Genomic DNA, 57,671 nt, shown 5'->3' with positions numbered 1-57,671 from the left:
CAATCAACTGGCCACTGGGCTCAGGGCAACACTTCAAGGGCGTGTACAACCTGTATACCGACACCATTCATGTGTTCAAACAGGGGCAGGGGCACACCATTCCGGAAGATGTGCAGATCAAGGGGCTGGACTCCGACGAGGCCACCGAGTTGCTGGGCGAAGAGGCGGAAGAGATCCGCGATGAAATCGAACTGGTGCGCGGTGCCACCCACGAGTTTGACCTGGAGGCCTACCGGGCCGGTGAGTTGACGCCTGTGTTCTTCGGCACCGCGCTTGGCAACTTCGGGGTGCGTGAAATGCTCGACGGTTTTGTGGAATGGGCGCCGGGCCCCCAGCCGCGGGCAACCAACGAACGTACCGTGCAACCGGACGAAGACAAATTCTCCGGGTTCGTTTTCAAGATCCAGGCGAATATGGATCCGAAGCACCGCGACCGCATCGCGTTTATGCGCGTGTGTTCCGGTACCTACGGTCGCGGCATGAAAATGAAACACGTGCGTATCGGCAAGGATATTAAAATCGCCGACGCCGTCACCTTTATGGCCGGAGACCGCACCCATGTGGAAGAGGCCATTGCCGGCGATATCATCGGCCTGCACAACCACGGCACCATCCAGATTGGCGATACCTTTACCGAAGGCGAAGCGCTCAAGTTTACTGGTATCCCCAACTTCGCACCGGAACTGTTCCGCCGTATCCGGTTGAAAGATCCACTAAAATTAAAGCAGCTGCAGAAAGGTCTGCAACAGCTCTCGGAAGAGGGGTCCACCCAGGTATTTTTCCCGCTCGACAATAACGACATCATTGTCGGCGCTGTGGGGGTGCTGCAGTTTGAAGTGGTGGCCTACCGCTTGAAAGACGAATACAAAGTGGAGGCCATCTACGAAAACGTCAGCGTGAATACCGCGCGCTGGGTGGACAGTGAGAGTGCCAAGGAACTGGAAAACTTCAAACGCAAGGCCAGCACCCACCTGGCGGTAGATGGCTCCGGTCACCTGACTTACCTGGCGCCTACCAGGGTGAACCTGCAGCTTGCAGAAGAGCGCTACCCGGATGTGCGTTTCTACGCGACCCGCGAGCACTGACAACACGGTTTCAAAACAACAGACGCACCACCTACAGACAGTACAAGGCAGAGGTCTCACACACGTGGCGAGCAATAGAAAACCCACCATTCCGGCCCAGTTACCCGATGAGATGCCGCGAGCCGGCAACGGCTTTACCGGGGGCATCGGGCTGCTAATCGTGAAACTGCTCGGATGGCGTCTCGAAGGAGAGTTCCCGCCGGAGAAAAAGCTGATGGTGGCTCTGGCCCCGCACACCTCCAACTGGGACTTTGTGGTGGCGATGCCATTTATCATGGCCCTTAAACTCAAAGCCTCCTGGCTGATGAAGCGAGAGGCCTTTTTCTTCCCGTTCAAGAACCTGTTCAAATGGCTCGGTGGGATTCCCACGGACCGCGCCGCTGCGGGTGGCATGGCCAAGCAGGTTGCCAGCCAGTTCCGGCAGAATGAAAAAATGTGGGTGGCGATCACCCCGGAAGGCACGCGTCAGAAAACCGCGCGCTGGAAAAACGGGTTTCTGCGTATTGCCTATGCCGCCAATGTACCGGTATTGCTGGTAGCCTGGGATTTTCCCACCAAACGTGTGGTGGTGGACTCCCTGTATCGTCCGACCGGTAAACTGGACGTGGATATGCAAGAAATCCAGAAGCGTTTTCACAAGTACCAGGGACGTAATCCGGAAAACCAGACCGATTTTGTCGATGTGCCGTGAGTCCGTTGCTCTTGTAACAACATGCACTGACGCGGAGACGCAGTGACGGCGTTTACCGGTGAATTGACATCCTTGACGCTGGTTATTCTGACCGCGGTCGCCTTTGCTGCCGGTTTTATCAGCTCCATCGCCGGTGCCGGCGGTATGATCACATTGCCGGCGCTGTTGTGGGCCGGGATTCCCCCGCTGGATGCCCTGGGGACCAACAAGTTTCAGAGCGTGTTCGGTACCCTGTCTTCCACCCTGAACTTTTTCCGCAAAGGCCATCTTGATTTTCGTCCCTTGTGGCCTGGATTACTGGCAGCGGCGATAGGCTCTGCAGTCGGGACCTGGAGCGTGACCCGGCTCGGTGGGGAGCAGTTGCGCACCTTGCTGCCAATCCTGCTGATTGCAATCGCGCTGTACTTTGCCTTTTCTCCCAGCATCTCCGATCTCGACCGCAAGCCCCGCATGGGCAATGGTTCGTTTAACGTGTTTATCGGGGGCGGGATCGGCTTGTACGGCGGATTTTTCGGGCCGGGGATGGGCTCCTTTTACGCCCTCGCTTTTGCTGCACTACTGGGGTACAACATGCGTAGGGCCACCGCGCATACCAAACCGCTGGTGCTCGCCACCAATACCACGTCCATGTTGCTGTTTATGGCCGGTGGTCACCTGTTGTGGGGGCTTGCGATCTGTATGTCTGTTGCCCAATTCGTGGGTGCGCGTCTCGGCTCCAACCTAGTGATCGCCCGTGGGGTGGGCCTGGTGAGACCAGTCATTATTGTTGCCACCCTGTTGGTGGCTGTGAAACTGTTACTGGAGGCGTAAGCCATGACCATCGTCATAACCGTATGCCTGTCTTTTGCGGTATTTGCACTGATCATCTGGGGACTGATGCATATGCGCACCCCGCGATTTCGCATGGAGCGGGCACAGTTCCTGCGGGGGCTGGAAGATGTGATCGCCGGTCAGGCGGACGATAACGAATGGCGGGTACTCACCGGTTACCCCATGCGGCACGACCCAACGCTGGAAGCGATGCGACTGAAGTGTCTGCAGATTGAAGAATCCGAGTACACTGGCCATATGCCCTACCTGTTTACGGATAAAGGGTTGCAACAGCTGCGCGAGGTTCGCCAGCGACTGCTTGACGATATGGATACCAAGACCAATACCGAATAATTTAAATAGCTGTAACTGGAGAAGAATATGCTGAAACCTGTTTTGCGCTTTACCGGCGGCATTGCCGCTGCAGTGCTGATGGCGAGTGTCCATGCTGTGCCGCTGGATAAAGAAGACCTGTCCGTGGCCGAAGTATTGCGGGAGCGCGCACTGGAATCTTCCGACGCATACAGCCTGGTGGAATCGCTTACCGTGGAAGTCGGACCGCGCCGCGCCGGCACCGAGGGCGACAAGCGCGCTGTTGCCTGGGCGCAGCAGAAGATGAAAAAACTCGGTTTTGACCGCGTTTACACCGAGCAAATCGACGTAAAACGCTGGGCGCGGGGGCACGCGCACGCCGAGGTCACCGCCCCCTATCCACAGCCGCTGGTAGTCAGTTCCCTCGGTTACGGTGCCGCCACGCCTAAAGGCGGCCTGACCGCAGAGATCGTCGAATTTGCAGATGTGGAAGCATTGATCAATGCGCCCGAAAAGAAGATCAAAGGCAAAATCGCCTTTATCAACAAGCGTATGGAGCGCGCCCGCACCGGTGAAGGCTACGGCCCCGCGGTACAGGGCCGCAGCCGTGGCATGCGTGCCGCAGCTGAGAAAGGCGCCGCCGCGTTGTTACTGCGCTCAGTGGGCACCGATTCCGATCGCTTCGCACACACTGGCATGATGTCCATCGACGGCGTTGAAAACCCGGTGCCGGCGCTGGCGCTTTCCGCCCCGGATGCCAACCTGCTCGAAGCCATGCTGGAGCGTGGCAAGCCGGTAGAAGTAAAACTGGACGTGGAAAACCAGCGCCTGGCCGACGGTCCGTCTTTCAATGTTGTTGGTGAAGTAGTCGGCCGCGAGAAACCGGAAGAAGTGGTGCTGATCGGTGCCCACCTGGACAGTTGGGATGAAGGCACCGGTGCCCTCGACGACGGGGCCGGCGTGGCCATCGTGATGGAAACCGCGCGCCTTATCTCCGAACTGCCCCAGCGCCCCCGCCGTACCCTGCGTGTCGTGCTGTTTGGTGCCGAGGAAATTGGCCTGGTTGGCGCGCGTCAGTATGTGGATGCCCATAAAGACGATCTGGACAAAATCATCATGGTCTCAGAGTCCGATTTCGGCGCCGGCAAGGTATGGCGCTTTGACACTCGGATCCCGGAGAGCAAATTCGCCATCGCCGATCAGATGATGCAGTTGCTGGCGCCACTGGGCATCGAGCGCGGCAACAACGAATCTTCCGGCGGCCCGGACAGCAGTGTCTTCGTTGCCAACGGCGTACCGGCCATGGGCCTGTACCAGGACGGTACCGATTATTTCGATTATCACCACACGCCCAACGATACCCTGGACAAGGTGGACCCGGAAAACCTGAAGCAGAACGTTGCCGCCTGGGTGGTGATGTCTTTCCTCGCTGCGGAAATGGAAGGCGACTTCGGACGGGTGCCGGCCGAACACTGATAAAAATGACGGCCAGCGAGCTATGACCGACGCAAGACAATCGCGGGCGAAAGTGGCGATGCCGGGTGCGGTCTTGCGAGACCTTCCGCGAGAGGGACCTCGCGGAAGAGCCCCCATGGATGGGTTTACGGCGTGTCTCGCAAGACCGCACCCGGTAGCGTCACTGCCACAGAAGTAATTAAGAGCACTACTCAACCAGCTTGGCGGAGTATTGCATTGACGCAGGCTTTTGCTGTCGTGCATGCTGCCACTACAATTCAACGGCTCAATTAAGGATGACAAAATGGCGAAAGTCACAATGAAAGGAAACCCGGTAGAAACTGTCGGCCAGCTGCCGGCGGTTGGCAGTAAGGCACCGGCATTTACCCTGGTACAGGGCGATCTCTCCGACCTCACGCTGGAAGATCTCGCTGGCAAACGCATCGTGCTGAATATCTTTCCATCGGTCGATACCGGCACCTGCGCCACCTCCGTACGAACCTTTAACGAAAAGGCCGCGTCTCTGGACAACGCCGTCGTGGTCTGTGTTTCTGCAGACCTGCCCTTTGCCATGACCCGTTTTTGCGGCGCCGAGGGGATTGAAAACGTGAAGCTGGGCTCTGTATTCCGTTCGGACTTCGGTAGCGATTACGGTGTTACCTTCAAGTCCGGTCCACTCACGGGACTATTGTCCCGCGCTGTGGTGGTGATCGATGCCAACGGCAAAGTGGCTTATACCGAGCAGGTAGCGGAGATCACCGAAGAGCCAGACTATGAGGCGGCACTCGCAGCATTGTGATCACTCGCTGCCCCTCACCTTTCATCTGTCCATAAAAAAACAGCGGCCATTGGCCGCTGTTTTTTTATCTGTTGAGTTTGTTGTGACTTAGCGCTGCTGCCCCCGCAGCGCCAGTACTTTTTCCTGCAGTACTTCGGCTTTCACTGCCGCAGCAGCCAGTGGCGGGCCGGCGACGACTTTTACGCTGGACCAGAAGCGTTTGGGCCAGGTAGAAAACGCGTGCCCGTCTTTGTGGCTGAAGAAGCTACCCCAGAGCCCCTGTAACGCCATGGGAATCACTGGCACCGGATTGCGCTGCAGGATTTTTTCAATCCCCGCCTTGAATGGTTGCAGCTCGCCGTCTTGGGTCAACTGGCCTTCGGGGAAAATACACAGCAGATCGCCATCTTTCAGCCCCTGCTCGATGGCTTCAAAGGCGCGGGCGTAACCCTCGGGATCTTTCTGTTTAGAGCAGATCGGGATCGCGCGGCTGGTTTTGAAAATAAAATGCAGTACCGGAATCTCGTAGATCGGCTTGTACATGATAAAGCGGATCGGGCGATGCACAGCTCCGGCTAGGAGCAAGGCATCCACATAACTCACGTGATTACAGGCAATGATGGCCGGGCCTTCCTCGGGTACCTGTTCCAGCCCTTCGTGTTTTACCCGGTACATGGTGTGGGACAACAGCCAGATCAGCAGCCGCATGGTGAATTCCGGCACCTTGGTGAAAACAAATACCGCCACCGCCGCATTCATCAGCGCGATGATCAGGAAAAACTGGGGAATCGTAGCGCCGAGAATGTTCAGAAATACAATCCCCATGATGGCGGCAACCACCATAAACAGGGCATTCAGGACGTTGTTGACGGCAATGATACGGGCGCGTATTTCCGGTGCCGACCGCGCCTGCATCATGGAATAGAGCGGGACAATATAGAAACCGCCGAAAATCCCGATCAGGGTCAGGTTGACCAGAATACTCAGGGCGCCGTCGGTCGACCAGAAGGTGGCCACCGTCATTTCTGTCGAGGGTGAAAAGTTACCGGTGACACTGCCGAGTAAAACCCCGGCGACGGTGAGGCCCGCAGCACCGATGGGGACCAGCCCCAGTTCCACGCGGCCGCGAGAGAGCCGCCCACACAGTATGGAGCCAATGGCGACGCCGATGGTGAAGCAACACAGCAACAGGGTCACCAAAGATTCACTGCCACCGAGTACGTTTTTGGTCAGGCTGGGAATCTGCGTCAGGTAAGCGGCGCCGAGGAGCCAGAACCAGGAAATCCCGATAATGGCGTAGAATACGGAAGGTGTCTTTGCGGCTTCCTTGAGGATACGACGGGTCTGGGACACCGGGTTGTAGTTGATCTTCAGATCCGGCGCCGGCGCTATGGCCTGGGGAATTGCCCGCGCCGCCAGATAGCCCACTGTGGCGACAGTGACGACAATGCCGGAGATCCACAGAATCCCGGATTCACCCTCACCGGTACGACCGGCGAGCAGGCCGCCGACTATGGTGCCGAGGAGGATGGAGACAAAGGTGCCCATTTCCACCAGCGCATTGCCGCTGACCAGCTCGGTTTTACGCAGGTGCTGCGGCAGGATAGCGTACTTTACCGGCCCGAAGAAACTGGACTGAACACCCAGCAGAAACAGGATGGCCAGGCACAGGTAGTTGTTGCCACTGAACAGCGCGAATGCGCCAAATACGCCGATGGCGATTTCCGCCAACTTGATTCGCCGGATAAGGATGCTTTTGTCAGTTTTGTCCGCGATCTGTCCGGCGGTGGCGGAGAACAGGAAAAACGGCAGGATAAACAGGCCGGCAGCCAGATTGATCAGGAAGTTCGCTTCACTGGCCGCGAGCCGGAAGGCGATCATCACGATCAAGGCATTTTTGAACACGTTGTCATTGAAAGCACCGAGAAACTGGGTGCAGAAGAACGGCAGAAAACGGCGACTGCCTAGCAGCTGGAACGGATTGTTGTCGGCCATGGCGATCCCTCTGTATATCCGGTTCGTCCATGGTATGCCATTCCGCCTGGGAGTGCAGTATATGCTCTAAGCCAAAAAAAGCCCCGCTGTTGCGGGGCTTTGGTGCAGGCAGTGTCCGGGCCACCACAGGTTGATCCAGTGGGTGACCCGGCAGGTGTGGTTACCAGATAACCACACGCTCCTCCTCCGGCAGATACATACCGTCGCCTTCTTTTACGTCAAATGCGCTGTAGAAAGCATCGATATTGGGGACCACACCTTTTACCCGGTATTCTGCCGGGGAGTGCGGGTCGGTCTTCAGGCGTTCACTCATGGCTTCTTCACGGGTCTTGCTACGCCATACCTGAGCCCAGCCCATGAATACGCGCTGGTCGCCGGTAAAACCGTCGATCACCGGTGCTTCCTTACCCTCCAGGGACATCTTGTACGCTTTGTGGGCAATGCCGAGACCGGACAGGTCGCCGATATTCTCGCCCAGAGTCAACTCGCCATTCACATGTTCGCCCTCAATCGGCTCAAAGCCATTGTACTGGGCGACCAGTTTACCGGTGAGGTGTTCGAAGTTTTCGCGATCGGAATCGGTCCACCAGTTGTTCAGATAGCCCTTGCCATCAAACTTGCTGCCTTTGTCATCGAAGCCGTGGCCGATTTCGTGGCCGATCACACCACCGATACCGCCGTAGTTCACCGCATCTTCCGCGTTCATGTTGAAGAACGGCGGTTGCAGGATGGCAGCGGGGAATACGATCTCGTTCATGGCCGGGTTGTAGTAGGCGTTCACGGTCTGCGGGCTCATACCCCACTCACTGCGATCCAGCGGTTTGCCCAGCTTGTCGCGCTCGTGCAGGGTCTCGAACAGGGTTGCCGCCTTGGCATTGCCTACCAGGTCGTCATCACTCACTTCGAGCGCGCTGTAATCGCGCCAGTTGTCCGGGTAACCGATCTTGGTGGTGAAATTGGCCAGTTTGGTCAGTGCCTCCTGCTTGGTGTCTTCACTCATCCAGGTCAGGGATTCGATGGACTCTCGGTAGGCGGCCTTTAGGTTATTCACCAGCTCCAGCATGCGCGCCTTGGCTTCCGGCGGGAAGTATTTTTCCACATAGCGCTGGCCTACCAGTTCGCCGACGGAACTGTTGACGAACTGCACCCCGCGTTTCCAGCGGGGTTCCATTTCTTCGGTGCCGCGGATGGTCGTGCCGTAGAAGTCGAATCGCGCTTGTGCCAGCTCGCTGTGCATATAGGGGGCAGCAGCGGTCAGGATTTTGACTTTCAGGTAACGCTTCCAGGTTTCCAGGTCGGTGTCGGCAATGATCTTGCTCGCCGCCTGCAGATATTCCGGCTGGCCCACCATAAAGCTTTCGGCTTTTTCCAGGTGAGCTTTGTTCAGGTAGCTCTGCAGGTCGACGGCGGGCATCAGTTCCTGCAGCTCGGCGACGGTTTTCTTGTTGTAATACTTGTCCGGATCGCGGTTCTCAACCCGGGTGCGGTGGTGTTCCGCCAGTGCTTTTTCCAGGCTGTAGATGGCATCGGCGTACTGCTCGGCATCTTCCAGCTTGGCGATCTGCTGGACCTTGATCAGATAGTCCTGATAGGCCTGTTGCAGCTTCTGGCCTTTTTCCGAGTCGTCAAAGTAGTAGTCGCGGTCCGGGAGGCCGAGGCCTGCCTGCCACATCACAGTGATGTAGTTTTCAACCTGTTTGAGATCTTGCCAGATGCCAGCACCAAACGGGGTGTCGTAGCCGACGGTATCCGCATAGGCGAAAAAGTCGGTCAGGTCTTTCCGGGATTCAATCGCATCCACTTTGGCCAGCTCACCTGAGATGGCGCTGAGGCCTTTCTTCTCGATCAGCTCTTCATTCATGAAGCTGTTGTACAGGTCGCCAATCTGTTTGGCACCGGCACTTTCGGCGTGCTCGCCGGCTTCCATAATCAGCGCTTTCACTTCTTCCGTGGCTTTGTCGCGCAGCATGCTGAAGCCACCCCAGCGGGATTTATCAGAGGGGATTTCGGTGTTCTTCATCCAGGTGCCATTGACGTACTGGAAGAAGTCGTCTTGCGGGCGCACGCTGGTGTCCATGGCGCTGAGGTCGATACCGGAGCCCAGTTCGGCAACCGGGGTTGCGGATTCAGTGATGGAAGATTGGGTATCTGCGTTCTCTACAGTCTGCGGGTGCTCAGACTTGGAGCAGCCGGCAATAGCGCCGGCAATAGCGATCGATAGAATAAGCTTTTTCATGCTTGGCCTTTTGGGCTTGTTATTTCATGGTTGGTATAGGTTCCGGCCCGATATTACGGCGTGGGCTGGCATTTCGGCAAGCAGGCCTGCGGCGGGCGGTCTGCTGGTGGCGGTGAGTGTAAACCGGGAGGTGGCGGGAAGTCGGGCCAGGTGAGTCCGGTGGTGAAATAAAAAACCCCGCGAAAGCGGGGTTTTAAGGAAGTCAGTCTGGCAGCTTGAATGTAATGGGAATCGTAAACTCGTATTCATCCTTGCCGAGCTGCGGTGGTTTTTTCGGATAGGGTGCCGCGCGGCGTACCGCTTCAGCGGCTTCCCGGTTCAGAGTGGAATAGCGGGATTCCTGAACGGTCGCAATATCCAGCACGTTGCCACTCGGGTCGATGGTGACATTCAGGCGGATACTGCCCTCCTGGCCGCGCTCCTGGGCACGTTGCGGGTAGCGCAGGGATTTGAAGGTGTGGCGCAGCAACACCGAGTGATAGATCTGGCGTGCCAGGATCATGTCGGCTGTCAGCGGTGCCTCTTCTTCCTCTTCCAGAAGATCCTCTTCCTCCGCCTGTTCACTGATCCTGTCTGCTGGCGCGTTGGGGCGGGTAGTCGTGGGTTTCAGAGGCTGTGGCTTGGAGACGGCAACGGCTGATTCAGTTTCTGCCGGCGGCTTGGGTTCGGCGCGAGCCGGTGCCGGTTTTGATGGCGCCGGAGTGCCGATGGCACCAGCGGTGCCAATAGCAGCCAGTGACGGCGCGGGGATATCTGCTTTGAGGTCCGGCTTTGGCTGATTGGCCGCAGCCACAGATTCTTTCTCCGGCTTTGGCTCGGCGGCTGGCTCCGAGCTGTCTTCTTCGTTGGCAGCTTCACGCTGGTCCACCATTCTCGCCACCTGCGCAACCCGGTTGGCGGCGGGGGTGAGCGCCTCATAGGTGGCCAGCAGTCCAGAGCCTACGCGCCCCGCGCCCAGTAACTGCTCACGGAACTCGGTAGAGGGGGGCACCGGACCTATCCAGGCGCGCAGCAGGGTGTTGAAAAATTCGCGATCCTCAATGACACCAAGTTCGACGTCATTGAGTGAAACGGTTGTTGTTCCCGAACCGGCCGCAAAATCGACGCGCAATTGGTCACCGGCCACCAATCGACCGCTGAACAGATTGGCAAAGGTCACCATGTTATCGGCCTGGCCCGTCAGGATGCTGCTCGGGTTGTTGATCGCAATCCCTTCCATCCACTGGTTGCGGAAGCGGCGCGCGGACAGTCGGTCCGCCACGATTCGCACCTGAAGGCTGCGGGGCATATTGTTATCGAGTAGCGTATTGGCGTCGTCGGAGAGTCGCTCTGAGTAAACGGCGGCAATGTATTGATCGTTATTGAATTGCTGCTCCAGGGCCAGCCCGTTCAGCAGCGGTGCGGCGTGCGCTGTCAGGGCCGTCGCAAACAGCAGCAGGGCAATGACAAGTTTGGTCGATTTCATTTTTGCTTTGATTTCTCTGTGGCCGGCGGGCGGGAGTGAACCGGCAGGTAAAGCGCTGAAAAAGTAATCAAAAACCCCAGAATCCTTTTCAACCCTTCGATCGTACCTTCCCCCCGAAAGGTACGGGCCCCGTTCGACAGAACTTGTGCATGTGGAAGAAATGTCCGTGAATGGATTAAAATGCCACACAGTGCAACGTATTCTGTCGGGACTCTGCTCAACTCTACTGTAACTGCAATGTAGTTCAAGTCCGAAATGGGGAAAATGTCTCGTTTTCTTAAATCCGCGGTATAGTAGGGAATACAGTGATCACTTTGGCTCTAAAATGTTCTAACGGGCTGCTGGGAAACCCTTTGCGTGCTCTGTGGCCTGCTAGTGGGCTATGCGCAAAGCTCGGTAACAGGTCGCTGCACCAAAACGCCCAGCTCTGCGTTGAGAAAGTTTGAAATAAAACCACTGTTCCAGCGCTTTCTCGCCTTGATCTGCACGTTTGGCTATGTTTTTTTGTTACAGAACGTCACGCACAGCCCGCTAGGGCGGATGTATTCTTTGCACAGCAATCATGTAAGGGGTCGAAGAGCCTCCCTTCTTTTGCGATAAACCGGTTCAGCATTACTTCATGGATTACAGGTCCCTCAGCAACTACCCGCGCGATGCGGTAGATCGCCTTTTAAATGTCATTCATCTATTTCGGGATATTCGTGCTACCAGTGAGTGGCAGTACGATGTGTTGTTGAAACGCTCGCGTCTGGTGACCGTGCCTGCCGGGCAGCCGCTGCTTCACGCCGGGGATGTCGATCAGTGGGTGTATTTTCTGTTGCGAGGTGAGCTTCAGGTACATGTGGGCGACGAAGCGATCGCCCAGGCGGAGCGTCCACTTGCAGTGATTCGCCCGGGTGAAGTGTTTGGCGATCTTTCCATGTTACTGGCTGAGCCGCGCAGTGCCACCATCATAGCAGCGCCCGCGGGCCTCGAAACCCAGGTGCTGGCTGTGGATTGCACACTGTTCGGCGATCTGGATGATTTCACGCTCCTGCATCTGCCGACCAAGCTGGTTTTCTACCGCAATATGGTGCATTCATTGCGCTGGAAGCTGGAAGTATACCGCTCCAAATATCCTGGACATGAACTGGCCAACAGCCATCGCCGATTGAAACTCTACACAGGCCCCAAAAACAGCCGTGAAGAATTGGTGGCACTGGCAGATCAGGCTCGCGCGCTCGCCCGTATTCTGCTGGACTGGAACGCCGAGTTTGGTAGTGGCCATCTGGCGGCGGAAGAGGCCGATATGTCTGACTTCCTCGAGTCGATCCTGTCTTGACTGCCGTTGCCGTGATCGTGTGACCAAACGTTCGCGGGCCTGATCTGGCCCGCAAGTCTCTCCCACTTCCTTATCTGTATTTCCGGCCCCTGCATTCTCTCCTGCTCTCACTCCTGTACTCCCTGAAGCAGGGGGTCCGTATTTCCTTCCGTCATCTCCTTCTACAGAGTTGCTCCAATCGGGGTAATTGTGGTCCCAACCGCAACGGATTTCGTAATCCGGCAGGTTTATCCACTGCGCTGTCATGGGTTAGTGGATAGAATCCGCTGTTCCCCGATGAGCGTATCAGTGTCTGATATTCGACCCCGTATCCAACTCTAAATGAACCGATGGGAGCAGGATTGTAGTGAAAAACGTGTTGTTGAGCCTGTGGCGGCAGCGGAATTACCGCATGGCGATAATTGTGGCGTTAGTGGCAATGCTCTGGCTGTTGAGTGGCGTTTTCTCCGGCTCTGGTAATGACGGAGCCTCCGTTGCCGAATCGGTTCCTGACAAAACCGTCGTGGGTGAGGCCATGCTAGTCAAGGCGCGTAAAATTCAGGCCCAGCCTTTTGTCACGCGAGTGGCGGTGAACAGCCGCACAGAGCCCAATCGGGAAGTACGCTTACGAGCCGAGTTGGATGGCGTGATCGCCGCGCTTCCGGCGGGTGAAGGTGAGTGGGTTGACGCCGGAGCCGTTATCTGCGAGCTGCATGCGGAAGATCGACCGGAACGCCTGGCGCTGGCAGAGTCGGCACTGAAAAAGGCAAAAATCGATTACGCCGGGGCGCAGAAACTGAAAGGTAAGGGGCTGCAATCCGACAGTGCAATGGCCCAGTTTGAGGTGGCCCTGGCCAGTGCGACCGCTGACTGGCGACGTGCGCAGGTGGAAGTGGATAACCTGAAAGTTCGGGCACCTTTTGCCGGCGTGATCAATCGCCATGCTGTGGAGTTGGGGGATTTCATCCGTCGCGGTGAAGAGTGTGCCACCCTGTTGGATATGGACCCGATTCTGGTTGTGGGGGAGGTCGCAGAGACCGAGGTGGCACACCTGAAACCCGGTGCACCGGCCAGTGTCCGGTTGCAGGGGGGGGCGTTCAAAGAAGGGCATTTGCGCTACGTCAGCCAGGCGGCCGATCCTGTCACCCGCGCTTACCGGGTGGAAGTGGCTCTGGACAACCGGGACGGCGAATTGCGCAGCGGCATCAGTGCAAGACTGGCGCTGCCTACGGGGGAAGTGTTGGCCCATCGGATTCCCGGATCTTTGCTGACTCTGGATGATCGTGGTGATCTGGGCGTGCGTACGCTGGATACGGAAAACCGGGTGCAGTTCAACAATGTCCAAATGGTTAGTGATGGTGAAGAAGGTGTCTGGATCACTGGACTGCCAGCGCAAGTATCATTGATTACCGTTGGCCAGGAGTATGTCAGTGAAGGTGAGCAGGTGCGGGTAGAACTTGAAGAGTCCGCCGGTGACCTGCTGGCGCCCGCAGCTGTGGGACCACGCGACGATTCCGGGCCCGTTCCTGCGACCGACGTCGGGGCTGCTGCATCGGCGGAGGATGAGTCCCGATGAGACTGCTTGAAAATGCCGTAGACCGGTTCCGCAGTACCGCCAGCCTGATGTTGTTGATCGTGATTATGGGGATCGCAGCACGCGGGGCAATGACGGTAGAGTCCAGCCCTGAAGTGAATCCTCCCATTGTGATCGTACAGGTGAGGCACGAAGGCATTTCCCCGGAAGATGGCGTGCGCTTGCTGATCCGGCCGATGGAGCAGGAGGTGCGGGCACTGGAAGGGGTCAAAGAGGTGGTGGCAACCGCGCGGGAATCTCTGGTGTACCTGGTGATCGAGTTCGATTCCGGAATCGATGTGGATTTCGCCGTGGATGAAGTGCGCAATGCGGTGGACCGAGCCAAAGCCGAGCTGCCCCAGGATGCGGATGAGCCTCTAGTGGAAGAAGCCTCGGCACAGCCGTTTCCGGCCATTGTGGTTACGCTGGCAGGTGAAGGGCTGAGTGAGCGTACCCTCTTGCGTAGTGCACAGAGGCTGCAGCGCAAGGTCGAGAATATTCCAGAGGTCCTGAGCGCGGATATTACCGGTAGCCGAGAAGAGGTGATGGAAGCCACCATCGACCCGGTGCGCCTCGAGCATTACCAGGTGACCAGCGGTGAGCTGATCAACGCGGTACTGGGGAATAACCTACTGATTCCCGCCGGTGAAATGGATGTGAGCCAGGGTAACTTCTCGGTAAAAGTGCCGGGGTTGATTGAAAGCACCCGCGATGTTTTCCAGATCCCGCTCAAGCAGTCCGAGCATGGCGTGGTGACGCTCGGGCAGGTCACCGATGTGCGCCGCACCTTCAAGGATGCCACCAGCTATACCAGCGTCAATGGCCGCCCGGGGTTGTCTATCAGTGTCGAGAAGCGTACCGGCGCCAGTGCGGTGGACCTGGCGGACCAGGTGCGCGCCGTGGTGAACGGTGAGCGCGAGTTCCTGCCCAACGAGCTCCATGTAGATTTCGTTTTCGATATGTCCGAGTTTGCACGGGACATGGTGAGTGAGATGGAAGGCAACATCCTGACGGCGATGCTGTTGGTGATGATCATTGTGGTGGCGGCGCTTGGATTCCGTTCCGGGTTGCTGGTGGGGTTGGGGATTCCTTTCTCGCTGCTGTTCGGTTGCGTCATCACCTGGTACCTGGGGTATTCGTTCAATTTCATGGTGATGTTCGGCATGTTGCTGGCGCTGGGGATGTTGATCGACGGCTCTATTGTCATCACCGAGTTTGCCGACCGAAAAATGGCAGAAGGGCTGTCTCCCAAGGCTGCTTACGGCATTGCAGTGCGACGTATGTTCTGGCCGGTGCTTGCGTCCACGGGCACAACGCTGGCGGCTTTCCTGCCCATCATTTTCTGGCCCGGCGTGGTGGGGGATTTCATGCGCTACCTGCCTGTTACCGTATTTGCGGTGCTGTCCGGTTCCCTGCTGTACGCACTGTTTTTTGCCCCGGTGCTGGGTTCCGTTTTTGGTCGCACCAATATGGAGTTGCAGACCCAGCGCTATCTCAAGCAGTTGGAATCCGGTCAGCCGATAGAACTGGGGGGCATTACCGGGCTTTACGCGCGGATACTGGCACCGGTGGTACGGCGGCCGTTGATTTCTTTCGCTGCCACCATTGGCATTCTCATCGGCATATTTACCGCATTCCAGGCATTCAATCCCGGGGTGGAGTTTTTTACTGAGACCGAGGAGCAATACGGTAACGTGGAGGTGCGGGCACAGGGGAACCTTTCGCTTCAGGAGAAGAAAAATCTGGTAGCCCGAGTGGAGCAGGCTGTGATGGATGTTCCCGAAGTGCGGGTGGTCTATACCGCGGTGGGCGCCGGCGGCATTTCCGGAAATACCGAAAAGGCGCCGGATCAGATTGCCAACCTGCTGGTTGAGTTGCTGCCGGCTTCCGAGCGTGAGCGTAAAAGTCGCGAAGTCTTTGCCGATATTCGCCAGCGTACCGCCAATTTTGCTGGCATCAAAACCTCAGCCAATGCCTTTGAAGGCGGTCCTCCGGTGGGCAAGGATATCGTGCTGGAGTTACGCAGCCGCGATTATGACAAACTACTTGCGGAAACCTGGCGCTTGCACCGGGTCCTGGAAGGCGAGATCGAAGGCGTGCGAGATGTTGTCAACACTGCGCCCCTGCCGGGGATTCAGTGGGAAGTCAAAGTCGACCGCGCTAAGGCCGCGCTCTATGGCGCTGATTTGACCGGTGTCGGTCGCGCGGTCCAGTTGGTGACGAATGGTGTGTTGATGGCGGAATATCGCCCGGATGACTCCGACGAGGAGGTGGATATCCGCATCCGCTATCCCGATTACGCCCGAGGGATCGCCGCGTTGGGGCAACTCAAGGTCAATACCGCACAGGGTGCGATTCCCGTGAGCAGTTTCGTAACCACGGAAGCCAGGCCCAAGGTGGACAAAATCCAGCGTATTGACGGCGTCACCCGCATGGAAGTGAAAGCGGATGTGGACGACGGCGTCTTGGCGGATGACAAGGTTCGCGAATTGCGTCAGTGGCTGGAGCAGCAACCCGTGGATGGCGATGTGGAAGTGATTTTCCGCGGTGCCGATGAAGAGCAGCAGGAGTCATTGCTGTTCCTGCAGGTGGCCTTTTCCCTGTCGCTGTTCCTGATGTTTATCCTGCTGGTAACCCAGTTCAACAGCTTCTATCAATCGGCACTGATCCTGTCGTCGGTCATCATGTCTACCGCCGGGGTAATGCTGGGGCTGACGCTCACCCAGAGCACCTTCAGTGTGATCATGACCGGGGTAGGTATTGTCGCTCTGGCGGGTATTGTGGTGAACAACAACATCGTGTTGATCGATACCTACAACCATGTGCGGAAGTCGGATCCGGAAATGCTGGCAGGGGACGCCGCCGTCAAGGCGGCGGCTCAGCGGTTGCGGCCGGTGTTCCTGACCACCGCCACCACTATTCTCGGCCTGTTGCCGCTTGCCATGGGGGTGAGTGTCGATATGGTTGGGCGCACCATGGTGATCAATGGGGTGATTGCTTCTTTCTGGGTGAAGCTCGCCAGTGCGATTGTTTACGGTTTGAGTTTCTCGACGTTGCTGACACTGGTGGTGACCCCGGTGATGTTGGCTCTGCCGGATTCATTGCGTGCGGGGGTACAGTCCGTGCGCAAAATGATTCGTCGCAGGCGGGGTGGGGAGCCGGAAGTGGGTGAAGTGAGATAAGGATGAGGTGAGATTGGAGAGTTACCTCCCCGGCACAAAAAACCCCGGATATCCGGGGTTTTTTGTGCCTGAAGGCGAAGTCCCAGTAATCAGGACTTTGCTTTCGGCGGACGACCACGACGGCCGGCAGCTTTCTTGGCTGGACGACCGGGCTTCTTGGCCGCGGTAGACTTGGGCGGACGGCCCGGCTTTTTAGCGGCAGTTTTCTTGGCAGCAGCTTTCTCGGTAGCAGCCTTCTTCGGGCGGCCCGGCTTCTTCTTGGCGCCAGCCTTGGCCTTGGCTGCGGCTTTCTTGGCCTTTTCAGCAGCCTTTTTCTTGGCAGCAGCGGCCTTCTTCTTCTCGGCAGCAGCCTTCTTCTTGGCAGCAGCGGCAGCTTTCTTCTTCTCCGCAGCGGCTTTCTTCTTGTCAGCGGCGGCCTGTTTCTTGGCGGCGGCAGCGGCTTTCTTCTTCTCGGCGGCAGCCAGTTTCTTGCTGATTGCCGCTTCTTCTTTGGCAACAGCCTTGGCTATTTTGGTTGCCAGCTTGTTCTCGGCCACAATAGCAGCCAGAGTCGCTTTGGCATCAGTAGCGGCTGCCTTGGCGGTAGCGGCGGCCTTCTTGGCGGCAGCAGAAGCGGTCTGGGCAGCTTTCAGCTGCTTTTGCTGAGCGGCGGTCTTTTTCTTCGCGCGAACAGCTTTTACCTTGTCAGCGGCAGACTTGGCTTTCTTGGCAGCTTTGTCAGCGTCCTTAACCAGCTTGTCTGCTGCTTTTTTTGCGTCGGCTTCCTGGCTGGTGCGTGCCTTTTCCAGTTTGCTCTTCAGCGCGGCGAGTTCAGACTCAAGTTTAGCTACGGGGCTAACCTTAGTCGCAGGCGTTCTAGCGGCTTTCTTTCGTGCGGCCATAAAATATCCCTGTATTAAATTTTGCGATTTAAGTGTTATTTTGGATGAGTGGAAATCATCGCGCTAATTGCAGCTTATTTATATGCTTGAATGCAAGTGTTTTAGGGGCATTTTTACTCTCAGATGAATAAATTTAAGGTTTTTTTTACGTTTTTCGCGTTTCTCTGGCTCTGGCTGTGCGGTATCGGAGCAATTGCCCAGTGTTTTCACGCGCGTGAGCTCGCCTGGCTGGGGGTATTGATGAATGCCTGGGCGTTGCCGATCTGGATGCTGATGCGGTTTCTGTCACCGCAAAAGTACGCCGGAGATTTGCGTGAGTCGCCCGCATTTTTTGCGGTACTGGCGGGGCTGGCAATTGCACTACTTGCGGATGCTGAACGAGGTTGGCCGGTATACCTGTCAATATACAATTTGTTCATCGCGCTGCTGTATCTCCATCACTTCAGTGCTGTTGCTCACCCTCAGATGCCGCAGATTGATGAGCAGTTTCCAGACCTGATGCTATTGGAGCAGGATGCCCCCGATAAAAGTGCGCTCTGGTCCGCGGCGGAGCATTGCGAGGGTGAAAATTCGCCCGGTCTCCTGGTGATATTTCTGCGTGGACCCTTCTGTGCGGACAGCCGCCGATGCCTGGCGCAGATCGAGAGTCAGCGAGCGGCATTTCATCACCGGGGTGTGGATATTTCCGTATTCAGTGTCAGCGGTTCTCGCTGGCCGCTGTCATGTCGTCAGCAAGGTGGTTTACCCCCAGTTTCCACTCTGGATACAGGCGCCACTGAAAACCATTTGTTCATTGCACCGGGCGCGGCCCCACTCTGGGCCTGGGGGTGGCAGTGTGATGCGGTCAGACCCAGCTATTGGTTGGTGGACAAGGAGGGATACATTGTGTGGAGGGCGTTGCCGGGAAATTACCGCGCACTGCCGTCATTGAGCTCAATTCGGGATCAACTGTATCGCCTGGAGGAGTAGTGAAAGCCCGGATGCAAAAAAGCCCGTACTGGATACGTAACGCTGTTCACTTAAGTCACCAAGTGGCGGTGTCGCTACCGGGTGCGGTCTTGTGAGACACGCCGTGAACCCATCCATGGGGGCTCTTCTGCGAGGTCCCTCTCGCAGAAGGTCTCACAAGACCGCACCCGGCATCGCCACCTTCGCGCAGAATTTCGTTAAGTGAACAGCATTACGTACTGGATACGGGCTTTTTTTGGGGGGCGATCGATATCTGCCGTCTTGATCAGAGTGGTCCGTATGGCAGGTAGCGGTTATCTGAGTTCTGCCGGATCCAGAGTAATTGCTCGCGGCTCAGGGGGGCTTTGCGTTGACGCAGCGCTTTCGCCAGCGGAATGACGGCAGACTCCGCGCCGCCCTGCCAATCGGATAGTTGCATTTCCGCCAGGGTAAAAAAGCGGATCAACATCCAGATTTGCTCGTCACTCCAGTTTTCAGCCTCTTTTAACCACTGAGTTGCGGCCAAACCAGAGAGCCAGTTCGCCGCAGTGATCTCGGTATCCAGGTTGTCGAGCTGTTCTGTCCCCGATGACATGGTCTCGACGATACGCATCAGAAGCGCATGGTCGATGGGTTTATCCGCAGTATTTGCGGATGCTTGATTGTTGGGCTCCCAGGCGCCGACACTCATAGAGGCCTCTCACTTGTTGGTAATGTAACGGTGATGTAAACAGGCCGCGCATTATACCTGCAGTGATCAACTACGTAGATGATCCGGGCCGGATTCATTGATCGGATTGCCGATCTGGAGAGCGGTGAATGGATCAGTAGCGCGGATTTCTGCATAATTCCGGTAATTCAATCGTGGCCACCGGCGGAAGCAGAGGTCAGCCACCCGTTCCACTCAACAGTCCTGCAAGAGCCGGAAGTACCATGGAAACGATCGACAAGCCCATCGCGGCGAAAAAACGTATTGCGCTGGTGGCCCACGATAACCGCAAAGCCAGCCTGATCCAGTGGTGTGAACAACACCGGGCGGTACTGGAGCAGCACGAGCTGCTGGGGACCGGTACCACCGGCAGCCGGATTGAGGCCGCCACCGGGATGCCGGTGGAGCAACTGTTCAGTGGCCCCATGGGCGGCGACCAGCAGTTGGGGGCAAAGATCTGTCAGGGGGAAGTGGACATCCTGATCTTCTTCTGGGATCCCTTTGAGCCCATGCCTCATGACCCGGACGTCAAAGCGCTGCTGCGGATCGCTGCGGTATGGAATATCCCGGTGGCCTGTAATGCCAGTAGCGCCGATATGATCATCCAGTCGGCCCTGATGGAGCGGAGTTTCTCCCGTGAGATACCTGACTATCAGGGCTATCTTGCCGCGCGAAAGGGCGAATTTGCCGTCTAATAATTGATCTGCCTGAAGGCTTTGGTTTCGTAAGTTATTGATTTTAAATGTCTTTGTTCCCCGGGAAAAGGTTACACTTGCATTGATAGCCATTTCCCGGCACTCTTGCCCACCTGATTAGACCGGTGCGCCGGCGATATTCGTATTAAAAAAACTGTACGGTGTTTTAAATGAGTAGACGACGCGGTAAGGCCGTAGAAGAAGAAAAGGCCGATATTGACCTGACGCCCATGTTGGACGTCGTGTTCATCATGCTGATCTTCTTTATCGTGACGGCATCCTTCGTAAAAGAGAAGGCGCTGGACGTGAACGTGCCTGATCCTGATCAAACGGAGCAGACTCCGCCGGATCCCGACAAGCAGAACATCCTGCTGACTGTGAACTCCGCAGACGAGATCTATATGGGTACCAACCGCGTTGATAGCCGTGCAGTACGCGCTCGTATTGCGCAGTTGTTTGCGGAAAATCCACAGGCTATCGTGATTGTACGTGCGCACAATAAGTCCAGTGCCGACACCTACGTCACCATTGCCGACGCGGCGAAAGAGGTGAATCCGGGCATTCAGGTGTCCCTGGTACCTTACGAAGACTGAGTCCAGTCTGAGCCAGCCCCCTTGCGCGGGCACACAAAAAAAGCCAGCATCTGCTGGCTTTTTTTGTGCCTGAAGGAAAGTGACGAAAGCCGGCCTGGCCCGCCCTCAGAATTCCGAGCGAATTGCCCACAGATCCGGGAATACCGGCTTGAACAGGGTGCTTTGCAGGTACCCTACACCGCTGGAGCCGCCGGTGCCCATTTTGTGTCCGATGGTGCGCTCCACCATCTTCACATGTCGATAACGCCACTGCTGCAGCGAGGTGTCGATATCCACCAGTGCCTCGCAAATGTCGCTGACCAGTGGGTCGTTGCGGTATACATCGATCAGAATTTTCTGTACCGCCGGCGAGGGCGCAGCAACTTCACAGAAGTCCCGTTTCAATTCTGACACGGGAATCTCATGGCCCTCGTGCACCAGGAAGTTGAGAAAGGCATCCCACAGTGTCGGCGCTTGCAGACGTTTCTGCAGGCGCTGGTAGTGTTCTGAACCGGTTTCGTAGTTTTCCAGCTTCTTTGCATCTTTGGCCCCATACAGGAACTCCAGCTCACGGAACTGGAAGGACTGAAAGCCGCTGGCGGTAGAGAGGCGGTCGCGGAAGGAATTGAACTCCAGTGGTGTCAGGGTCTCAAGAATGTCTACTTGTTGGATCAGGGTGCGGTAGATGGCGTCCACGCGCTTGAGGGTGTGCAGGGCACGATTGCGCTCGCCGTCATTGAACAGTCGCACCAGGAAATCCAGCTCGTGCAACAGCTGTTTGAACCAGAGCTCGTAGCTCTGGTGAATAATGATGAACAGCAGCTCATCGTGCTCCGGCCCCTCAGACAGGGGCTGCTGGCACTGGAGAAGGTCGTCTACCTTAAGATAGGAACTATACGTTACGGTCATGGCTAGGATATTCCTACGTTAACTGTCCCGGTGGCGAGATGAATTTGTGATTTTTATGCCTTTCCGGGTTATCGGTTGCGCAATTGTGCATAACTTTGACGGTATTGTAAGGTCTGACGCGGTCTGCCGGGAAAATTGGCCTACTGGACCGTCGGGGGACGCCCCCTTGCATGTACTCAAGATGTTCCGGGCGGGATGGCGGACGGGGACCTCGGGCCGCTACATATGCGGGAAAGGTAATGTGGTTTTTGTCCAGAGATCAGGTATTTGGTTAGGTAATCTGATTGAATTGGACCTCGTGCGGCAGCATTCTGTGGCTACCATAGGGGCTTCCAAAGGTCGGGAATGGCATAGCGTGGTCGTTCTGACAGTCCCAGAGAAACCTAATGTCCCAGAGAAACCTAATGTCCCAGAGAAACCCAATAACGGAGTCTTTCATGCAGAGTTCATGCGCGGAAATCCGGTCCGAAGTACAGGACCGGGTACTAGAGATTACGATTAGCCGGCCCGACCGCAAGAATGCGCTCACCATGGCCATGTACTCGGCCATGGCGGAACTCCTGGACAGCGCCGCGTCCGACCCCGCAATCCGGGTGGTCATCATCACCGGCAGCAATGGGGTATTTACCAGCGGCAATGATCTTACTGATTTTCTGGGAGGCTCCGCTGCCGGAGAGGAATCGCCGGTGTACCAGTTCATGCGTGCGCTGTACGAATTTCCCAAGCCGGTGATTGCGGCGGTCAGCGGTTATGCGGTGGGTATCGGTACCACACTGCTATTGCACTGCGATCTGTCCATTGCCGATGACGATGCGGTTTTCCAGCTGCCATTTGTCAATCTGGGATTGTGCCCGGAGTATGCTTCCAGCTACCTGTTGCCACGTATCATGGGGCAGGCGAAAGCCGCAGAATTACTGCTACTGGGCAATAAGTTTGATGCCCAGACCGCTGCCGATGTGAATATCTGTAACGAAGTGGTCTATGCCGGGGAGGCGTTGGGCCGCGCCCGCTCTTATGCTGCAGAGTTAGCGAAAAAAGCACCGGCCGCAGTACGCCTGACGAAGCAGCTGCTGCGCCGAGGCACGCAGGAACGGGGAATGGAGATAATCCGCGAAGAGGCCGGACACTTCCAGGAGCGGTTGCAATCTGAAGAGTTCCGGGAGGCCGCCACTGCCTTTATGGAGAAGCGACCGGCAGACTTTTCCAAGTTCGACTAATCGCAAAGAAAAAGGGGTGTTTACCACCTGTAAACGCCTATACAAAGTTGGGAATAGCGCGATTCCGGGGCATTCAGGTCTCGATTGGGGGCATAAAGTTGCCAAAGAGTCGCGATTCGGGCATGAATCTCTTCCGCTGAAAAGATAAACTTTGATCTTTCGCCAGAGCGCCTGCGCAGGGCGCCTGGCCGGCAACCCAATGTCCGACAATGATAAAAATGACGTGCTGCCTGAATTTCCAATTCCTGCCCCGCTTGCTAACGTTGCTGGCGGCTCTGGTACTGTGCCTGTCAGCACAGCCTCTGGCAGCAGACGGCGATTTCTCAAGTATTGCGGTCGTGCCAGGAGAGTCTGGAGATAAGCGCACCGGGCAGCGGCAGATCTGGCACGATCCCTCGGGCAGGGCCGGCGTCGCGGAAGCGCTGGCGGCTTTGCGTGGTAATCAATTCGCGCCACTGAGTTCTGCCGGCTCCACAGGCTTGCAGCAGGGCAGCTTCTGGTCTTATTTTGTCCTCGAAAATCCCGCTTCCATCCCTCTACAGCTGCATCTGGAATATGTTGATCACCAATTGATCGGACTGGGCGCATTTGCGCGTCCTCTCGGGAGCAGCGAGCGATTTTATTCCCTTGCCGAGCTCACCCTGGGGGGCTCGTTCGACGCGCGGCCGGTTTTCCACAACCGCTTTGTTGTCCCGGCGACCGTTCCAGCCGGAGCGCAGCTCGAAATGCTGGTACGTATGGATTCCGAGGAGGCGGGGTTTGTTTTCCCCAGTATGCGCATCTGGACCCCGGAGAACCTGAGCAAAGCACACACCATGGAAACGGCCATTCTGTCGTTTCTGTTCGGCGGGATTGTACTGATTGCGATCTTCTCCCTGATCGTGGGGATGACAGTGCGGGACCCCGGCTTCCTCGCCTACAGCGTCTATGGCATCGCCAAAATTGTCGCTTGGGCTACTATTCTCGGGTTTACCCATCAGTACCTGCTGAAAGAGTCCTTTCACTGGAGTTACATGTCCATCGCCGGGGCACTGGGGATTCTGTGTGGGGTGATTTTTGATCGCCTGTTCCTGGAGACCAGAAAATTCACTCCGAGACTGGATTACATCCTGGTGCTGATGATGGTGAATGCCCTGGTTCTGATGGTGAGTGCCTTCTTGCAGATGAAGTCGATCGCGTTGATCTCCATCACTCTGGGGTTGTTGCTGTACCCGGCAACTGTGGTAATTGCGATAGTGCGCTGGCGTCAGGGATCCAGCGAAGCAGCAGTCTTCGCTATTGGCTGGACTGTGCTCCTGTGTGGCCTCTTTTTCCAGGCGCTGCGGGATATCGGTCTGATTGCACACAATATGCTCAACTACTATTTGCCACCGTTGAGCTCATTTGTGGAAATGGTCACTGTGATGGCAGCTATGGGGCTGAAGCTCCGCCGGCTCCGGTTGCAGGGCAAGCAGCATGAGTTGCGTTATCGGGAGCATCTGGAGCAGTCCAAAGTGAAGCTGGAAGCGCTGGTGCTGGCCCGCACCGAAGAACTTGAGAAAGCCAAACAGCGGGCGGAACTGGAAGCGAGAACGGATGCGCTTACGGGGATTCGCAACCGCCGCAGTTTCATTACCGACGCAGAATTGTGTATCAAGCGGGCACACAGGAAATCTGAAGCGTTCAGTCTGTTAATGTTCGATATCGACCACTTCAAGGCGATTAATGACAATCACGGCCATGAAATTGGCGATGAAGCGCTGTGCCAGTTCTGTGTGACGATTCAGAAAAAAATCCGCGAGACAGATGTTTTTGGCCGCCTGGGCGGAGAGGAGTTTGCGCTGCTGATAGTAGAGAGCCCGGAAGATGCGCTGCATACTGCAGAGCGATTACGGGATAACATCTCTGGCATACGGGTACAGACTCAGGATGGGGATCTGCAGTTTACATCAAGTATCGGGATCGCCCATAGCGGCGAGAAGGGGAACGCCGAGCCGCTGGATATCGAAACCTTGCTACGGCGAGCTGACCGAGCGCTCTATCGTGCGAAAGCCCAGGGCCGCGACATGGTCGCGGAGTATACTGAAGGTGCACAAATGGAATTCGTGCCGTCACTCCCTGAGCCGTATTGATGTCACCAGAGCCCGGGCCTGTGTACCGGTCCTGCGAACTTTCTGATCTGCTCCAGAGGCGTCATTGACGCCTCCACTTACTGGACAATCTTGATCCACTCTCCGGGCTCGGGCTCACCGCGGGGAAAGTATCCATTCAGCAGCCGCAATTGTTCTTCCGCGTACTCACCGATTTCCATATGTCGCGCGAGCGACGAAAAAGTGGTTTTTTCATTGGCCTGCACATACCGCACGCGCTTGATATCGGGCTGAATCAAGTCTGTTTTACGCAGTGGCCGGAAACTGCGGATCGAGGTCAGAAAGAGATTGTCGGTCTCATTGGCCGCCTCGTCGTTCTCCGGCGTACTCAACATTTTGCCTTCCAGAATGTACTGGCGGCTGCCGTAAAACAGTACCGCTACCCGGTCCGGTTTATCCTCGCTATCGACAGGTAATTTACCGGTATGTCCCTCGAGGCGATACTGTTCCAGCTTTTCATCTTGCTCCAGGCTGCGTACATCATAGACCCCGCGCAGAGCCATATCTGCCGGTTGGTTTCCATCCCGGCGCGCGACGCGAATGGTCAGTGAAGCGGATTTATCCGGCGCGGTACCGACGATAGCACTGCGCTGGTTCTCGACTTCCCAGCCGTCTGGAAAGAGCATGGAAAAACCCAGGTTCTTGTGATTGAAGCGGTTTTTATCACTTTCCTGGGCATTGTTACCATAGACAATCCCCTCGGTTTTCTCTCGATAGTACTCTGTCTTCACCAGCTTTTTGTCTTCCGCCAGCTCACCGGCAGCCTGAACTGCTTCTCTCAGGCGGACGTCGTTACGCGGGTGTGAGGCAAATACACCATGATAGGTCTGTTGTTTCTTTCCTTCCACCCGCGCGCGGCGTCGGGCAAAGGTCTCCTGATCTTTCAGTAGTCCGATCACATTGAGCATGGCGTTCGGGTCGTACCCGGCGTTGTACATGTACTGGGCACCAAAACGATCCGCCTCCAGTTCCATTTCTCGACCGTAGCCTTTTACCGCTGCAGTGCTCCATAAGTTGGCCGCTTCGCCCACCACACCACTGCCGGTTACCAAAACCGAGAGTACGGAAGCCACGCCGGCACCGGTGGAGGCGGTTTTCTGGCGTACTGCGTGGCGCGCAGTGATGTGGCCAATCTCATGGGCCAATACGGCGGCCATTTCGGCTTCCGATTGCAGGTAGGTCAATAGCCCGCGATTGATATACACATATCCACCGGGGAGCGCAAAGGCGTTGATGTCCTGGCTATCGATGATGGTAAAGTGGTAATTCAGATCCGGACGATCGCTCGCTTTGGCAATCTTCTGTCCCACATGTTCGATGTAAGCCGATAAAATCGGATCGTTATACACTGGTGTGCTCGCCACCAGCTTTTCATGCATCTCACGGCCGATCTTGATCTCTTTTTCTTGCGACATCAGCACCAGGTCTGGTCGATTGGTGGCTGGGTTAAAGGCACAGCCGGCGGCCGCGGCCAGCAGGACACCGGCAAGAACTTTATTCAGTGTGTACATGCGCATGCTCCTGTCATTTTCGGGCTCTGGCGGTATAGGCCCAAACCTTTATTGTCGAATGCGACGGTCAATTCCCGCTGCCTTTTCCTTGGTAATACGGGAAAACCATGCGGTGGTATTGATCAACGGCTCGCAGATTGAGGGGGCAGCAGGAATTCCTGCAGTTGTGCCGCCATACCTTTACAGGCATTGTTCTGAACCCGGGCAATCAGAGGGATGGGAACTACGATCGCGGGCATATAAGAAGTACCCTGGGCATCTGCACTGATTTTCCCCGACAATTCCTGGTCGCGGAAATCCCACACCGCCGCTTCGTAGTCGGATTCCTTGTCCCAGGTGCCAAAGCCAAAACAGCCGGCACCGGCAGTACCGATTGAACAACCGATGGAGCCAGCACTGGAAGTTGTCTCTGTGGAGCCATCGATCCACACGATGTATTTCACCCCATATTCCGCCATGCGATCCCGTACCTCGGGGATGTCCATCAGCTTGTCCAGAGACTTGATGTGCATGGGCGCCGTACGCGGCTCAAACCAGGGATACATGGCATCCACAAATTGCTGCTCGGGAATAATGTTGACCCCGGCTTCGGGGTTGTGCAGATTTTTGCCCACGCAGTCGATGAGGTCGGGTTCAGTTTCGTAATCACTGGAGTGACGTCGTCCGAGAATGACTACGGAATCTCCCATGGCCAGCTCGCCGGTACTGCGGCGATATTCATCAATGACAACGGTGGTACAGCCGCTGGTCAAAATCACCAGCAATCCAACGATCAGTATTTTCACCGGGAAACCTCCATGTCGGTCTGAGCCGTAATCTGTTCCGGCCCGCTTGAGTTCATTCCTGCTCGCGATTTTTCATTGACAGCGCGCGCTGTTTGTTAGCGATCAGGGCCTGTAGTTCAGGCACCTGTGTAAAGCCGGTGTAGAGCGTCGCGCCGGCATCCCGCAGTGCAATATTGATGGCCTGGGCCAGCGCTGCTTCCTGAGATTTCAGGAATGCCGTTGGGGTCTTGCCGTAGGCGGTGATCACCCACTCGGCGACGGAATCTCCCTGGCGGTTGTAGGCGTGCATATCGTATTTGATCCACACCTCGAAAATATTTACCCGGGTTTCCCGGGGCATGGTGAACTGCAGTTCGCGCACTTCCGGTACGATGACCAGATCCAGCCCTGCGGGCAGGTTGCTGGGATACTGGGAAAGGTTCACGGTCTCGCGGAACATGGACGCGAATACGGTGTTGAACAGGTTACTCTGGGCGCGGCCGGTGTTTATGTTCCACTCATCCCTGTCCTCACGGTTCTCCTGATGAGTAAAGTTGCTGAAGTCATCACTGAAATAAACCCCGACAGTGAGAGGGTGCGGATTTCCCACCGGTGCCGGGAACTCTCCATCCACGCGCACGGTATGTGAGCAGGCTGCCAGTAAAACTGAGAGGGCAAAAATCCCCAGCTTGCGGACGCATGCCATCGCAGTTTGAGGCGCGCGGTTCAGTATGCGGTTCAAGAGGCTCATCCTAAGCTCCCGCCCTCTAGTGGGGCTGTGTTTGAATCGGTTGTCACGGCTACCTGAAATCATTCAATCCGACAAAAGTGCCGCCGTTTCGGTAGGTCAATTCCCGCATCAGGGCGGCGAAGCGCAGGCCGGTGGTCTGCAGGTGCAATGGCCTGGAGAACTGGATCGGGAATCCGATGGCGTGAATGCGCACCATACGATGATCCTCACCACGCTGGGCGTTGACCCGATCAACCGCGAGCATGACATTGCGGATTGATTTGCCGGTAAATTCATCGCCCAGCACATAGATGCTGATTTTCTTCTTGGGATCGTAGAAGGTACGCACCGCCTTCTGAATACCCTCAACTGGACTCGAATTGCTGAACGGATTCCAGGCACGCAGCCGGTCCAGTACTGCTTTGCGGCGTCCGGGGGTGTCCGGAATCCAGCGGTTGCGATAGTTGGAGAACATGTAATCCCCCATGTCATTCATCACCTGGATACCTTTGACGTTGGGGTACAGGTTCAGGGTGTTGACCATTTCCTGCAACATGCGATCCCAGCCGTAATTAAACATACTGCCGGAAGTGTCGATGATGAACAGAATGTATTCACTATCGACGGGAATACCACCGATCACGTTATTCTTTCGCTGGTAGTTTTCCCCCAGTAGTCGGCGCATTTCATCAGTCATCGATTGCAGTGCGACGGTTAGCTCCCCTTTCAGCTTACCTGCCTCGGTCTCACCTTCGGTCTTGCGGGCGAAGCGGGTTTGCAGGGCTTCCAGTTCGCCCTTCAGTTTGGCGATGCGGCGGGTCTCAATATCGATCTGCTCGCGCTTGGCGTTCAGGTCCCGGTTCAGCACGGTGGTTTCACCGCGGATTTCCGCCAGCTGTTCCTGCAGCGCCTGCACCTGGCCATCGAGGTCCACCTCTGATTCCTCAAGCACGATGGGTTCCACTGTCTTGGCGATCATCAACAACAGCACGATAGCGCCAAAACCACAGCAGATGACATCGAGGAAAGAAATACTGAACTCTTCCTGTTGTCGCTTGTTGCGTCTGTTACTCATGGCCAGTCCTTTGACGGTGCGAGGAAAGAACCCTGGGTTTCCATCGCCAGCTTCCAGTATTCGCTGGCGGCATGCGGGTCGCCTTCCATGGGTGCCAGAATCACGTTGATCGGTACGCTTTTGGGCAGAATGTCGACCGCAGTGCGGAAGAGTTTCAGGCGATCTTTACCCGAAATCGTGTTGCCGCGGGGCTTCTTCATGCCCTGGGTGGGTAGCCCATCGGTGATCAGAATAATGTTGTCCGGCAGCGGTGACATTCCACTGATGGCGTGGAACGCGCGTTCCAGGCTGGTGCCGTTTTCGGGCACAATCTCATCCAGTTCGGCGATGGCCTTGTCCAGCTGATCGCGGTCATCCACGTTCAGCCAGCGGTCTTCGGTGCCGACAATCGCGGCGCGAAACCCGGTATTGAAAGTGTAGATCTGGTACTGGCTTTCCTGTGGAAACTGGGATACCAGCCACGATACGGTCTGTTTGGCTCGACGCCATTTTTCTGTATTGCGCTTTACAGAAGACGACATATTTCGTGCGCGGATGACCTTAATCAGCTCATCGCCGAGCATGCTGGCGGATGAGTCCAGCAGAATGAGGATACGATCGCCGCCGAGGCGCAAACCGGTGAGGTACTGACGATCGCCTTCACCGACGTGCTTGCGAACGTTGTCCCCCAGCTTTTTGTTTTCTTCTTCCAGTTTATTCTTCGCCTGTTCCAGCTTCTTCAGCTTTTCCTGCAGCCGCTGGATGTCTTCTTCCTCAGTGGTGCTGTCTACTTCTGCCAGATTGCCTTTGACTTCTTCAATCTGTTCGATGATCCGCCGCGCCAATCCCTGGGTTTTCACCAGCTCGTCGCTGGTGGTGTCGAGAGTATTACGTGCCTGAACCAGATGCTCACGTCCGAATTGCACTTCTTCCTGCAACAGGTTGACCTCTGCAGACAGGTCCTGGTCCGGCGCATCGACCTGGTGATCGGAGCCGTGTTTGATGATCAGAAAGATCAGTGCAACGGCGCCGAACCCGCAGGACATGATGTCCAGAAACGACAGGCTGGAGGCGGTGAAACGCCTTTTTCTACGCGCCATAGTGCTCCACGCTGATCGCTGTGATTACGTCTTCAATATCCGCCACACCAATACGGTCACCGGCAGTGAGATTGATCGGCGTGGAAATCTGCTCTCCATTCAACATCAGCTCCGCACCCGCATCCACACGCAGCGCCAGGCGGCCCGAGTGGTTAGTGATGGTGGCGGCAGGGTGGCTGGGCGGCGTGGGCGTGACACTCAACTTGCCTTCCTGCCAGCTGACGAACAGTGGCTGTTGTGCGGCCAGTGCACGATGTCCATAGAGCAGGTGCGTGGCGGCAGCTTCTGCGGCGGCATTCACCTGCACGGCTACCTCGGTCGCGGGCGCGGCGCTGATGGCATTGATCAGGCGTAGCGGGCCGCTATCGCTGTGGATTTCCTGCCAACGCTGTTCTGCCGCCTGTGCCACAGCATTGTGAGGCAGCAGGTGTATGCGTTCAGCAAGCTGGGCACCGCCGGGAATCTCTGCCCAGCGATGGGAAACAAACACAACGCTGTTGGGATCGGACAGGTTCTCAATCATTGCCCTTACGCGGGAGAGGATGGGCGTGCTGGCGTCCTGTAGTTGGCGCAGGCTGACTTTGGCGGTGCGGTCATCCAGCTCAGCCATGACTTCGCCCTGGCGCATTGCCCGTGCAATCCACTGTGGCAGCTGGTCGTAGAGTTGCTGCTCCGCTTCTGCAGAATGGAAGGGGTCGAAGCGACATTGCATAATGAAGGCGTCGGTGAAAACCCGTGCCCAGGCATCTTGAAAGTGTTGCAGGCCGGCCTCGTTGACGGTTTCTGCAATATCCAGCTCTGCCTGCTCGTAAACATCAATGCGGCTGACCAGGGTCTGGTGGCGGTGCAGTTCCACATGCAGATGAACGCCCCGGGGGGCGCAGCTGGCAAGGCAGGCGGTGGCACTGTCGATGAGGGCGACGACGTTGATTGGGCTTTCCTTGACTACGCCAAGCAGCAGTGCCAGCTGTTCACGGGTGAAATTGCCGGGCACCGCGAGGGCAACTTCATTGGGTAGGTCGCACAGGTCGCCCACTGCTTTCAAGTGACAGAATGCGAGATCGGCGTGGTGGCGGCAGCCGGGGTTGTCAGATTTGACGGACTCCAGGCTGAGGCGCCGCCAGAATTGATGGTTTACCTCGGTGGGATGGCTGCGTGCACGCATCAAGGCGGCGGTGCCAGTGACAATTTCGCGACTGTTGATAATGGCGACCCCAGGGCTTTCCAGCACTTCATTGGTGCCATCGAAAACACGCAGTCCGCAATCGTTAATTTCCAGTACACCTTCACTCATTAGGATTTCCTTTTCCTGCCGGGCCCCTGTTTGTGGTACCGAGATAACGGCTCAGTGGTAGCGTCAGCTCACTTTCAGGAAGCGCAGCAATTTGTTGTCACAGTAATTCTGCGTATCCAGTACCAGTCGCTCCTGCATCAGCTGTAACTGATGGGTGAAAAACATGATGACGATACTGATCACCAACGCGATAAAGGTGGAATTGAAAGCCACACCCAGGCTGACCGTGACACCGGCGATATCACCTTCCACGGCGCGGTGGGCCTGGGCCAATGCTTCACCGATACCGCGTACAGTGCCGATAAACCCGATGGAGGGAATGGCCCAAGTGATGTAGCGCACCATGGCCAGTTCACTATCCAGTCGGTCGCCTTCAGTTTCGCAGACTTCTTTTACTGAGTTCGATACCGCGGCTACGTTGCGGGTGGATCCGAATCGCTGCAGCGCGGTGAGCAGGGCGCGTGGTAACAGGAAGTTTCGCTCTTCTTCGGGCAGGGCTTGAATGGGCCTGGAAAGATCCCGAGCGTCTTCCGGCAGGATTGGTGTGCCCTCGCTGACATTCAGCAACGCCTGGTCCAGAAGTTTGCGTTCGCGCATGCTGCGGCGGGCCTTGAGCGCCATGATGGCCATGGCCCATAGCATAAGAACGAAACAGGCTTCCTGCTCATAGTCACGCATAACAATGTAGATTGAGCGTTTCTGTATATAGGTTTCGCCGGCTTCTTCCCGCGCCATCTGTTCTTCGATCAATGCGTCCGCATTGGGGCGGATGATGGCCACGTAAATGGCGTGTACCAGAATGATCGCGCCAAGTAGCGCAAAAATCTGGAAGACAAAATCTGACGACTTGAATTTCATGGGCATTTCCGTGTGTTCTGGGGCCGCATGCTATGCCTTTTGCGCGGTCCGGGTCCTACATAATCTGGTGATAGGCTGTTTGCACTACGTTGTCTGGATTTACAGTGACGGCTGGTCACACGCTTGCTGATCGAACTTAAATATCGACAGGGTAAGAAACTGAAAGATCTTCGGAGATCTCTTCTGTGGCTTCGTAACTGTCGGCGCTTTCAGCACTCTTCGCTTTAATCTTTGCTTCGGGTTCGTCTTTCGTCTCGTTGGAAGAAACTTTCTGTGGCTTCACTTCTTCGACATTTTCTTTTTGATCTGTGCTCTCTACCTGTGCCTGCAAACCGCCAGGGAGCAGGGTGGTGGTGAGTATCACGGTTGCTACTCCAATGTACGCCGGCGTGGTTCTCATAGCGTGCTCCTGATTTCTATCCGTTGACAACTTCAAAGGATCAGTTAACCCAACGCGCCACGCGGAATCCCACGTCATTTCTCGGCTCTGCGCCGTAGTCGCGATAGGAAAGGCGCAGTTCTGTCAGTCCCGCATGACGCCAGCTGGAACCACGGATTACGTGGTAGTCTCCATCTTGCGGGCCGACAGGGTTTTCTTCCGTCTTGAGGGAGAGTCCGGTACCGATGGTATAGAGGTCATGAACCCATTCGGATACATTGCCACCGAGGTCAAAGACCCCCAGTGGATTGGGGGGAAAGCTGGCAACCGGCGCGGTAGCTGCGTAACGATCGGTATAGGTACGTAATACTGCAGGCACTATCTGTGCCGCGCTGTTGTCGGCGTAATTACCCGAGTTTTTTCCTACCGGCAGGTTGTCACCCCAGGGAAACTTGCGCATGCTGCCGCGATGATAGCGCGCCGCCCAGGCCCACTCCGCTTCGGTGAGCATTCGGTAGCCGTTGGCCCCGGAGTCGAAGCCGACAATACGATCACGCTCGGTGCGGTATACCGGCGTGAGGCCGTCGCGTGCACTGAGCCAATTGCAGAATAGCGCGGCCTCATTCCAGCTGATATTTACCACTGGCAGGCCGTCGTTATCCAGGCTAATGCCATTGGTATGGCTGGAGCTGTGCTGGCGTTTATAACGGCGGAACTCACGATTAGTGACTTCCGTTGTCCCGATGTAGAACGGACGGGTGAGGGCGACTTTGCGCATCACTTCGTTGGCGCGGCGACCTTGTTCTCGGCGTGAGGAACCCATGGTGAATTGGGCGTTGGGTCGCATGAGCAACATTTTTCCCCCGGCGCTGTGGGTAATTTCCGCGGGTACGTTGCTCCAACGGGCCTGCTCACCGGTGAGCAATACCGCGCGGACACTCTGTTCGAGCTTGGCGCTGGGTACGATGGTGGTTTCATAGTCCTCGTATCCGTCTTTACGCACGGTAATTTTGTGGCTGCGGGTAGGGAGGGTGAAAGTCTGGCCCGCTGTGCCTGCCAGTTTTCCGTCGATGAGTACTTGTGCGTCCTCTGGACTACTGGTGATGGCAACTTTACCGAACACGGCTTTCAGCATGACGTTGAGTTGCTGCTGTTGTCCGGCATCCACGTCGATACTGCGATTCACGGATCCGTAGCCATCCTTGAAAAAGCGCAGCTCGTGACGTTTGTTGGAAGACAGCTCCAGATCCATGGGAGTCCGGCCCCGATATTCGCCATTCACGGTAACGCTGGCCCCTTCTGGAGAGCTGACCACGCGAAGCAAGCCATCCGCGGCATTCAGATCTACAGTCTCCAGAGTCTGGTCGACACCTGCCGTGACTGGAACAATGACTTCTGCGGGTTTGTGATCGGGGAGTGAGATACTGACCGTTCTGTCCCCTTGCACCAGCTCTGCGGTCAGGGGGGTGGTACCAAGTACCTCACCCTCAACGGTCACGGTTGCCCCCTGGGGCTGGCTGGTAATATGCACATTGGCCCAGGCCGGGCGAAGGTTGGCAGTGAAAATCTGGGTGTTGTCCAGGCCTTCAATTTCTATTTCTTTGCTGAAGGGAAGGTAGCGTTCCGACTCAATGGTAATGCGTTTGCGTCCGGCGGAAATATTCCGTGCCAACCCCTGTTGGCTGTCTACTTCGGATCCATTGATCAATATACGGACGGGGACACTGCTGGGTTCAGTCACTACCTGGAGGTGACCGGGCAGGCGCTCGAGCTTTACCGCGCGACGGCTATTACTGTCACTGCTGACATTTACCTCGCCACTCTGAGAGATGTAGCCGGTGGCACTCACGGTATAGTTGTACTTTCCGGGGAGTACCAGGTGGCCATCGCCCAGAGGCAACGCGAGCCCACTAACAGAAACGTCTGCATCTACAGGTTGGGTTTCGATAATCAGGGAACGTGCGACCAACAGATAGACCAGAATACCGGCGCCCAGTAGCAGACAGGCGGCCACGATAATTGCTCGGGGAGATAGGAACAGCTTGTGGCCACCAGTAGACACCGGTGCCGGGGTAAAACCAATCGGCTGAATGACGGATGCATCATCACTTTCCGGCTCGCTGGTGCGAACGGGTACCGCTTCCTTGGCTGTCATTTATGATGTCCTGTTACTGCGTATTTATTGATCTTCCTTCTGCCGCTCACTCTGCCTTCCTGTGCGGGGAGCAAGAGACAGGGCCGCGCATTTCAGCTTAGTCCGCTTCCACAGAAGCTGGCGGCAAGTCGGGCTTTTTGGCGGGAAAAGTGCGATTTGCCTGACACTGTGTTGGCGTTTCGGTCCATTGTTCTCGGTGAATGCGTTGTGGTTATCCGGTCATCGGACATGATTGATCAGACTTTCCACAGCATTAAAAAACGTTGTGGGAAGCAGAGCACGCTAACCGATGATCGTGCTCTGCTTGGACGGGAGAGAAGAAGGGAGGTTCGCCGGTTCAACCGCTATTGGCGCTGTTCAGCTTTTCGGCGCAACGAATAGTGACGGTCGGTGCTTCCTGTGACGGGTCCACGACAATTTCCTGCCGTACGTCCCGGTACCCCTGTCGCGTACCAACGACGGTATAACGCCCGGGTTTGAGGGCGATTTCCCGTTCGGAGAAATTCCCCAGCCTACCGACGTGATAAATGGTGACATTGGTCGAGGTATCCGACTGAAAGCTCACAGTAATGGGAATCAGGGATTGGGTGAGCGCTGATTCCAGCTGTTCAATCTGGCCCTGCAGTCGCGGCGTGCTTGTATTCAGTGCTCGGGCATCTGCGAGGACTTTGCGCGCGTACTGATTGCGCTTGCTCTGTCCCAGGGTCAGTGGATCGTCGAGTAACTCTTGCAGCCTGTCGTCCAGTTTTGCTCGCGCTTCGGCACGGGCTTTGCCGGTAATGGCCTGCACCAGGCTGGTGTCGATTTCTATCAGCTTCTGGTAATTCTTCACTGCCTCGTGCCACTGTTCCTGTTGCTCGTACTTCGCGGCACCGGCAAACAGTCGATCGATACGGGCCTGCGCAATACCATTGTTGGCTTGGGTTATACCGATGCCTGGATCGCTGGCATTGGGTTTCAACTGCTTGGCTTTGGCAAAGTCCTTTTTTGCCTTCTCGAAATTCTCTACTGCAATTGCGGCGTAGCCCGCCGACATTGCCTCACCGTAATCCCGCTCCAGTATTGCTGCCTTTACTTTGGGGAGTAGCTCCTTGGCCGGGCGGGTTTCCGAGTCGATAGCCAGTGCCGCCTGAAGGAGGTCCAGCGCCTCATCCAGGGTGTTTTCCTCAAATGCCACCTTGCCATCGGTAAATAGCGGCCACACTTCCGGCAGTTTCTCTGCGCGGGCTTTACCTTTGGTTCCCCGTGGGTGGTCTTCGGAAATGGTCAGTACCAGGTCGAACGCTTCGTGGGCAGCTTCCGCATCACCGATGTCCAGTGCCGCGTGTCCCTCGCTCAGGTGCTGTTCGATCCGATCTGGAATACTGTCACGGATTTCCTGCAGGCCATCGAGGGCCTCGCGATATTGCTGCAGGGCTTGCATGAACTTGCGCTGGCGATAGATACCGTCCGCTTCTTCCGCCAGTGTGCGTGCAGCAAAGTACGCTTCTGCGGCCCAGACTTCCACGCGCCGTTCGGTCAGTTCGTCCTGCAGCTGCAGGATATCCTGCAGCACCTTCTGCACATCGCGCCGCTGCTGGGTAATCTCCGCTTCGGAATAAGGCGACTTCTGTAGTTTCGGCGCACTTGTCTCCTGCGCAGAAGTGGTATCTGTAGCGGGGCGCTTTACGGAAATATTCGGTTTTTCCACCATGTTTGGCAGAACCCAGAAAACACCCACCAGGGCTGTGATCATCCCGCCGGCAATGGCGATCTGCAGCAGGCTGCGGCCACGGACGTTCGTGCCGGCCGCTGCCCGGGTGCGATCTCTACTCTTGCCGGCTTTATCTTCCGTTGACTCGGTACCAAAGCTGAATTCCGCCGGCTGGATATAACTCTCCTCCTCACACGCTTGCTCGCGTGCGGGGTTCTTACCCGGCACCGTTTTTTTGTTGGGGGGGTTATCGCGGTGTTGCATGGTTTCTCCGCACTACCATTTTTGTGCGCCCGCCGGGGCTTTCCCTGTTGGGGGAAGACGAGTGTACAGACGGACTTTTGGTTGGTGACTGAATACGGATGGCATCAGATATCGCGCATACCACCGGTTTCAGCCTCGTAGATTTCTTTTAGCAGCTCGCGCCACTGGCGATACTGGTTTTCCACCGAGCCGGAGAGAGTAACGGTGCGGTCTTCCAGTTCCACGATGCGTGGCTCGACTTCCGCCTGCATGGAGTCGCCCAGCTCCTGCAGCGCCTCGATGTGCATCTTGGCCTCCGCGCGACGATCGAAACCGCTTTTTACCAGGTAACCGCCACCAGCCACGGCAACGTTACCGGCCTGTCTGGCAGCGCCGCCGCCGGCACCGGCAGCCGCGATCCCCCCTACAATAGCGGCAACCCCCATGATGGTATTGTTGCGCGCTTTGCGCTTGAGTTCGCGCATCTGTTTGACTTCTTCGTAACTCATGGCTCGCCACTCCTGATACGGCGTTTCCATGGTTTTTACAAAAGTGTCGTAGTGGCCCTGGAGGGTGTCGACAAACAGGTAGTCCCGTTCGCGAATGCGGCGTACCCGCTGCAGCATGGGGTCGTTTTCCGCCGGTAGTGCGCGCAGTTGATAAATACCCTCTTCATTCTGTGTGAGGTAGCGCTCGAAGGCGTCCGGCGCAAAGCTTTTTGCGAATTTGATTTCAGAGATCGTGCGCAACTCACTGACGTACTGGTCTGAAAGCCCCTGACGGTAGATCAGCATATCGTTGGAGATACGGTTGTAAATCCCCTGAAAGGCGTCGCCTTCCGTAGGGTGTTTGCGGTCGTAGGCGTAGTGGGAGGCTTGCTCGGTGTATTCCTTGGTAAACCAGACCTGGCCGCGGGAGTCGGTGACGGTTACCGAAACAGTCAAGGTTTCGCCATCAGATTTCATGATGGTGCCGGCCACGGTGACATCGATATTGGTGCGCTGGCTGGGAATAACCCGCACTGCCCCCCAACCCTGACTGGACTGCAGGGAGTCCGCCAGGGTGACGGCGATATAGCGCGACTCTGCACGGCGCAACTCTGGAAAGACCAGCGCTTCTTCGTCATCCTCAAGCTGATCGAGACCGGTATCAAACTGCACCACGCCTACGTCCAGCAAGCGGCCTTCAGGAATGGCGGCGTCCTCCACCGTCAGTGGGGTGTAGGCGGTGGTACGCACATCTGTAGTGGTACAGCCAGCGAGTGTCAGTGCCCCCAACAACAGTGCCGCGCATCCGCTGCGCAGGTTTCTGGTGAGTGATTGTGTAACGTCGGCGGATTTTTTCCCGCGTCCATAGATTGATGTAAACATACTGCCACCCTCCGCTATCACTTCTGGGATTTTTTATATTTGCGGTATTCTTCCCAGAGCCTTTCTTGCAGCTCCGGGTCGGTCTCGCGTATGGCTGCCTCGCGAATCTGACGGGCGACTACATCGTCGTCATCTCCCGAGGGGATATCTGCCGGCACCACCGTTGCGGTATTGCTGTGGTTATATTCCCCCTTACGTCCCTTGGTGGGGAGACCGGGGCCGGTAGCCTGACCACTGGAGTTATTTTGTTCCGGGCCGCTACCGCCCTCGCCACCGCCAGCAGGCGGCGCAGCAGGGAGCTCAGCTTCCGCATCACTGATCAGATCCTCCAGGGATTCGCCGGGTGGCACTTCCTCTTCAGCCGCGGCTTCTTCTTCGGCGGAAGCGGGACGGTTGCGTACGTAGTCGCGCTCGCGCAGGATCATGCCGTCGTAACTCACCATCGTGGACTCGAATTGTCCTTCCAGTTCTGCCACCCGTTCCGCAGAACTGGCCGGCGCTTCATCAGGTGCGCCGTTACCGCCGCCGGGGGGCGCTCCACCACCAGTCTGAGCGCTGGTGGACGGGCCACCCTCGGAAGGGGTACCGCCGGCCGCCGGGCTGCCGCTCGAGGCACTGGCTGACTGCTGTCCGCCGGCAGGGCCGCCGCTTGCAGGAGATCCACTTGCCGGAGAACTACTGGAAGCGCTGCTTGGCGCACCGGAAGCTGAGGCACTGGAAGCACTGCTGGGTGCGCTGCTACTGCTCGAAGAGGCGCTGCTGGATGATGCACTGCTGGAGGCAGAGCTGCTGGACGAACTGCTGGACGAAGAACTACTGCTGGACGATGCGCTGGCCGTTTGTTCTTCTTCGGAGAAATCGATTTCATCCGGCGGTTCGCCCTCACTGTTGGAGGACGGGTCCGGCGGCATACGCGATTCTTCGGCGCGCTGGTCGGAATCGGTATATACCGGCGAGGATTCGCCGCGGCTGTTGTTGCTGGGGTCTGCGCTGCTGGGGTCTGCGCTGCTGCTGGCGCGTTGCGAGCGCCTGCTGGATTGTTCGCCGCTATTGGAAGATGCGCTCGCCTGCTCACTGGAGCGGTCGCCGGATTCAACACTGGGCATCGAGCTGCTCGGCTGTGAGGGGCTGCTCGCGGTAGAAATACTCGGGCTCGAACTGGAACTACTGGGAGAGCTCGGCGACGGCATGCTGCTGGCCGTAGATGGGCTTGAAGACGAGCTGCTCGAAGATGACTGTGACTGGGATTGCGACTGTGACTGAGATTGGGACTGTGATGGCGAACTCGAAGAGCTGGACGACTGTGACGGCTTCGCCGGAGGCTGCTGTTGAGTCTGTTGATTTTTGCAGCCACCGATTACGGCTGCCAGTACCAGCGTGGATACCAGCGTGCACCAGTGCATACCCGCACGGTTGCCAGGATACATCGGCTTCTGCGGGGGTTGGGGTGAGAACTGTTGAGCGATCTTCCGTAATATCATGAGTTTCTCCTGATGCGCAGGAGGCCGCGGCGAAATCGCGGCGGCCTCTTTACGCGTTGTGTGAGTTCGACAGTTCCCGGCGCGTCATGTTTATCCGGCGTCAATGTTTGAGCGCCAGTTTTTTTGTGCACGGAAACGACTCGCTACATCAGTCGAACACGAATCTCTGAACGATGCCGGTGGTATCCACCGGTTCGCCATTTTCAAACCGCGGGCGGAATTTTGCCCGCTTCAGCACATTGCGCACCCGCGAGCGGATACTGACCTTGTTAGATGGCTGCGCATTCAGAATCTTTATATTGCGTGCTTTTCCAAACGCGGTGACGTCGTAGGAAACCGTCACATAGGAATTCGCCAGTGCTTCGCGATCTTCATCCAATAGTGGCAGTGTCGGCAGTGCAGCGGGGCGGCCGAAAATCGCGTCGATCTCCTGGTTGGTCGCGCCGTTATCCCACAGAGCCTGATATGCCTGGCCGTAAGTCTCGCGTGCGGAGTGCCATTTGTTGAACATCATGTACCAGTCGCCGAGCTCCACTTTTGCCTTGGCTGACGCTGCCGGTGGAGATTTCGGGTTTTTCTGGTACACATCCATAATGCGGGTAATCGCGGTTTTTCCGGAGCTGAAACTCTTCATCCGGTACTGGTCGAGTTGCGCGCGCCTTTCATTACCCATATTGCCGCCACCGAAACTTGTATTGACGACCACTGCTTCCGCGGGCTCACCCTTGTAAGTAGCGAGATAGTAGCTGCTCGCTTTCAGGCCACGTAGTGCTTCGACTAACCTCAGGTCATTGGCACCAAAGTTATGCGAAATGATATCCACCGCCAGCGCATAGAGATTGGTGGCATCGATCAAGTGCTCGAATAGTGTCGCCCCTTTTTCATCGATGTATGCCTGCAAGTGCCAGTGGCTCAGTTGATTGATGATCGGCAGCATACGTGGATCTTTCTCGCCGTAATTTTTTGCATGCAGCCAGAACAGGTATTCCTGATTGTCGTTGGCATCTTCCCACTGATTGAGCGCAATCTGGCTTTCGATCATGCGCTCGATCATGGGAACCTGGTTCAGGGAGTAGAGTCCCTCATTTACCCGGTTGATCAGCATGGCGCGACGAAATTCGCTGATGGCTTCCTCGTGTGCGCCGGAGCGCTGAAGCGCGGAACCCAGTCCCATCAATTGTTCGTCGATACCAGCTCCGTAAGCGCCGTACTCCGCCTCCATTTCTTCGATCTGCGCACGGTACTCATCCGCCGCCTTTGATGGGCGCAGTTGTCTCCTGGGCTTTTTCAGCGGCTTCGACGCCGCTTCTATATAGGCATCCGGCGGCATGCCTGCATTACCCACTGCGGATATACCTTCCGCAGATACAGAGCCACACAGCAGAGCTGAGGCTGTAAACATCAAGCCGATAGCAATTGCGTTGCTGGTATCTGTCTGTGTCACGATAGAACCACTTCCATTTCGTGTTGTGTCTGTCCTGTGCCCGGCGCGGTGCGTCGAGTGCAGGCGCGAGTGCCGGCACAACATTCCTGTTGCCGGCTCTTCTCTCCCTGAAGTGTGGTTCGTTCGTTGTCCTGCCGGTTGCCCGGCTTGTGTGTCGTTCAATGCCGGGCTTTGGCTGATTGCAGGTTCCGGTGCCTCGATTGGCAGAGGTTTGCCTTGCATTTTGATCTTTGCCGCCCGTGTATTTTGAGTATAGCCAACGAATTTTCGATGCCTCTGCCGCCGGAGTTGAATGCACTGACAAAGGCGGTTGCTCAGGGGTTTTTACAGTCTGGCAGCTGTGCAGATTACGAGGGGTGTTTGGCGACTCTGGTCAGGAAAGCCACGCCAAAAATTGCCAGTTGAGAAAGGAGGAAGAGACTCTGTCGCACAAAGAGTCAGAACCGAGGCTAACTTCCTCGTAACTGTCATTCACTTTTCCGGTTCGGCATCGGGTGCGGTAGTGGCGGGAGACGTAGTCTGAGGGGCAATTACGCCTGTTTTGGTATTGCATCCTAATATTTTGTATATATTGGTGATTTATTGCGTGTTAAATGTTTTTAATGGTTTGAGTATTTGGTTGTTTGGGCATTGAGCGCCATAATCCCCATCTGAGTGGGTTTCAAGGCCCGAAACCGTGGGAATCCTGAGAGAGGACGAGCTTGTGAGCATAAAAATACAACCGGAAGCCATCGCCAACCTGCGGGGCTTCGAACTACCTGAGCGGCTTGGCTTCGGGACTGTCATGGCGCCGGTGATGTTCCGCGCCCGTTATGAGGACGGTTGCTGGAGTAGCGGGGAGCTGGTGCCATACGCCCCCCTGATGTTGGATCCCGCGGCCAAAGTACTGCACTACGCCCAGAGCTGCTTTGAAGGGCTGAAAGCGTATCGCAATGGCTCCGGCGCTGCGCTGTTTCGCCCGGAGCGCAACGCCGCGCGCATGCAGCATTCCGCCGAGCGCCTGTGTATGCCACCGGTGCCGGAATCCCTGTTTATGGAGGGGGTGCGCACTGTCACCGCATATTGCGCCAATCTCATTCCAGCCAACAGTGGCGAGTCTCTGTATCTACGTCCTTTCCTGATCGGCACTCAGCCCGATCTCTCGGTCACTGCCAGCAGTGCATACGATTTCTATGTGATTGCCAGTCCATCTGCGGCGTACCACCCCGGCAATATGCGCCTGTGGATCGAACGGGAGGACTCCAGGGCCGCGGTCGGCGGCACGGGCGACAGCAAGGTCGGTGGCAATTATGCTGCCAGCCTGCAGAGTATCGCCCGGCTCAAGGAGCGTGGATACGATCAGTCCCTGTGGTTGAGCCCGAGTAATCGTCAGACCGTAGATGAACTTTCCGGAATGAACTTCTTTGCGGTGATGGATGGCGTGCTGCACACGCCGGCGCTCAATGGCTCCATTCTTGAAGGGGTAACCCGGGATTCTCTGCTGACGCTGGCCCGCGAAATGGACATAGAAGTGCACGAGCGGGATATCGATATCGATGACCTGTTGGCGCTGGTTCGTTCAGGCACCTGTTCTGAAGCATTCGCCTGTGGCACCGCAGCGATTGTGAGTCCCATCAGCGAGCTGGGTGATGACAACGGAAACTACAAGCTCAATTCTGCGCCGGGACCTGTGGCGGAGAAACTGCGCGCCGCTTTGCTGGATATTCAGGAGGGGCGCAGTGAGGATCGCTTCGGTTGGATTCAGCGGGTAGAAGCCGCTGAATCGTAAGCGTATTGTCCCCATCCAATCACGGTGACAGCCGCTCGGGCTGTACCTGTCTTCCAAAAGTCCGATTGCCGGTTTCACAGCGAGGCAATCGGGTTTTTCCGTATCACTTCTCTACCTGTAATTGTTTCCAGGGGAAACGCCCACAAACACCGGGGCGCCATTTTTGACACCCGCGTTGACTTGGATGACCAGGGTGTTACAACTGGAATATCCGGTTTTTTCAACCGGTTGTCGCTGAGGCACTGAGCCGTTCGCCGCAGCTACACGCAACAATAAATACTGGAACTTCGGGAAAAGCCTTTGGCGGTATCCCTCACTTTGACAAGTCGTATCCAGATCAAATTGAGCGTTGTAATAAGGCTATCCCACACATCGATCCGCGTACCGGTGTGTGTTCCTCGAATGAGAGGAGAACGGGAATGCTGAATCATCTCTATGGCCTGATGGTAAAACCCCGCAGCCAATGGCAGGAAATTGCCGGGTTGTCGGAAAAGGGGCTCAACCGTCAGCTCCCTTATGTCATCATCCTGGCATCGCTACCCGCACTGGCGTGGTTTTTTGGTACCACCCAGATTGGCTGGAGCATCGGAAATGGTGGGCAGGTACGCACTCTTACCAGCAACAGCGCGCTTTCTCTGGTGGCTGTGTTCTATCTCACCATGATTTTGGCGGTGATTGCGATCGGGTTTTTCATCCACTGGATGGCGAAAACCTACGGTGCCAAGTCCCACCCAATGAAGGGCATGGTGATTGCCGGTTTTACCGCAACCCCCATTTTCATTGCCGGGGCTGCCGGTCTCTATCCTGTTCTGTGGCTTGATATCCTGCTGGCTACTATTGCGGTCGCCTACGCGGTATATCTGCTCTACCTGGGAATTCCCATTGTGCTGGATGTGTCTGAAGAGCGGGGCTTCCTGTTTGCCAGCGCGGTAGTCACCGTGTGTCTGGTCATGGCAGTCGTGGTGATGGTTTCCACGGTTTTGTTCTGGAGTTATGTAGCCGCGCCGGTTTTCCAGCACTGAGCTAAGCCGTCGGCCGCCAATTCAAATCAGCGGCTGAGACAATCAACAAGCCCCTGGGGTTCAGGTTCCTAGCCTGTATTCCAGGGGGTTCCTGTTTCAATTGACTGCGTCTCACCTCCTGTACCCCTCACCTCCTATACCCCTCAGCTTGTGACCAGCAGGTTCCCGGCAGCTTATCGGGAGAATTGGTTAAAAGGAGACATAGTTCCGTTCGCTGTATTGCTGGCTTACAGGGGGTTGGATACTATCGATGCAGTTGTCTATAGCCACTATCTGCGCTTTCTAATTGGTACATGCGTACCAGTTAAGGGTGGAGGGGCGTCCCTTGCGGCTTGTTTCAGGCGGATGGGGCTGTCTTGGGTACACGGGGCAGACACGGCCAGGCTATCTGACACACTGACACGGAAAATAACCATAACGGAAAAGCGGGAGACCCCATGAAAACTACAGCTAAGATCGGCGTAGTTCTGTTGACGGCGCTGGCTGCCGCCTGTTCTCAGGACAGCCAGACCCAGAAAAACAATGAAAACACAGCAGCCGCAACTGCGGTGGATTTCCAGAAAGCGTTGCGCAAGCAACTGATTCAGGCCCAGCCTGGTGACGTTATCGAAATCCCTGAAGGACACTTCCAGCTCAACCGCAGCCTGTCTCTGAACGTGGATGGTGTGACCATCCGCGGTGCCGGTATGGACAAGAGCATCCTGTCATTCAAAGACCAGATTCAGGGCGCTGAGGGCTTACTGGTGAATGCCAGTGATTTCACTATCGAAGGGCTGGCGATTGAAGACACCATCGGCGATGCGCTGAAGGTCAACGAAGGCAAAAATATCATTATCCGCAATATCCGCGTGGAATGGACCAACGGACCCGCCACGGAAAACGGCGCCTATGGCATTTACCCGGTACAGACCGAAAACACCCTGGTAGAAGGGACGGTGGCCATCGGCGCTTCCGATGCGGGTATCTACGTGGGGCAATCGCGCAATGTCATCGTGCGTAATAACCGCGCCGAGTTCAACGTAGCGGGCATCGAAATTGAAAATACCATCGGTGCCGACGTTTATGGCAATGTGGCGACCAATAACACTGGCGGCATCCTGGTTTTCAATATGCCGAACCTGCCACAACCGGGGCACAGTACCCGCGTGTATAACAACAGGGTATTTGAGAATAACACCGATAACTTCGGCCATGAAGGCACCCCGGTAGCCGCGGTGCCCGCCGGCTCCGGTGTGGTGATCAATTCCAACGACAATGTTGAAATTTTCAATAATGAGATTGCAGACAATGAAACTGCGAACGTAATTGTCAGTAGCTACTTCTCGGCGGGTTACTACAGCGACAAGTCCACACAGAAAGACTTTGATCCTTATCCGGAAGGTATCTATATCTACGACAATCAGTTTGCCGGCGGTGGGGACTCTCCAGACCACCTGGAACTGAAAGCACTCAAGGTTGCCAGGTTTGGTTTGACTGGCAGCTTACCGGACATCATGTGGGACGGCGCCATGGACCCGAACAAGATGGTTAATGGTGAACTGCCGGAAAACCTCAAGCTCTGTATCGAAAATGAGGGTGTGGGTATTATCAATGTCGATGTACAGGGAGATTTTGAAAACATTTCTACCGACATCTCTGCCCATCAGTGCAGCCTCGAGAAGTTGCCGAAAATCGTCTTGGATTTTGATAAACCTCAGGAAGAGCCGGCCGCAGAAAATGAGGTAGCCGATGCATAAGTTGCTGTGGGGCGCGGTACTGGCCCTGATGCTGGTGGGGTGCGATGCACCCCGTGAGCAGGTAACGGTACACGAGAGAGAGGCAGTGCCGGATAACCTGAGTGCCTGGCATGTTGTCGAAGCGATTGACGGAAAACTCACGCTGAATGAGCGCGTGGTTCCGTACGATCTAAATACCGCACTATTTACCGATTATGCCCACAAGTTGCGTACCGTGTGGATGCCAGAAGGTACCAGCGCGGCTTATGGCGAGGATGACTTTGACTATCCCGTGGGCACGGTCATCAGCAAAACTTTTTACTATCCGCTTGCGGAAGACGGATCGGTGCTGCGGACTGATGACTACAGCGGGGATTTTGCCGGCTCAGGGCTGAATCTTGATCGGGTGAAACTGATTGAAACCCGTATTCTGGTAAAGCGGGATGATGGCTGGCAGGCTCTACCGTATGTGTGGAATGACCAGCAAACGGATGCGGTGCTGGAAATTGCCGGCGATGCCAAGCGCCTGAAGCTGGTGAGTACCGATGGCAGTGCGGAAGAGTTCACTTACGTTGTACCTGATTTCAATCAGTGCGCCGGCTGCCATGCAGACAACCATACTGAGAAAGCGATACGTCCGATCGGCCCCCGCGCTAGGCACCTCAACAAGGAGTACACCTACCAGAGCGGCAAGGAGAATCAGTTATCGTACTGGCAGCAGGTCGGTTTTCTTTCCGGTTTGCCGGAATTGTCCGGAGTGCCGCAAAACGTGAACTTCAAAGATACCGAAGTGGCGCTGGCGGAGCGCGCCCGTTCCTATCTGGATATCAACTGCGGCCACTGCCATAACCCCAATGGGCCGGCAGATACCTCGGGCTTGATGCTGGCACACGACGAGCAGGATTTGCGTCGTCTGGGTGTCTGCAAGCCGCCGGTGGCAGCAGGAACCGGGTCTGGAGATCGGCGCTTTGCCATTGTTCCGGGGCACCCGGAAGAGTCCATTATCAATTTCCGCGTCGAGTCCACCGACCCGGGTGCGATGATGCCGGAGCTCGGCCGAAGCCTGGTACACGAAGAAGGGGCCGAATTACTACATAACTGGATTGCAGGTATGCCTGGTAACTGTTCAAAATCCTGAAGCGCCCGAAAGTGCCCGCTGCAAAGCGGGCACTTTTTCTGATGTCGCTATGGACGCGAGGGTAAACCACATCAAGCTCTACGTAGTTTCAATCGGATGCGTTGAACTCCAGGTTCGGATACTGTTCGGCGTATCCCGGTGCGTTGCTTCACGATGCAGAAGGAGGAATTGAGTGCGTGTGTCGAAAGGTGGTGCGCGCATACTGGTTTGAGTGCGCGCACGCAATGTAGGGATCAGATAGGGATCATACCGTCAGTGCGGAAACCTGCAGAGGTTTTACGGCAGGCTCCAACTGCGCTGGGATCAATCGTTTGATCATCATGGTTACCGTGCGTTCCAGTAGCGGCGAGTCGATGGCTACCGCGCCGCTCAATACCTGGTATTCTAGGTTGAGAATAGTGCCATAGACGATTTGTGCTGCTGCCAGCGGGTCGGAAAGCTGCAGTAGCTCGAAAAACTCGACGATCAGGTTTTCTGTGGCGCGGTTGGCCATACGGATGGCGCGGGTCAGTTGCTCATTCCTCAGCGCCTCGTTACGAAAGGCAAGCTCAATGATGCGGTTGTCCCGGCTGCCGGCCTGGGTGCGAATATGTGACAGCACAAATCGAGTCAATTGCTGAAGGAACTGACGGCGCCCTTCGCTGGAGGCAATCACTTCCGGGGTCAGTTGATTGACGGCACTGAAACTCTCGGCCTGCAGCTGTCGGGTATGATCAATATTCTGCTCTACAAAATAAGTAAAAGCATCACTGATCAGATCATCAAGATCCTTGAAATAATAGGTGGTTGCGGCCAGTGGAACGGAAGCTTCTTTCGCGACTGCGCGGTGTCGGATGCCGCGAATCCCATCTTTTACTATCAGGCGTAATGTTGCTTCGAGAATGGCTTTGCGACGTTGGCGACTGTCGGCACGTTGAGCACGACGCCCGTGATAGACCAGTTCAGACTTTCCACTGTCTAACGTCATGAGGGTAAATCCTTATTGTGTGCTGAAAAAACAGGGAACAGTTAGCTTTATGGGTGCATGATAATTTTGATAGTAAATGTGATCTGGCATCGCTCAGCTGTATACCCTGGAGCCTATTCTATCGATATGTACCACTTTGACTACCGAGAAATCTGGGATTGTGATAGGCATCCCATTACATTGCATTACAGCCAGTCGTAATCGAATATTAATTCGGCTTACATCAAATTGGCCTGAGTAAATAAAGAGTATTGGTCAGTTGACCGTATACGGGGTCGGTCAGTTTTGGCCTGAGGGAGTGAAATTTTGGCCAGAGGGGATGTGGCTGCGAGCCGGTCAATAATGGTAGCTAGTCAGATGAATATGGCGATCCTGAATAATTTTCCACGCAGTTTCCGGAGCTTGAACGTTGTATTTTGTTCGGCTCTGAAAACTGCGAGGTGATCGGTGTCCAAAGTGTAATTCGGCGGAGATGTGTCGCTACTGAATCTTTCCGGTGGTGCGGACCCGCTTGCTACCCGCACTGATCGTGACACCGGCTTGACGTCGACGCTCTATGCTTTCATCGATGGCATTTTTTCCCGCGATGAGTAATCCAGCCACCAGAAACGCGCCGGGAGGCAGGACTGCCACCAGGAAGCCCGCGTAATCCTGCCCCAGCACCGGCAGTGTCCAGTTGGCAGCGGTGGGGCCCAGCAGCAGGTCCATATCACTGAACAGGGTGCCGCGGCCAATGACCTCCCGCACCGCGCCGATGACAATCAGCACCGCGGTAAAGCCGGCCCCCATCATAAACCCATCCACAAGAGAGGGGAGCACCGGATTTTTGCTGGCGAAGGCATCGGCACGTCCGAGAATGGCGCAGTTGGTCACGATCAGTGGAATAAAAATCCCCAGTACCAGGTACAGCTCGTAGGTGAATGCCTTCATCAACAGTTCGGCGCAGGTCACGAAGGTGGCGATGATCATCACCGAGGCCGGCAGGCGCACCGTCTCCGGCATCTGTCGACGCACCAGTGAGACCGCGAGGTTGGAGCAGGTAAGCACCGCGGTGGTGGCGAGCCCGAGGCCGATGGCATTGACCACCGAGCCGGTGACCGCCAGTAGTGGACAGAGGCCCAGCAGTTGTACCAGGGCGGGGTTGTTTTTCCACAGTCCGTTGTGGGTGATTTCACTGTAATCCGGGGTAGCCATCATTTGTTCTCCGAATCCTGAGGTGCCTGTTCCACTTCAACTGCGCGCTTGGATACGGGTGCTGAGAAAATCTTTTCGTGATGTTCATCGACGAAATCCAGCACTTTGCGTACCTGATTGACTACTGCCCGCGGCGTGATGGTGGCACCGGTAAACTGGTCAAAGGCGCCGCCGTCTTTCTGTACCTTCCACATATCGCGGCCCGGGTCCTGCAGGGATTTGCCATTAAAGGACAATACCCAGTCACTTTTTTTCAGGTCCACCTTGTCACCGAGCCCCGGGGTTTCGGAGTGATTGGTCACTCGCACCCCGGCGATGGTGCCATCGCGATTCACACCGACCAGAATGCGAATAGGACCGGAATAGCCGTCCGGCGCCACGGTGGGGATGATCACCGCAGTGATCTGGCCGTCGGGCTCCCGCGCCAGATTGATATCGCCGCCATCACTGAGCCCCAGCAGCGCCCAGTACGGTTTGGGGATGGGGTAGGTGTCCACCAGCAGATCGTTGCTGTGGCGCTCCACTGGAATGATCTCCAGCAGTGCCCGGGCCGACGCCTCGCGAATGGCGCGCTCGATGGGCCCGCGGGTGGTGATCTGGGTAATGGCGAGGGTGCCGGCGGTCACCAGGGCAAACAGTGTCAGCACTACGGCATTGCCGCCGATGGAGCGTTTCAGCATTACTGTTCCTCCAGGTCGGTGGCCTTGCGCGGGGCCTTGTGGCCGTAGGTGCGCGGCAGGGTGTAGTTGTCGATAAAGGGCGCGGCAAAGTTCATCAGCAATACCGCGAAGGCGACCGAATCCGGATAGGCACCCCAGGCGCGGATCACGAATACCAGCAGCCCCACCCCGGCACCGAATATCAAACGGCCCTTGTTACTGGTGCAGCCGCTCACCGGGTCGGTGACGATAAAGAAGGCCCCCAGCATGGTGGCGCCGGAGAACAGGTGCAGCAACGGTGAGCCCTCACTCAGGGAGCTGCCGCCGTCATAAAACAGGATGGAAAGAATCGACAGTGTGGCCAGCATCGCCACCGGCCCGTGCCAGGTGATCAGGCGGCGGAACAGCAGGAACAGGCCCCCCAGCAGAAAGCCCACATTGGCCATCTCCCACCCCAGCCCGGCGATGGTGCCTTTATTGAACACCGGCTCCATTTCATACAGCTGGGCGAGAATGGTGGATTCATTGTGGCGCACAATTTCCAGCGGTGTGGCGCGGGTGAAGCCGTCCACATTCATATTGCCGAAGATCAGGGAAAAGGTTTCGCCGAGTCCCGGCGTGCCATAAATCAGTTCTGCCGGCCCCACCCAGCGGGTCATGGCCACCGGGAAGCTGATCAGCAGTACCACGTAGCCCACCATGGCGGGGTTGAACGGGTTGTAACCCATGCCGCCGTAGAGTTGCTTGGCCAGCACAATGGCAGTGACCGTGCCGATCACCGGAATCCACCACGGGCAGTAGGCGGGAATGGCGATCCCCAGCAGCAGGGCGGTAACGAAGGCGCTGTAGTCCTTGAGGTAGAAGCCCACCGGGCGCCCGCGCAACTTCATCACCGCGGCCTCGGAAGCCAGCGCGGTAATTGCGCAGAGAGCGATATTGATCAGTACCCCGGGACCAAAAAAGACCACGAGCGCCAGTACCCCCGGAATGGTGGCGGCGGCCACCTGCAGCATCACCTTGCTGGTGCTCTGGCCGGAGTGGGCGTGGGGGGATGTGACTCGCATCAGGGACATGGTATTTCTCTGGTTATTCCCACTGTTAGGTTTCCCGCTTATCGATCCGCATTACCGGACTGGCTCTGCTGGGCCGCCAGCTTTTCCTGCAGTTTGTCCTGCATCTTGTGCAGTGCGGTTTCAAACGCGGCCATATTGGCATCGTCCTCGCTGCGGGCTTTTTCCAGCCGCGCCTCGGCTTTTTCCACGCGCTTTTTCAGCGCTTCGATTTCCGCCGCGAGCTTTTCCTGGGGGCTCATACTGGCGCGGGCCGCGGCGGCCGCTTTGGCCTTCTCGATCGCAGCGTTGGCGGCACTGGATGACGCGCCGGCGACGGTCAGTTTGTCTTCGGTGACAGACGGCTCTGCAGGCTTGTCGTTGTTGGCGGGCGCCTGTGCCGATTCCTTTGCTGATTCCTGTGTCGATTCCGCGGCCGGCGCGGTGGCCGCCTGCTGCTCGGCGTCTTTGAGCTTGTCGCGGGCTTCCTGGCGTTTCAGCTCGGCGGTCTTCAGCTGTGCTTCCAATTGTGCGCGCTGGTTTTCGTCTGATTCCGCCAGTTTTTTCTGTATCCGCTCCACGCGGTGCTCGGCACTGGTGAGGCTGCGCTGGGCGCGGGCCAGTTGTTGCTCCGGGGAGGCCTGTTTGGCTTTCACCCGCGCCAGGGCTGCGGCCACCACATCGGATTCCTGCTTGGCGGCCTGGGCTTCCGGTGAGTTGGCGTTCTGTTCGCGCTTCTTGCGCGCTTCTTCCGCGGCCTTCTTGCGCGCCAGGCGCTTGGCTTCTTTCTCTTTTTCCGCCTTTTCCAGGCGCAGCTTGCGGTACTCGAAGCGCTCGCGGGCGCGGTCGGCCTTTTCCTTTTCCAGCCGTGCCTCGCGGATATCGCCCTTGGCGGCACGGTAATACTGCACCAGGGGGATGCTGGAGGGGCACACGTAAGAACAGGCGCCGCACTCGATGCAGTCGAACAGGTTGTAGGCCTGGAGTTTTTCCCGATCGTCGGCGCGGGCATACCAGTACAACTGCTGCGGCAGCAGGGAGGCAGGGCAGACCTCGGCACAGAGACCGCAGCGGATGCAGGCCTGGGCCGGCGGTGGCGGCGGCAGTTCCTGATCGGTGGGCGCAAGAATACAGTTGGTGGTTTTCACCACCGGCGCGCGGTCGTCGTCGATGGTGTAACCCATCATCGGACCGCCAATCACCACCCGCTGCAACTGTTTGCGGTCCACACCGTGGTGTTCGAGGATGTGCCGGATGGGCGTGCCGAGCGGCACCTCGATATTGCGCTGGTGAGCCAGCGCCTCGCCGACCACCGTGGTCACGCGGCTGATCAGCGGCTCGCCGTGGGTAATGGCGCGATATACCGCACGCGCCGTACCCACGTTCTGGCACACGATACCCACATTGGCCGGCAGCCCCTCGTTGGGGACCTCGCGCCCGGTGAGAATTTCGATCAGCTGTTTTTCACCGCCGGACGGGTATTTGGTGGGGAACACCACCACATGGAAGCGGGTGCCCTCCGCGGCCTTTTTCATCGCCGCGATGGCTTCGGGCTTGTTGTCCTCGATGCCGATCAGCACCCGCTCCGGTTCGTCCAGCAGGTGCGCGAGGATTTCCACTCCACCGATGATCTCTTCCGCGCGCTCGCGCATCAGCATATCGTCGGCGGTGATATACGGTTCGCACTCGGTGCCGTTGATGATCAGGGTGTCGATTTCCGCGCCGCCGCGGGGGGCGAGTTTCACCGCGGTGGGAAAGCCCGCTCCGCCCATACCGGCGATACCGCAATCGCGGATCTTCTCCAACAGCGTATCGATCTCCACGCGGCGGAAATCTTCCACCGGCTCCAGCGGATACCACTGATCGCGGCCATCGGTACGGATCTGGATGCAGTCCGCTGCCATACCCGACGGGTGGGGCACGGCCATCGGTTCGATAGCCACCACTTTGCCGGAAGAGGGCGCGTGTACCGGGCAGCTCACCGGACCGTCGGCCTCGGCTATTTTCTGCCCCTTGAGAACGTTGTCTCCCAGCTTTACCAGCGGAATTGCGGTGCCGCCGATATGCTGGTTCAGGGGAACGATCAGATCCTCTGCCAGCGGGATGTGGCCGATGGGCTCGCCGGTAGACTGGTGCTTGTTCTCTGGCGGGTGCACGCCGCCGTGGAAATCGTTGATCTTGAGTTCCCGCGACAGGTCGCGGGCCTTCTCGCTGGCGATCAGGTGTGCCTCGCGGGCGGCGCGGCGTTCCTCGGCGCTGGTTCTATGCTCTACCTGGCTCATGCTGCATTCCTGTCGTCGGTGTGCAGCTCGGGTCTGTCACTGGCGATCAAATCGATTCCATCGGCTGGTTTCTCGGGGTGCCACTCCTGCAGTGGTGTTTCCAGCGGCACCATGTCAATACAGTCCACCGGGCAGGGCTCCACGCACAGATCGCAGCCGGTGCACTCATCCACAATTACCGTGTGCATCTGCTTGGCTGCGCCCACGATGGCGTCCACCGGGCAGGCCTGGATGCACTTGGTGCAGCCGATGCACTCTGCCTCGCGGATAAACGCCACCTTCTTGACGTCTTCCACCCCGTGCTCCGCATCCAGCGGTACTGCCTCCACATCCAGCAGGTTGGCCAGTTCATTGATGGTGGCCTGGCCCCCGGGTGGGCATTTGTTGATCGCCTCGCCATTGGCGATGGCCTCGGCGTAGGGGCGGCAGCCCGGGTGGCCGCATTGGCCGCACTGGGTCTGGGGCAGGATCTCGTCGATCTGATCGACAATGGGATCTCCTTCCACCTTGAAGCGCACGGCGGCAAAGCCCAGCAGGGCGCCGAACACCAGTGCCATACCGCCGAGAATCAACAGCGGAGTGGATATTTCAGACAACCATTCCATCGCCGTGTACTCCTTATACCAACCCGCCGAAGCCCATAAAGGCCAGCGACATCAGTCCCGCGGTCATCATGCCGATGGCGGCGCCTTTAAAGGGCTTGGGCACATCCGCTACCGTGAGGCGCTCGCGCATCGCCGCGAACAGGATCAGCACCAGGGAGAAACCCACCGCCGCGCCAAAGCCGTAGAGTGTGGACTGCACGAAGTTGTTCGCCTTCATGGTGTTCTGCAACGCCACACCCAGCACCGCGCAGTTGGTGGTAATAAGAGGAAGGAAGACTCCCAACACCCGGTGCAGCAGCGGGCTGGTCTTCTCGATGAACATACGCGCGAACTGCACCACGACAGCAATCACCAGGATGAAGGAGATGGTGCGCAGGTACTCCATGCCGAAAGGTTCCAGCAGGTAGTTGTTCACCAGATAGGAACAGATTGCCGCCAGGGTCAGCACAAAAGTGGTCGCGCCCGCCATGCCCACGGCGGTTTCCAGCTTGTTGGAAACCCCCATAAACGGGCACAGGCCAAGAAACTGCACCAGCACATAGTTGTTCACCAGGATGGTGGACAGCAGGATGACGGTAAATTCGCTCATAGATAATCCGTTCTGCCTCGTTTTCAGGGGCGGCCGTATACATTCTGGCCGATCCGGGAGGCGGCGATGGCGGTTCTGCCCCACTATCTGCCCCTCTGACAGATGACTTTCCTGACAACCGGGGCCGGACCGGCCGATAGCCGACCCGAAAAGTGGGGAAACCCGTAACAATTGGGGGCGGTATTATGGGCGAGTGCCTATGCCCGTTCAACTTGGCAGATTCCCCATATTAAGTGAAGTGCCGTAGGGGCGGGTAGATGACAAATCCGGGCAACGATCGGCTCAGGCAGGTCTCGTAGTATTGATGTGCAGAAATGTAGGTATTACTGAGAGCGGTTGACCCGCCACGAGCGATGTCGTAAAAAGTGCCAACCAGTTCACAAAAAAATAAGGGCGCCCCCCAAAGGAGAAGCCCGAACCGGTGGCGCCATGGAAGAAGCACAAAATCGTCGATTCTGGCTGATCGAGTTGATCGCCTACTGGGAAGGCCGACTCACCACACGGCATCTGCGCGAATTCTTTGGAATCAGCCGGCAGCTCGCCAGTTCAGAAATTGGCCACTACCGCAAAGCCTACCCGCAGAACCTGCTTGAATATCAGCGCAGTGACGGAGCGCACCTGCCCGCTCCTGACTTCCAGCGCCACCACATCAGTGACGATGTAGCAGAGTACCTGAGTTGGATGAGCGGGCTACAGGCCAGCCCGCTGCCATCCCAGTCTCCGGTATACCTGCCACACTTTATCCTTCCCCATCCTCCCAGAAACATCACCCCCGAAGTCATCCGCCCTCTGGTGCGAGCCCTGCGCGAATCCCGCCGAGTAGAGGTGGATTACGGCTCCATCGGCAACCCCAACCGGGAAGGGCGCATCATCGTCCCGCACACCTTCGTCAATACCGGTCCGCGCTGGCACCTCCGCGCCTGGTGCGAAAAGAACGGGGATTACCGGGACTTTGTACTGAGCCGGTTCCACGGCCAGCCTGAAATGCTGGGTAAGTCTCAACATACCGCAGACGGAGACGAGAAATGGAATACCGAGATCACCCTGATCTTTGAGCCGGACTCCCGCCTCAATGCCGAAAAAAAGGCCGTGCTGGAGAACGACTACGGAATGACCAACGGGCAGCTCCATCTGACAACACGAGCCCCGTTGGCGAATTACCTGCTGCAGGAAATGCGGGTGAATACCAAGATGCTGGACGGTCGGCCTGAGGCGCAGCAGCTGGTGCTTGTCAATTTTGATGACGTGCAGGAATGGTTATTTGGGTGATCTCGACGTTATTAGCGCTGCAGACGTCAAGCATGTTTACCTGTGGATTTGAGCAGTATTGGCCGCGCCTGGCATTTCTATAGACTGGATAAAAAGCGCATCTATTGGAGGATAGCAAGATGGTTATCGCAGGGAATTCTAGGTTGTGAGCAATTCGGATAATTACCTTAAGAGGTTCTCAGAGTTGCCTGATCCCGCGCGCAGAGTCTGGGCCAAGAGTGGCGAGGAATACGGCCATGGACTATTGGCACACCTGTTGGATGTAGCGGCAGTAGCCGAAACTATTTTAATGCGCGAACCTGAGAGCACCCGTCGGTGGGCGGCACAAGCCTTGGGCATATACTTGCCCAGCCTGGTGCGCTGGATCGCTTTTCTTGCAGGGCTTCACGATTTTGGCAAGGCTATTCCAGGCTTTCAGGATAAATGGCAGGAGGGCCGACAGGCTGACGAAGCTCGGGGGCTGGCGTTTCCGCAGCGTTCACTCGGAGTTACGGATCACGCTTGTGCGAGTGCGGCGTTGCTTGGTGAGCATCTGAACCGGCAAGGTGTCGAACAGCGGTACTGGGTGCTTCACGTATTGCAAGCCATCAGCGCCCACCATGGCTACAATTTTTCGCAAATCGAAATTAATCGTGCAAAACCGCTCCGCGAACCGGAAGCGTGGGGCGCGGCGCGGAATACGATTTTCGATGTTTTTCTGGCTGTTCTGGCACCGCAGGGAGTGCCAGAAGTCGAGGCTCTGTCACAGCCCGCCGTGCAGTGGTTGGCGGGGCTCACCAGCGTAGCTGACTGGATAGGCTCTAACCCAGATTGGTTTCCTCCGGGCGAGCGCTGCGACTTGTTTACTGATTACTATGCCGATGCCCTCTGGCGCGCTGATGAGGCTCTGTCAGCCATTGGCTGGATTGTGAATAAGCCCTTGCTGAGCGATTTGGCTGATGCGGACCAATTGATTGGGCGCATTCTCCAGAAACCCGAGTTTGGTGCTCGTCCGCTGCAGCGTGAGGGGGATAGTCTGCTCGAGGGCGTGCAGGGCCCCGCTTTGTTGTTAGTTGAGGCTCCGATGGGGGAGGGCAAAACGGAGTTGGCTTTTCTTGCACACTTGCGCTTGCAGGCCGCCAACCAGCATCGGGGTTTGTATCTGGCTCTGCCGACTCAGGCCACGGGCAATGCATTGTTTCAGCGGGCCATCAATTTTCTGCGTGCCTTTGCTGGTGAAACCGCTTTGGACATGCAGTTGGTGCATGGTGGTGCTGCGCTAAACGAGCAGGTATTGCACCTGCGCGGTATTCACGGCGCGCCCGGAGAGAGTGTCACTTCTTCTTCCTGGTTCTCCCAGCGCCGGCGCCCACTACTCTCGCGCTATGGCGTTGGTACTGTGGATCAAGCGCTGTTCGCGGGGCTCAACGTCAAGCACCACTTTGTTCGCCTGTGGGGGCTCGGCAACCGGGTAGTGGTGCTCGACGAAGTGCATGCCTATGACACCTACACATCTGGATTGATCACCATTTTACTGCGTTGGCTCAAGGCCATGGGCAGCTCGGTGGTACTGATGAGTGCGACCCTGCCAGCAAAGCGCCGCGCAGATTTACTGCGCGCCTGGGACGTGGATGTCTGTGAAATTCCCCAACTGCCTTACCCGCGTCTGCTGCTGGCCGATAACCGCGGCTTGCGGGGGGCAACTTGCGAGGCCAGGCCGCTGCCGCCGATCAACTTGCAAGCGGTAGGGGAGGATCTGGATAGCCTGTCGGCTTGTGCGCTTGAGTGCCTGCGACTCGGCGGTTGCGGCGCCCTGATTGTCAATACAGTTGATCGGGCCCAGGAGCTTTACCTCAAGCTGAAGGAGCAACTGGGAAGTGGCGCCAAGCTGCTGCTGTTTCATGCGCGCTTTCCGGCTGACCAGCGCGGAGAGCTGGAGCGAGAGGTGCTGGCCAGCTTTGGTGCCGACGGCGAGCGGCCACAGCGGGCCTTGCTGATTGCCACCCAAGTGGCAGAGCAGAGCCTCGATATCGACTTCGACTTTATGCTCACCGATCTGGCACCTGTGGACCTGATTCTGCAGCGCGCGGGCCGGCTTCATCGCCATCAGCGTCCGCGACCCGATGCTCATCAGCAGGCTCGCCTGTTTGTGGCCGGGCTTTCCGAGGAAAGTCTGCCCGACCTCAAAACGACCGCTTGGGGATACGTTTACGACCCCTATATTCTGGGTCGCACCTGGGCGCTGCTTTCGCGCGAGTCCATTTTGCATTTGCCACAAGATATTGATCGCCTGGTGCAAACGGTATACGGCGATACAGAATTGCCGGCGGGTCTGAGCGAAATAGATAGAGATTTTATCGAGATAGAGGCCTACGGCGATTATATGGGGAAATGCCAGGCCGAGCAGATGATGGCGA

At 56.8% G+C, this 57,671-nt stretch carries 47 protein-coding genes (2 of these 47 only partly in view); 21 read left to right on the top strand and 26 right to left on the bottom strand.

The window, feature by feature from the left end; translation table 11 throughout:
• The 6 genes from prfC to tpx form a co-directional block, all read left to right on the top strand.
• Positions 1–1,085, top strand: partial view of a peptide chain release factor 3 gene (gene prfC / locus LPW13_RS11525; RefSeq protein ID WP_230435549.1) — the 3' portion only. It extends 499 nt beyond the left edge of the window; only the last 1,085 of its 1,584 coding nucleotides appear in the window; its start codon lies off the left edge, out of view; it ends in the stop codon at positions 1,083–1,085.
• A 64-nt stretch (positions 1,086–1,149) separates the two neighbouring features.
• Complete coding sequence (locus LPW13_RS11520; protein ID WP_230435547.1) at positions 1,150–1,776, top strand: lysophospholipid acyltransferase family protein; 627 nt, start codon at positions 1,150–1,152, stop codon at positions 1,774–1,776.
• Positions 1,777–1,818: 42 nt separating this feature from the next.
• Entirely contained in the window at positions 1,819–2,586 is a 768-nt protein-coding gene (locus tag LPW13_RS11515) for a TSUP family transporter (protein ID WP_230435545.1), read from the top strand.
• Between the two features lie 3 nt (positions 2,587–2,589).
• Entirely contained in the window at positions 2,590–2,940 is a 351-nt protein-coding gene (locus tag LPW13_RS11510) for a hypothetical protein (protein ID WP_230435544.1), read from the top strand.
• A 27-nt stretch (positions 2,941–2,967) separates the two neighbouring features.
• Positions 2,968–4,374 carry a M20/M25/M40 family metallo-hydrolase gene (locus tag LPW13_RS11505; protein WP_230435542.1) on the top strand — a complete coding sequence of 469 codons (1,407 nt, stop codon included), beginning with the start codon at positions 2,968–2,970 and terminating at the stop codon, positions 4,372–4,374.
• A gap of 283 nt (positions 4,375–4,657) precedes the next feature.
• The gene (gene tpx / locus LPW13_RS11500) at positions 4,658–5,152 is read left to right on the top strand and encodes a thiol peroxidase (RefSeq protein ID WP_230435540.1); all 495 of its coding nucleotides are present in this window, start codon (positions 4,658–4,660) and stop codon (positions 5,150–5,152) included.
• An 87-nt stretch (positions 5,153–5,239) separates the two neighbouring features.
• Here tpx and LPW13_RS11495 read toward each other — a convergent pair whose 3' ends face one another.
• The 3 genes from LPW13_RS11495 to LPW13_RS11485 form a co-directional block, all read right to left on the bottom strand.
• Positions 5,240–7,126 (bottom strand): MFS transporter, encoded by a 1,887-nt coding sequence (locus LPW13_RS11495; protein WP_230435539.1) that lies wholly within the window; start codon positions 7,124–7,126, stop codon positions 5,240–5,242.
• 160 nt (positions 7,127–7,286) lie between these two features.
• Positions 7,287–9,362 (bottom strand): M13 family metallopeptidase, encoded by a 2,076-nt coding sequence (locus LPW13_RS11490; RefSeq protein ID WP_230435537.1) that lies wholly within the window; start codon positions 9,360–9,362, stop codon positions 7,287–7,289.
• 202 nt (positions 9,363–9,564) lie between these two features.
• Positions 9,565–10,827 (bottom strand): TonB family protein, encoded by a 1,263-nt coding sequence (locus LPW13_RS11485; protein ID WP_230435536.1) that lies wholly within the window; start codon positions 10,825–10,827, stop codon positions 9,565–9,567.
• Positions 10,828–11,446: 619 nt separating this feature from the next.
• Between LPW13_RS11485 and LPW13_RS11480 the strand changes: the two genes are divergently transcribed.
• The 3 genes from LPW13_RS11480 (at position 11,447) to LPW13_RS11470 (ending at position 16,882) form a co-directional block, all read left to right on the top strand.
• Positions 11,447–12,148: a cyclic nucleotide-binding domain-containing protein gene (locus LPW13_RS11480; RefSeq protein WP_230435534.1), complete on the top strand. Its 702-nt coding sequence runs from the start codon at positions 11,447–11,449 to the stop codon at positions 12,146–12,148.
• A gap of 391 nt (positions 12,149–12,539) precedes the next feature.
• A complete protein-coding gene (locus tag LPW13_RS11475; protein ID WP_230435533.1) occupies positions 12,540–13,703 on the top strand; it encodes an efflux RND transporter periplasmic adaptor subunit in 1,164 nt (387 codons plus the stop codon).
• On the top strand, positions 13,700–16,882 hold the full coding sequence (locus LPW13_RS11470) for an efflux RND transporter permease subunit (RefSeq protein ID WP_230435532.1): 3,183 nt from the start codon (positions 13,700–13,702) through the stop codon (positions 16,880–16,882). Before LPW13_RS11475 ends, LPW13_RS11470 begins: the two co-directional genes overlap by 4 nt.
• Positions 16,883–16,971: 89 nt before the next feature.
• Here LPW13_RS11470 and LPW13_RS11465 read toward each other — a convergent pair whose 3' ends face one another.
• Positions 16,972–17,763 (bottom strand): hypothetical protein, encoded by a 792-nt coding sequence (locus LPW13_RS11465; protein ID WP_230435531.1) that lies wholly within the window; start codon positions 17,761–17,763, stop codon positions 16,972–16,974.
• A gap of 123 nt (positions 17,764–17,886) precedes the next feature.
• Between LPW13_RS11465 and LPW13_RS11460 the strand changes: the two genes are divergently transcribed.
• Complete coding sequence (locus LPW13_RS11460; RefSeq protein ID WP_230435530.1) at positions 17,887–18,732, top strand: hypothetical protein; 846 nt, start codon at positions 17,887–17,889, stop codon at positions 18,730–18,732.
• Positions 18,733–18,997: 265 nt separating this feature from the next.
• On the opposite strand, the gene LPW13_RS11455 is transcribed toward LPW13_RS11460, so the two are convergent.
• A complete protein-coding gene (locus LPW13_RS11455; protein WP_230435529.1) occupies positions 18,998–19,402 on the bottom strand; it encodes a hypothetical protein in 405 nt (134 codons plus the stop codon).
• A 242-nt stretch (positions 19,403–19,644) separates the two neighbouring features.
• On the opposite strand from LPW13_RS11455, the gene LPW13_RS11450 reads away from it, so the two are divergent.
• Positions 19,645–20,115 (top strand): methylglyoxal synthase, encoded by a 471-nt coding sequence (locus LPW13_RS11450; RefSeq protein ID WP_230435528.1) that lies wholly within the window; start codon positions 19,645–19,647, stop codon positions 20,113–20,115.
• A gap of 170 nt (positions 20,116–20,285) precedes the next feature.
• Positions 20,286–20,708 (top strand): ExbD/TolR family protein, encoded by a 423-nt coding sequence (locus LPW13_RS11445; protein ID WP_230435527.1) that lies wholly within the window; start codon positions 20,286–20,288, stop codon positions 20,706–20,708.
• Between the two features lie 105 nt (positions 20,709–20,813).
• Here LPW13_RS11445 and LPW13_RS11440 read toward each other — a convergent pair whose 3' ends face one another.
• Positions 20,814–21,596 (bottom strand): tryptophan 2,3-dioxygenase, encoded by a 783-nt coding sequence (locus LPW13_RS11440; RefSeq protein WP_230435525.1) that lies wholly within the window; start codon positions 21,594–21,596, stop codon positions 20,814–20,816.
• 437 nt (positions 21,597–22,033) lie between these two features.
• On the opposite strand from LPW13_RS11440, the gene LPW13_RS11435 reads away from it, so the two are divergent.
• Together LPW13_RS11435 and LPW13_RS11430 are read left to right on the top strand one after the other, a co-directional pair.
• Positions 22,034–22,813: an enoyl-CoA hydratase gene (locus LPW13_RS11435; RefSeq protein WP_230435523.1), complete on the top strand. Its 780-nt coding sequence runs from the start codon at positions 22,034–22,036 to the stop codon at positions 22,811–22,813.
• Between the two features lie 209 nt (positions 22,814–23,022).
• Positions 23,023–24,924, top strand: a complete 1,902-nt coding sequence (locus tag LPW13_RS11430) for a sensor domain-containing diguanylate cyclase (protein WP_230435522.1) — start codon at positions 23,023–23,025, stop codon at positions 24,922–24,924.
• 77 nt (positions 24,925–25,001) lie between these two features.
• Here the strand turns inward: LPW13_RS11430 and LPW13_RS11425 are convergent, their stop codons facing one another.
• The 12 genes from LPW13_RS11425 to LPW13_RS11370 all read right to left on the bottom strand — a co-directional run bounded on the left by LPW13_RS11425 (position 25,002) and on the right by LPW13_RS11370 (position 38,569).
• Positions 25,002–26,453, bottom strand: a complete 1,452-nt coding sequence (locus tag LPW13_RS11425; RefSeq protein WP_230435520.1) for a M48 family metalloprotease — start codon at positions 26,451–26,453, stop codon at positions 25,002–25,004.
• 122 nt (positions 26,454–26,575) lie between these two features.
• On the bottom strand, positions 26,576–27,238 hold the full coding sequence (locus tag LPW13_RS11420; RefSeq protein ID WP_230435518.1) for a hypothetical protein: 663 nt from the start codon (positions 27,236–27,238) through the stop codon (positions 26,576–26,578).
• 52 nt (positions 27,239–27,290) lie between these two features.
• On the bottom strand, positions 27,291–27,968 hold the full coding sequence (locus LPW13_RS11415) for a hypothetical protein (RefSeq protein WP_230435516.1): 678 nt from the start codon (positions 27,966–27,968) through the stop codon (positions 27,291–27,293).
• Positions 27,969–28,017: 49 nt separating this feature from the next.
• A complete protein-coding gene (locus tag LPW13_RS11410; RefSeq protein WP_230435514.1) occupies positions 28,018–29,022 on the bottom strand; it encodes a VWA domain-containing protein in 1,005 nt (334 codons plus the stop codon).
• On the bottom strand, positions 29,019–30,101 hold the full coding sequence (locus LPW13_RS11405) for a vWA domain-containing protein (protein WP_230435512.1): 1,083 nt from the start codon (positions 30,099–30,101) through the stop codon (positions 29,019–29,021). The genes LPW13_RS11410 and LPW13_RS11405 overlap by 4 nt, the downstream gene beginning before the upstream one ends.
• Positions 30,091–31,395: an FHA domain-containing protein gene (locus LPW13_RS11400; protein WP_230435510.1), complete on the bottom strand. Its 1,305-nt coding sequence runs from the start codon at positions 31,393–31,395 to the stop codon at positions 30,091–30,093. The genes LPW13_RS11405 and LPW13_RS11400 overlap by 11 nt, the downstream gene beginning before the upstream one ends.
• 63 nt (positions 31,396–31,458) lie before the next feature.
• Entirely contained in the window at positions 31,459–32,253 is a 795-nt protein-coding gene (locus LPW13_RS11395; RefSeq protein WP_230435508.1) for a MotA/TolQ/ExbB proton channel family protein, read from the bottom strand.
• A gap of 136 nt (positions 32,254–32,389) precedes the next feature.
• Positions 32,390–32,653, bottom strand: coding sequence for a hypothetical protein (locus LPW13_RS11390; RefSeq protein ID WP_230435506.1), 264 nt, complete (start codon positions 32,651–32,653; stop codon positions 32,390–32,392).
• Between the two features lie 40 nt (positions 32,654–32,693).
• Positions 32,694–34,787 carry a PEGA domain-containing protein gene (locus LPW13_RS11385; protein ID WP_230435504.1) on the bottom strand — a complete coding sequence of 698 codons (2,094 nt, stop codon included), beginning with the start codon at positions 34,785–34,787 and terminating at the stop codon, positions 32,694–32,696.
• A gap of 337 nt (positions 34,788–35,124) precedes the next feature.
• Positions 35,125–36,744, bottom strand: coding sequence for a hypothetical protein (locus LPW13_RS11380; RefSeq protein ID WP_230435503.1), 1,620 nt, complete (start codon positions 36,742–36,744; stop codon positions 35,125–35,127).
• 104 nt (positions 36,745–36,848) lie between these two features.
• Positions 36,849–38,093: a hypothetical protein gene (locus LPW13_RS11375; protein ID WP_230435501.1), complete on the bottom strand. Its 1,245-nt coding sequence runs from the start codon at positions 38,091–38,093 to the stop codon at positions 36,849–36,851.
• A gap of 17 nt (positions 38,094–38,110) precedes the next feature.
• Positions 38,111–38,569: a hypothetical protein gene (locus LPW13_RS11370; RefSeq protein WP_230435499.1), complete on the bottom strand. Its 459-nt coding sequence runs from the start codon at positions 38,567–38,569 to the stop codon at positions 38,111–38,113.
• 82 nt (positions 38,570–38,651) lie between these two features.
• Between LPW13_RS11370 and LPW13_RS11365 the strand changes: the two genes are divergently transcribed.
• Entirely contained in the window at positions 38,652–39,356 is a 705-nt protein-coding gene (locus LPW13_RS11365) for a hypothetical protein (RefSeq protein ID WP_230435497.1), read from the top strand.
• 366 nt (positions 39,357–39,722) lie between these two features.
• Here LPW13_RS11365 and LPW13_RS11360 read toward each other — a convergent pair whose 3' ends face one another.
• Complete coding sequence (locus tag LPW13_RS11360; protein WP_230435495.1) at positions 39,723–41,018, bottom strand: hypothetical protein; 1,296 nt, start codon at positions 41,016–41,018, stop codon at positions 39,723–39,725.
• Between the two features lie 703 nt (positions 41,019–41,721).
• On the opposite strand from LPW13_RS11360, the gene LPW13_RS11355 reads away from it, so the two are divergent.
• The 4 genes from LPW13_RS11355 (at position 41,722) to LPW13_RS11340 (ending at position 46,661) form a co-directional block, all read left to right on the top strand.
• Positions 41,722–42,786: a branched-chain amino acid aminotransferase gene (locus LPW13_RS11355; RefSeq protein WP_230435493.1), complete on the top strand. Its 1,065-nt coding sequence runs from the start codon at positions 41,722–41,724 to the stop codon at positions 42,784–42,786.
• Between the two features lie 419 nt (positions 42,787–43,205).
• A complete protein-coding gene (locus LPW13_RS11350) occupies positions 43,206–43,808 on the top strand; it encodes a Yip1 family protein (protein ID WP_230435491.1) in 603 nt (200 codons plus the stop codon).
• Between the two features lie 437 nt (positions 43,809–44,245).
• Entirely contained in the window at positions 44,246–45,544 is a 1,299-nt protein-coding gene (locus tag LPW13_RS11345; RefSeq protein ID WP_230435489.1) for a parallel beta-helix domain-containing protein, read from the top strand.
• Positions 45,537–46,661, top strand: a complete 1,125-nt coding sequence (locus LPW13_RS11340) for an SO2930 family diheme c-type cytochrome (RefSeq protein ID WP_230435487.1) — start codon at positions 45,537–45,539, stop codon at positions 46,659–46,661. The genes LPW13_RS11345 and LPW13_RS11340 overlap by 8 nt, the downstream gene beginning before the upstream one ends.
• 244 nt (positions 46,662–46,905) lie before the next feature.
• Here LPW13_RS11340 and LPW13_RS11335 read toward each other — a convergent pair whose 3' ends face one another.
• The 7 genes from LPW13_RS11335 to rsxA form a co-directional block, all read right to left on the bottom strand.
• Positions 46,906–47,628, bottom strand: a complete 723-nt coding sequence (locus LPW13_RS11335; RefSeq protein ID WP_230435485.1) for a TetR/AcrR family transcriptional regulator — start codon at positions 47,626–47,628, stop codon at positions 46,906–46,908.
• Between the two features lie 480 nt (positions 47,629–48,108).
• On the bottom strand, positions 48,109–48,822 hold the full coding sequence (locus LPW13_RS11330; RefSeq protein WP_230439190.1) for an electron transport complex subunit E: 714 nt from the start codon (positions 48,820–48,822) through the stop codon (positions 48,109–48,111).
• A complete protein-coding gene (gene rsxG, locus LPW13_RS11325) occupies positions 48,822–49,502 on the bottom strand; it encodes an electron transport complex subunit RsxG (protein WP_230435484.1) in 681 nt (226 codons plus the stop codon). Before rsxG ends, LPW13_RS11330 begins: the two co-directional genes overlap by 1 nt.
• Positions 49,502–50,554 (bottom strand): electron transport complex subunit RsxD, encoded by a 1,053-nt coding sequence (gene rsxD / locus LPW13_RS11320; RefSeq protein WP_230435482.1) that lies wholly within the window; start codon positions 50,552–50,554, stop codon positions 49,502–49,504. The genes rsxG and rsxD overlap by 1 nt, the downstream gene beginning before the upstream one ends.
• Positions 50,555–50,592: 38 nt before the next feature.
• A complete protein-coding gene (gene rsxC / locus LPW13_RS11315; protein ID WP_230435480.1) occupies positions 50,593–52,812 on the bottom strand; it encodes an electron transport complex subunit RsxC in 2,220 nt (739 codons plus the stop codon).
• Positions 52,809–53,417, bottom strand: a complete 609-nt coding sequence (gene rsxB, locus LPW13_RS11310) for an electron transport complex subunit RsxB (protein WP_230435478.1) — start codon at positions 53,415–53,417, stop codon at positions 52,809–52,811. Before rsxB ends, rsxC begins: the two co-directional genes overlap by 4 nt.
• Positions 53,418–53,430: 13 nt before the next feature.
• Positions 53,431–54,006, bottom strand: coding sequence for an electron transport complex subunit RsxA (gene rsxA / locus LPW13_RS11305; protein ID WP_230435477.1), 576 nt, complete (start codon positions 54,004–54,006; stop codon positions 53,431–53,433).
• Between the two features lie 429 nt (positions 54,007–54,435).
• Between rsxA and LPW13_RS11300 the strand changes: the two genes are divergently transcribed.
• Positions 54,436–55,275 carry a helix-turn-helix transcriptional regulator gene (locus tag LPW13_RS11300; protein ID WP_230435475.1) on the top strand — a complete coding sequence of 280 codons (840 nt, stop codon included), beginning with the start codon at positions 54,436–54,438 and terminating at the stop codon, positions 55,273–55,275.
• Positions 55,276–55,420: 145 nt separating this feature from the next.
• Positions 55,421–57,671, top strand: partial view of a CRISPR-associated helicase Cas3' gene (cas3, locus tag LPW13_RS11295; protein ID WP_230435473.1) — the 5' portion only. Its footprint extends 449 nt past the window's final position; only the first 2,251 of its 2,700 coding nucleotides appear in the window; the start codon lies at positions 55,421–55,423; its stop codon lies beyond the right edge, outside the window.

The sequence above is a fragment of the Microbulbifer celer genome, from assembly GCF_020991125.1.
In the GTDB taxonomy this organism is placed as follows: Bacteria; Pseudomonadota; Gammaproteobacteria; order Pseudomonadales; family Cellvibrionaceae; genus Microbulbifer; species Microbulbifer celer.
The sequence above is the reverse complement of the archived record's forward strand: the minus strand, read 5'-3'. Positions and strand labels throughout refer to the sequence as shown.

Bases quoted from the DNA above. Each gene is read 5' to 3' on its own strand.
- LPW13_RS11385 (WP_230435504.1), bottom strand. From the start codon at position 34,787: ATGACAGCCAAGGAAGCGGTACCCGTTCGCACCAGCGAGCCGGAAAGT.
- rsxA (WP_230435477.1), bottom strand. From the start codon at position 54,006: ATGAGCGAATTTACCGTCATCCTGCTGTCCACCATCCTGGTGAACAAC.
- LPW13_RS11415 (WP_230435516.1), bottom strand. From the start codon at position 27,968: ATGAGCCTCTTGAACCGCATACTGAACCGCGCGCCTCAAACTGCGATG.
- LPW13_RS11450 (WP_230435528.1), top strand. From the start codon at position 19,645: ATGGAAACGATCGACAAGCCCATCGCGGCGAAAAAACGTATTGCGCTG.
- LPW13_RS11505 (WP_230435542.1), top strand. From the start codon at position 2,968: ATGCTGAAACCTGTTTTGCGCTTTACCGGCGGCATTGCCGCTGCAGTG.
- LPW13_RS11400 (WP_230435510.1), bottom strand. From the start codon at position 31,395: ATGAGTGAAGGTGTACTGGAAATTAACGATTGCGGACTGCGTGTTTTC.
- LPW13_RS11495 (WP_230435539.1), bottom strand. From the start codon at position 7,126: ATGGCCGACAACAATCCGTTCCAGCTGCTAGGCAGTCGCCGTTTTCTG.
- LPW13_RS11435 (WP_230435523.1), top strand. From the start codon at position 22,034: ATGCAGAGTTCATGCGCGGAAATCCGGTCCGAAGTACAGGACCGGGTA.
- LPW13_RS11335 (WP_230435485.1), bottom strand. From the start codon at position 47,628: ATGACGTTAGACAGTGGAAAGTCTGAACTGGTCTATCACGGGCGTCGT.
- LPW13_RS11490 (WP_230435537.1), bottom strand. From the start codon at position 9,362: ATGAAAAAGCTTATTCTATCGATCGCTATTGCCGGCGCTATTGCCGGC.
- rsxG (WP_230435484.1), bottom strand. From the start codon at position 49,502: ATGCTGAAACGCTCCATCGGCGGCAATGCCGTAGTGCTGACACTGTTT.
- LPW13_RS11455 (WP_230435529.1), bottom strand. From the start codon at position 19,402: ATGAGTGTCGGCGCCTGGGAGCCCAACAATCAAGCATCCGCAAATACT.
- LPW13_RS11330 (WP_230439190.1), bottom strand. From the start codon at position 48,822: ATGGCTACCCCGGATTACAGTGAAATCACCCACAACGGACTGTGGAAA.
- LPW13_RS11460 (WP_230435530.1), top strand. From the start codon at position 17,887: ATGAATAAATTTAAGGTTTTTTTTACGTTTTTCGCGTTTCTCTGGCTC.
- LPW13_RS11445 (WP_230435527.1), top strand. From the start codon at position 20,286: ATGAGTAGACGACGCGGTAAGGCCGTAGAAGAAGAAAAGGCCGATATT.
- LPW13_RS11485 (WP_230435536.1), bottom strand. From the start codon at position 10,827: ATGAAATCGACCAAACTTGTCATTGCCCTGCTGCTGTTTGCGACGGCC.
- rsxD (WP_230435482.1), bottom strand. From the start codon at position 50,554: ATGTCCCTGATGCGAGTCACATCCCCCCACGCCCACTCCGGCCAGAGC.
- rsxC (WP_230435480.1), bottom strand. From the start codon at position 52,812: ATGAGCCAGGTAGAGCATAGAACCAGCGCCGAGGAACGCCGCGCCGCC.
- LPW13_RS11405 (WP_230435512.1), bottom strand. From the start codon at position 30,101: ATGGCGCGTAGAAAAAGGCGTTTCACCGCCTCCAGCCTGTCGTTTCTG.
- rsxB (WP_230435478.1), bottom strand. From the start codon at position 53,417: ATGGAATGGTTGTCTGAAATATCCACTCCGCTGTTGATTCTCGGCGGT.
- LPW13_RS11340 (WP_230435487.1), top strand. From the start codon at position 45,537: ATGCATAAGTTGCTGTGGGGCGCGGTACTGGCCCTGATGCTGGTGGGG.
- LPW13_RS11350 (WP_230435491.1), top strand. From the start codon at position 43,206: ATGCTGAATCATCTCTATGGCCTGATGGTAAAACCCCGCAGCCAATGG.
- LPW13_RS11300 (WP_230435475.1), top strand. From the start codon at position 54,436: ATGGAAGAAGCACAAAATCGTCGATTCTGGCTGATCGAGTTGATCGCC.
- LPW13_RS11375 (WP_230435501.1), bottom strand. From the start codon at position 38,093: ATGTTTACATCAATCTATGGACGCGGGAAAAAATCCGCCGACGTTACA.
- LPW13_RS11425 (WP_230435520.1), bottom strand. From the start codon at position 26,453: ATGTACACACTGAATAAAGTTCTTGCCGGTGTCCTGCTGGCCGCGGCC.
- LPW13_RS11380 (WP_230435503.1), bottom strand. From the start codon at position 36,744: ATGCAACACCGCGATAACCCCCCCAACAAAAAAACGGTGCCGGGTAAG.
- LPW13_RS11510 (WP_230435544.1), top strand. From the start codon at position 2,590: ATGACCATCGTCATAACCGTATGCCTGTCTTTTGCGGTATTTGCACTG.
- LPW13_RS11480 (WP_230435534.1), top strand. From the start codon at position 11,447: ATGGATTACAGGTCCCTCAGCAACTACCCGCGCGATGCGGTAGATCGC.
- LPW13_RS11475 (WP_230435533.1), top strand. From the start codon at position 12,540: ATGGCGATAATTGTGGCGTTAGTGGCAATGCTCTGGCTGTTGAGTGGC.
- LPW13_RS11465 (WP_230435531.1), bottom strand. From the start codon at position 17,763: ATGGCCGCACGAAAGAAAGCCGCTAGAACGCCTGCGACTAAGGTTAGC.
- LPW13_RS11410 (WP_230435514.1), bottom strand. From the start codon at position 29,022: ATGAGTAACAGACGCAACAAGCGACAACAGGAAGAGTTCAGTATTTCT.
- tpx (WP_230435540.1), top strand. From the start codon at position 4,658: ATGGCGAAAGTCACAATGAAAGGAAACCCGGTAGAAACTGTCGGCCAG.
- LPW13_RS11390 (WP_230435506.1), bottom strand. From the start codon at position 32,653: ATGAGAACCACGCCGGCGTACATTGGAGTAGCAACCGTGATACTCACC.
- LPW13_RS11430 (WP_230435522.1), top strand. From the start codon at position 23,023: ATGATAAAAATGACGTGCTGCCTGAATTTCCAATTCCTGCCCCGCTTG.
- LPW13_RS11395 (WP_230435508.1), bottom strand. From the start codon at position 32,253: ATGAAATTCAAGTCGTCAGATTTTGTCTTCCAGATTTTTGCGCTACTT.
- LPW13_RS11440 (WP_230435525.1), bottom strand. From the start codon at position 21,596: ATGACCGTAACGTATAGTTCCTATCTTAAGGTAGACGACCTTCTCCAG.
- LPW13_RS11470 (WP_230435532.1), top strand. From the start codon at position 13,700: ATGAGACTGCTTGAAAATGCCGTAGACCGGTTCCGCAGTACCGCCAGC.
- LPW13_RS11345 (WP_230435489.1), top strand. From the start codon at position 44,246: ATGAAAACTACAGCTAAGATCGGCGTAGTTCTGTTGACGGCGCTGGCT.